At 62.3% G+C, this 57,671-nt stretch carries 47 protein-coding genes (2 of these 47 cut by a window edge); 26 read left to right on the forward strand and 21 right to left on the reverse strand.

Going from position 1 to position 57,671, the window contains the following annotated elements:
* A protein-coding gene (gene peaA, locus OXH74_RS22025) for a quinohemoprotein amine dehydrogenase subunit alpha (protein ID WP_375738861.1) crosses the window boundary here: on the reverse strand, nt 1–189 show its 5' end (the start). 1,329 nt of this gene lie to the left of the window's left edge; only the first 189 of its 1,518 coding nucleotides appear in the window; it begins with the start codon at nt 187–189; its stop codon lies beyond the left edge, outside the window.
* Between the two features lie 457 nt (nt 190–646).
* On the opposite strand from peaA, the gene OXH74_RS22030 reads away from it, so the two are divergent.
* From OXH74_RS22030 to OXH74_RS22045, 4 genes are all read left to right on the forward strand, one after another.
* Complete coding sequence (locus tag OXH74_RS22030) at nt 647–2,140, forward strand: aldehyde dehydrogenase family protein (protein ID WP_375738862.1); 1,494 nt, start codon at nt 647–649, stop codon at nt 2,138–2,140.
* A 415-nt stretch (nt 2,141–2,555) separates the two neighbouring features.
* Nucleotides 2,556–3,041 (forward strand): BCAM0308 family protein, encoded by a 486-nt coding sequence (locus OXH74_RS22035; RefSeq protein WP_375738863.1) that lies wholly within the window; start codon nt 2,556–2,558, stop codon nt 3,039–3,041.
* A gap of 116 nt (nt 3,042–3,157) precedes the next feature.
* Nucleotides 3,158–3,778, forward strand: coding sequence for a LysE family translocator (locus OXH74_RS22040; RefSeq protein ID WP_375738864.1), 621 nt, complete (start codon nt 3,158–3,160; stop codon nt 3,776–3,778).
* A gap of 441 nt (nt 3,779–4,219) precedes the next feature.
* Entirely contained in the window at nt 4,220–5,326 is a 1,107-nt protein-coding gene (locus OXH74_RS22045) for a polyamine ABC transporter substrate-binding protein (RefSeq protein ID WP_375738865.1), read from the forward strand.
* A gap of 173 nt (nt 5,327–5,499) precedes the next feature.
* Here OXH74_RS22045 and OXH74_RS22050 read toward each other — a convergent pair whose 3' ends face one another.
* The 3 genes from OXH74_RS22050 to OXH74_RS22060 are packed head-to-tail and all read right to left on the reverse strand — an operon-like array spanning nt 5,500 to nt 10,430.
* A complete protein-coding gene (locus OXH74_RS22050; protein WP_375738866.1) occupies nt 5,500–6,624 on the reverse strand; it encodes an ABC transporter permease in 1,125 nt (374 codons plus the stop codon).
* A gap of 3 nt (nt 6,625–6,627) precedes the next feature.
* Entirely contained in the window at nt 6,628–9,363 is a 2,736-nt protein-coding gene (gene rbbA, locus OXH74_RS22055; RefSeq protein ID WP_375738867.1) for a ribosome-associated ATPase/putative transporter RbbA, read from the reverse strand.
* Complete coding sequence (locus OXH74_RS22060) at nt 9,360–10,430, reverse strand: HlyD family secretion protein (protein WP_215380172.1); 1,071 nt, start codon at nt 10,428–10,430, stop codon at nt 9,360–9,362. Before OXH74_RS22060 ends, rbbA begins: the two co-directional genes overlap by 4 nt.
* Nucleotides 10,431–10,703: 273 nt before the next feature.
* Between OXH74_RS22060 and OXH74_RS22065 the strand changes: the two genes are divergently transcribed.
* Genes OXH74_RS22065 through OXH74_RS22085 form a run of 5 tightly spaced genes read left to right on the forward strand, consistent with a single transcriptional unit; the run spans nt 10,704 to nt 14,091 of the window.
* Nucleotides 10,704–11,852, forward strand: coding sequence for an amine dehydrogenase large subunit (locus OXH74_RS22065; protein ID WP_375738868.1), 1,149 nt, complete (start codon nt 10,704–10,706; stop codon nt 11,850–11,852).
* 12 nt (nt 11,853–11,864) lie between these two features.
* Complete coding sequence (locus OXH74_RS22070) at nt 11,865–12,404, forward strand: MauE/DoxX family redox-associated membrane protein (protein WP_375738869.1); 540 nt, start codon at nt 11,865–11,867, stop codon at nt 12,402–12,404.
* Between the two features lie 3 nt (nt 12,405–12,407).
* Nucleotides 12,408–13,016, forward strand: coding sequence for a methylamine dehydrogenase accessory protein MauD (gene mauD, locus OXH74_RS22075; RefSeq protein WP_215380166.1), 609 nt, complete (start codon nt 12,408–12,410; stop codon nt 13,014–13,016).
* 14 nt (nt 13,017–13,030) lie between these two features.
* Nucleotides 13,031–13,552: a methylamine dehydrogenase light chain gene (locus tag OXH74_RS22080; protein WP_215380163.1), complete on the forward strand. Its 522-nt coding sequence runs from the start codon at nt 13,031–13,033 to the stop codon at nt 13,550–13,552.
* A 17-nt stretch (nt 13,553–13,569) separates the two neighbouring features.
* On the forward strand, nt 13,570–14,091 hold the full coding sequence (locus OXH74_RS22085; RefSeq protein WP_375738870.1) for a cytochrome C: 522 nt from the start codon (nt 13,570–13,572) through the stop codon (nt 14,089–14,091).
* 365 nt (nt 14,092–14,456) lie between these two features.
* Here the strand turns inward: OXH74_RS22085 and OXH74_RS22090 are convergent, their stop codons facing one another.
* The 5 genes from OXH74_RS22090 to recQ form a co-directional block, all read right to left on the reverse strand.
* Nucleotides 14,457–16,652 (reverse strand): FimV/HubP family polar landmark protein, encoded by a 2,196-nt coding sequence (locus OXH74_RS22090; protein WP_375738871.1) that lies wholly within the window; start codon nt 16,650–16,652, stop codon nt 14,457–14,459.
* A gap of 179 nt (nt 16,653–16,831) precedes the next feature.
* Complete coding sequence (locus OXH74_RS22095; protein ID WP_375738872.1) at nt 16,832–18,244, reverse strand: DHA2 family efflux MFS transporter permease subunit; 1,413 nt, start codon at nt 18,242–18,244, stop codon at nt 16,832–16,834.
* Nucleotides 18,244–18,678: a MarR family transcriptional regulator gene (locus OXH74_RS22100; RefSeq protein WP_215380150.1), complete on the reverse strand. Its 435-nt coding sequence runs from the start codon at nt 18,676–18,678 to the stop codon at nt 18,244–18,246. Before OXH74_RS22100 ends, OXH74_RS22095 begins: the two co-directional genes overlap by 1 nt.
* Before the next feature lie 164 nt (nt 18,679–18,842).
* Nucleotides 18,843–20,018, reverse strand: a complete 1,176-nt coding sequence (locus tag OXH74_RS22105; RefSeq protein WP_375738873.1) for a diguanylate cyclase domain-containing protein — start codon at nt 20,016–20,018, stop codon at nt 18,843–18,845.
* A gap of 179 nt (nt 20,019–20,197) precedes the next feature.
* Nucleotides 20,198–22,321 (reverse strand): DNA helicase RecQ, encoded by a 2,124-nt coding sequence (gene recQ, locus OXH74_RS22110; protein ID WP_375738874.1) that lies wholly within the window; start codon nt 22,319–22,321, stop codon nt 20,198–20,200.
* Between the two features lie 136 nt (nt 22,322–22,457).
* On the opposite strand from recQ, the gene OXH74_RS22115 reads away from it, so the two are divergent.
* The 4 genes from OXH74_RS22115 (at nt 22,458) to lapD (ending at nt 26,181) form a co-directional block, all read left to right on the forward strand.
* The gene (locus tag OXH74_RS22115; protein WP_215380145.1) at nt 22,458–23,045 is read left to right on the forward strand and encodes a YecA family protein; all 588 of its coding nucleotides are present in this window, start codon (nt 22,458–22,460) and stop codon (nt 23,043–23,045) included.
* A gap of 13 nt (nt 23,046–23,058) precedes the next feature.
* Nucleotides 23,059–23,460, forward strand: a complete 402-nt coding sequence (locus tag OXH74_RS22120; protein ID WP_375738875.1) for a YbaN family protein — start codon at nt 23,059–23,061, stop codon at nt 23,458–23,460.
* 75 nt (nt 23,461–23,535) lie between these two features.
* Complete coding sequence (gene lapG / locus OXH74_RS22125) at nt 23,536–24,231, forward strand: cysteine protease LapG (RefSeq protein ID WP_375738876.1); 696 nt, start codon at nt 23,536–23,538, stop codon at nt 24,229–24,231.
* Between the two features lie 3 nt (nt 24,232–24,234).
* Nucleotides 24,235–26,181 carry a cyclic di-GMP receptor LapD gene (lapD, locus tag OXH74_RS22130; protein WP_375738877.1) on the forward strand — a complete coding sequence of 649 codons (1,947 nt, stop codon included), beginning with the start codon at nt 24,235–24,237 and terminating at the stop codon, nt 26,179–26,181.
* A 254-nt stretch (nt 26,182–26,435) separates the two neighbouring features.
* On the opposite strand, the gene OXH74_RS22135 is transcribed toward lapD, so the two are convergent.
* Nucleotides 26,436–31,772 carry a retention module-containing protein gene (locus OXH74_RS22135; protein ID WP_375738878.1) on the reverse strand — a complete coding sequence of 1,779 codons (5,337 nt, stop codon included), beginning with the start codon at nt 31,770–31,772 and terminating at the stop codon, nt 26,436–26,438.
* Nucleotides 31,773–32,239: 467 nt separating this feature from the next.
* Between OXH74_RS22135 and OXH74_RS22140 the strand changes: the two genes are divergently transcribed.
* Genes OXH74_RS22140 through OXH74_RS22150 form a run of 3 tightly spaced genes read left to right on the forward strand, consistent with a single transcriptional unit; the run spans nt 32,240 to nt 37,141 of the window.
* A complete protein-coding gene (locus OXH74_RS22140; protein ID WP_375738879.1) occupies nt 32,240–33,595 on the forward strand; it encodes a TolC family outer membrane protein in 1,356 nt (451 codons plus the stop codon).
* 22 nt (nt 33,596–33,617) lie between these two features.
* A complete protein-coding gene (locus OXH74_RS22145) occupies nt 33,618–35,777 on the forward strand; it encodes a type I secretion system permease/ATPase (protein WP_375738880.1) in 2,160 nt (719 codons plus the stop codon).
* Nucleotides 35,778–35,788: 11 nt separating this feature from the next.
* A complete protein-coding gene (locus OXH74_RS22150) occupies nt 35,789–37,141 on the forward strand; it encodes an HlyD family type I secretion periplasmic adaptor subunit (protein ID WP_375738881.1) in 1,353 nt (450 codons plus the stop codon).
* Between the two features lie 92 nt (nt 37,142–37,233).
* On the opposite strand, the gene OXH74_RS22155 is transcribed toward OXH74_RS22150, so the two are convergent.
* Together OXH74_RS22155 and OXH74_RS22160 are read right to left on the reverse strand one after the other, a co-directional pair.
* Nucleotides 37,234–37,833: a tRNA-uridine aminocarboxypropyltransferase gene (locus OXH74_RS22155; protein WP_375738882.1), complete on the reverse strand. Its 600-nt coding sequence runs from the start codon at nt 37,831–37,833 to the stop codon at nt 37,234–37,236.
* 49 nt (nt 37,834–37,882) lie between these two features.
* Nucleotides 37,883–38,776: a LysR family transcriptional regulator gene (locus tag OXH74_RS22160; protein ID WP_375738883.1), complete on the reverse strand. Its 894-nt coding sequence runs from the start codon at nt 38,774–38,776 to the stop codon at nt 37,883–37,885.
* Between the two features lie 298 nt (nt 38,777–39,074).
* Here OXH74_RS22160 and speB point away from each other — a divergent pair, with 298 nt between their 5' ends.
* The 7 genes from speB to OXH74_RS22195 all read left to right on the forward strand — a co-directional run bounded on the left by speB (nt 39,075) and on the right by OXH74_RS22195 (nt 45,862).
* Nucleotides 39,075–40,034 (forward strand): agmatinase, encoded by a 960-nt coding sequence (gene speB / locus OXH74_RS22165; protein WP_215380120.1) that lies wholly within the window; start codon nt 39,075–39,077, stop codon nt 40,032–40,034.
* A 211-nt stretch (nt 40,035–40,245) separates the two neighbouring features.
* The gene (locus OXH74_RS22170; RefSeq protein ID WP_375738884.1) at nt 40,246–41,070 is read left to right on the forward strand and encodes a transporter substrate-binding domain-containing protein; all 825 of its coding nucleotides are present in this window, start codon (nt 40,246–40,248) and stop codon (nt 41,068–41,070) included.
* Nucleotides 41,071–41,142: 72 nt separating this feature from the next.
* Nucleotides 41,143–41,886 (forward strand): amino acid ABC transporter permease, encoded by a 744-nt coding sequence (locus OXH74_RS22175; protein ID WP_215380113.1) that lies wholly within the window; start codon nt 41,143–41,145, stop codon nt 41,884–41,886.
* Between the two features lie 10 nt (nt 41,887–41,896).
* A complete protein-coding gene (locus OXH74_RS22180) occupies nt 41,897–42,628 on the forward strand; it encodes an amino acid ABC transporter ATP-binding protein (protein WP_375738885.1) in 732 nt (243 codons plus the stop codon).
* On the forward strand, nt 42,628–43,350 hold the full coding sequence (locus OXH74_RS22185) for a class II aldolase/adducin family protein (protein ID WP_215380111.1): 723 nt from the start codon (nt 42,628–42,630) through the stop codon (nt 43,348–43,350). Before OXH74_RS22180 ends, OXH74_RS22185 begins: the two co-directional genes overlap by 1 nt.
* A 108-nt stretch (nt 43,351–43,458) precedes the next feature.
* Nucleotides 43,459–44,844 (forward strand): sodium:solute symporter, encoded by a 1,386-nt coding sequence (locus OXH74_RS22190; protein WP_215380109.1) that lies wholly within the window; start codon nt 43,459–43,461, stop codon nt 44,842–44,844.
* Nucleotides 44,845–45,136: 292 nt separating this feature from the next.
* Nucleotides 45,137–45,862 carry an MBL fold metallo-hydrolase gene (locus OXH74_RS22195; RefSeq protein WP_375738886.1) on the forward strand — a complete coding sequence of 242 codons (726 nt, stop codon included), beginning with the start codon at nt 45,137–45,139 and terminating at the stop codon, nt 45,860–45,862.
* A gap of 5 nt (nt 45,863–45,867) precedes the next feature.
* Here the strand turns inward: OXH74_RS22195 and OXH74_RS22200 are convergent, their stop codons facing one another.
* Together OXH74_RS22200 and OXH74_RS22205 are read right to left on the reverse strand one after the other, a co-directional pair.
* The gene (locus tag OXH74_RS22200) at nt 45,868–46,002 is read right to left on the reverse strand and encodes a PA1414 family protein (RefSeq protein ID WP_375738887.1); all 135 of its coding nucleotides are present in this window, start codon (nt 46,000–46,002) and stop codon (nt 45,868–45,870) included.
* A 172-nt stretch (nt 46,003–46,174) separates the two neighbouring features.
* On the reverse strand, nt 46,175–46,801 hold the full coding sequence (locus tag OXH74_RS22205; RefSeq protein ID WP_375738888.1) for a cysteine hydrolase family protein: 627 nt from the start codon (nt 46,799–46,801) through the stop codon (nt 46,175–46,177).
* Between the two features lie 118 nt (nt 46,802–46,919).
* On the opposite strand from OXH74_RS22205, the gene OXH74_RS22210 reads away from it, so the two are divergent.
* Entirely contained in the window at nt 46,920–47,870 is a 951-nt protein-coding gene (locus tag OXH74_RS22210) for a GlxA family transcriptional regulator (RefSeq protein WP_375738889.1), read from the forward strand.
* A 140-nt stretch (nt 47,871–48,010) separates the two neighbouring features.
* Here the strand turns inward: OXH74_RS22210 and OXH74_RS22215 are convergent, their stop codons facing one another.
* Both OXH74_RS22215 and OXH74_RS22220 read right to left on the reverse strand, forming a co-directional pair.
* The gene (locus OXH74_RS22215; protein ID WP_375738890.1) at nt 48,011–48,331 is read right to left on the reverse strand and encodes a DUF2025 family protein; all 321 of its coding nucleotides are present in this window, start codon (nt 48,329–48,331) and stop codon (nt 48,011–48,013) included.
* A gap of 221 nt (nt 48,332–48,552) precedes the next feature.
* Entirely contained in the window at nt 48,553–49,878 is a 1,326-nt protein-coding gene (locus OXH74_RS22220) for an MFS transporter (RefSeq protein WP_375738891.1), read from the reverse strand.
* 174 nt (nt 49,879–50,052) lie between these two features.
* Between OXH74_RS22220 and OXH74_RS22225 the strand changes: the two genes are divergently transcribed.
* The gene (locus tag OXH74_RS22225) at nt 50,053–50,967 is read left to right on the forward strand and encodes a LysR substrate-binding domain-containing protein (protein WP_375738892.1); all 915 of its coding nucleotides are present in this window, start codon (nt 50,053–50,055) and stop codon (nt 50,965–50,967) included.
* 2 nt (nt 50,968–50,969) lie between these two features.
* Here the strand turns inward: OXH74_RS22225 and OXH74_RS22230 are convergent, their stop codons facing one another.
* Nucleotides 50,970–51,842, reverse strand: coding sequence for a LysR family transcriptional regulator (locus tag OXH74_RS22230; RefSeq protein WP_215380094.1), 873 nt, complete (start codon nt 51,840–51,842; stop codon nt 50,970–50,972).
* 108 nt (nt 51,843–51,950) lie between these two features.
* Here OXH74_RS22230 and OXH74_RS22235 point away from each other — a divergent pair, with 108 nt between their 5' ends.
* Nucleotides 51,951–53,177 (forward strand): MFS transporter, encoded by a 1,227-nt coding sequence (locus OXH74_RS22235; RefSeq protein WP_375738893.1) that lies wholly within the window; start codon nt 51,951–51,953, stop codon nt 53,175–53,177.
* Between the two features lie 49 nt (nt 53,178–53,226).
* On the opposite strand, the gene OXH74_RS22240 is transcribed toward OXH74_RS22235, so the two are convergent.
* From OXH74_RS22240 to OXH74_RS22255, 4 genes are all read right to left on the reverse strand, one after another.
* Nucleotides 53,227–54,312 carry an extracellular solute-binding protein gene (locus OXH74_RS22240; RefSeq protein WP_375738894.1) on the reverse strand — a complete coding sequence of 362 codons (1,086 nt, stop codon included), beginning with the start codon at nt 54,310–54,312 and terminating at the stop codon, nt 53,227–53,229.
* Nucleotides 54,309–55,349, reverse strand: coding sequence for a histone deacetylase family protein (locus OXH74_RS22245; RefSeq protein ID WP_375738895.1), 1,041 nt, complete (start codon nt 55,347–55,349; stop codon nt 54,309–54,311). The genes OXH74_RS22240 and OXH74_RS22245 overlap by 4 nt, the downstream gene beginning before the upstream one ends.
* Before the next feature lie 317 nt (nt 55,350–55,666).
* Nucleotides 55,667–56,590, reverse strand: a complete 924-nt coding sequence (locus OXH74_RS22250) for a family 43 glycosylhydrolase (RefSeq protein WP_375738896.1) — start codon at nt 56,588–56,590, stop codon at nt 55,667–55,669.
* 237 nt (nt 56,591–56,827) lie between these two features.
* A protein-coding gene (locus OXH74_RS22255) for an AraC family transcriptional regulator (protein WP_375738897.1) crosses the window boundary here: on the reverse strand, nt 56,828–57,671 show its 3' portion. It continues 176 nt past the right edge of the window; 844 of the gene's 1,020 nt are visible here — the last part of the coding sequence; the start codon falls outside the window, past its right edge; its stop codon occupies nt 56,828–56,830.

The raw sequence follows: 57,671 nt of genomic DNA on the forward strand, positions 1-57,671 counted from the left end.
GATCTGCAGGCCATGCATCACCTGCATGCGCGCGATACTCATCAACCAGCCCTCGGGAGTCTTGCGCTGGTGGCTGATGCGGCTCAGGGATTCGTTGCCCTCGGGGATGTGACATCCCACGCACTTGGATTTGAGGATGGCTTCGCCCTCCTCTGCTGCATGTGCCTGGGCAAACAGCAGGGAAGCCATGGCTAGTGCCAAGGTACCTGCGCGATGCCGGAGTCGAGTCGTGTTCAAGGTCAGACCTCCACGGTGTTGTTCTTATGGTGCGCACCCCGGTGAGCAAAAGGTGCATCTGTCACGGCAAATACACAATGTGTGCCATGACCTGAAAATCCCTTCAATAACAGATAATTAGGTAAAAATTGCGGGGCTCTGGGGAATGCTGGCAAAGGGCCCCGGCGTCTAATTTCGCGACAGGGTGTTCCACCCTGAGACAGTAGCCCATGCGGCACCGTACAGCCTGCCCGTAGCAGTGCTCCAGTGCTGTCTCACCGTGTCTCAAACTGCAACAGCCGGATCATCCACACCAACCCACCTACAACAAATAAACCTTTATTTATCAGCACGTTAATCGATTAAATCCAGCTTGGCATGGGCGTTGCGAAAGCCCTGGGCAACTTCAATAAACAGAGGCTCGAACCCCATGCTTGCTGACCTGCCTATCCTCCCGCAAACCCAGGCCTTCCTCGCCCGAAAACATAGAATGCTGATCGGCGAGCAGTGGCTGGATGCCGCCAGCGGCAACACCATGAGCTTCCGCAATCCGGCTACTGGCGAAGTGCTGGGCGACGTTCCGTCGGCGGCCAAGGAGGATGTCGATCGCGCCGTGCAGTCTGCCCGCCTGGCCTTCGATGACTCCCCTTGGAGCCGTATGCGTCCGCGCGAACGCCAGAACCTGCTGTGGCGCCTGGCCGACCTGATGGAGCGTGATGCCCAGGAACTGGCCGAACTGGAATGCCTGAACAACGGCAAGAGCGCCGCTGTGGCGCGTGTGATGGATGTGCAACTGGCCATCGACTTCCTGCGCTACATGGCCGGTTGGGCCACCAAGATCGAAGGCGCAACGGTCGACGTCTCAATGCCGCTGATGCCGGACGATCAGTTCCACGGTTTCATCCGTCGTGAAGCCGTGGGCGTGGTCGGCGCCATCGTCGCCTGGAACTTCCCCCTTCTGCTGGCCTGCTGGAAGCTCGGCCCGGCACTCGCCACTGGCTGTACCGTGGTGCTCAAGCCAGCGGACGAGACTCCGCTGACCGCCCTCAAACTGGCTGATCTGGTTCTGGAAGCCGGCTATCCGGCGGGCGTGTTCAACGTCATTACCGGCACTGGCCTGAACGCAGGCGTGGCCCTGACCCAGCACCCGGGCGTGGACAAGCTGACCTTCACCGGCTCCACCGAAGTGGGCAAACAGATCGGAAAGGCGGCCATGGAGAACATGACGCGCGTGACCCTGGAGCTGGGCGGCAAGTCACCCACTATCGTCATGGCCGACGCTGACCTGCAGCAGGCTGCAGCCGGCGCCGCCACCGCCATCTTCTTCAACCAGGGCCAAGTATGCTGCGCCGGCTCGCGCCTCTACGTGCACCGCAAGCACTTCGACAATGTGATCGCGGACATCGCTGGTATCGCCAATGGCATGAAGCTGGGCAACGGCCTGGACCCAAGCGTGCAGATGGGCCCGCTGATCTCCGCCAAGCAGCAGGACCGCGTCACCGGCTACATCAATCTCGGTCGTGAACTCGGCGCTACTATCGCCTGCGGCGGCGAAGGCTTTGGCCCCGGCTATTTCGTCAAGCCCACGGTCATCGTCGACGTCGACCAGAAGCACCGCCTTGTGCAGGAAGAAATCTTTGGCCCAGTCCTGGTTGCCATGCCCTTCGACGATATCGACGAAGCTGTGCGTCTTGCCAACGACAACCCTTATGGCTTGGGTGCCAGTATCTGGTCCAACGACTTGTCGGCCGTGCACAAGATGATTCCGCGCATCAAGTCCGGTTCGGTCTGGGTCAACTGCCACAGCGCCCTCGACCCCGCCCTACCCTTCGGCGGTTACAAACTCTCGGGGGTTGGTCGTGAGATGGGGGCGGCGGCTATCGAGCATTACACCGAGTTGAAGTCAGTGCTGATCAAGCTCTGACGGCAACCCTCTCGCCCTGCCCTTCTCCACGCCGGCCGCCCCTGGCGCGGAGAGGGGTGACTCGCGCCGGAGACTTCTACGTTAACCGCTATACCCGACGCAGGAACTGGCTCAATCATCCTTCGCCGTTCGGAAAAAACTCCCGCAACGCCTTCACCGCCCCCCCGATGAACTGCGACGACCACGTCGATTTGACTCCCTCGGCTTTTTACTTGGCTCGTTCAGCGGATCGCTTGAATCCCTCCATTCCCGATTGATTCAAATCAATGTGTCAAGGCACGAATCGGAGCAAATAAAAAAAGTATCTGAAGAATCCAGTACGTAGTTGAAGTCTTTCGTGTGCTGGATTCATGCGCAGCAGACACAAAAGACGTTCGAGGATGAGCATGCGAACCTTCACTTCCAGGAGAGGATCATGGACAAGCATCAACACAGTGAGAAAAACCAGCTGTTCAGTCCACAACATGGCGATCCCTACCTTGCCCTGCCGGGCAGTGGAACCGCGCTCTGCCCGCAGTGCGGCGTCACCTACCACAGAGGCCACTGGTCATGGAAAAGTGCTGCTCCTGCCGACGCACACAGTGTGATCTGCCCTGCCTGCCGGCGCATCGCCGACGATCAACCAGCCGGAACGTTGAAGCTGAGCGGGAAGTTCCTGAGCGGGCACAAGGAGGAAATTCTTCACCTGATCCATAACATCGAGGCGGCGGAAAAGGCCCAGCACGCTCTGGAACGCTTGCTCAAGGTGACCGACAAGGACAATGAGATCGAGGTAACAACTACCGGCATGCACCTTGCTAACCGCATCGGCCATGCGCTGAATGGTGCCTTCAAGGGATGCTCACAGTATCGATACAGCGAGGATGAAAACAGCGTCAACATATCATGGGAACGAGATTGATCGGTTGGACCTGCGGCTCACACGGATGAGGCCGGCGGTGGTCATTCAGGGCTCGCAGGGATTATGCGTAACGCTGGCAACATCGTTGATCCGCATATCGCTGTCGGAGCCCTTCAATGGATGTCCTGCTATTCCTCAAGTCCGCGTTGATCGGCCTATCCATCGCCGCACCCGTCGGCCCCATCGGCCTGCTGTGCATCCAGCGCAGCCTGGCGCACGGGATGCATATCGGCTTCATCAGCGGACTCGGAGCAGCGGCAGCAGATGCCTGCTATGGCGCCCTGGGTGCTTTTGGTATTGGCGCGATCACTCGGCACTTCGTTGAGCTGGCAACTCCCCTCGCATTGGCCGGCGCCCTCTTTATCGCCTGGATGGGCGTGAAGATGCTGGGCGCCACGCCGCCAGAACGCGCCGCTAACACCGTTGACCCGGCACGAGCGCTGCCTGCCTTTGCTTCGGTGTTCGTCCTCACCTTGAGCAACCCGCTGACTATTCTGTCGTTCATCGCCATCTTCGCCACCTTGGCCGGAGGCTCCCCCCTGTCGGCGGCATCCGCCACGCTGATGGTCGTGGGCGTCTTCTGTGGTTCGGCTGCCTGGTGGTTGATGCTGGCACTCGGTATCGCCACGATTCGCCACCGCCTCGATGCCCGGGCGATGCGCTGGATCGACCGCATAGCCGGCGGCTGCCTGCTGGCCTTTGCGGTCTGGCAGGTGCTGCATACGGTGATTGCCTGACTGCGGTCAAGCCATTCCCACGATAGATTCCTTTGCCTCACATACCACCATCGCCGCACCTGACTTTCATTGCATTGATTGCAGCCAGACCGGGGAGCTGCCATGACTGAACAACGACCGCGGATGAATGAAGAAACCCTCGCCTCTGCCGAGCGGGTGCTGGACCTTGTCTAACCTGGCGAAAGCCCAATCCTGGGCGAACCATTGATCCAGCACCATGCTCGTTCCTGGTGCGGCCCGTTGAGTAGACCGGTGCCACTTGATCGTTACGACCGGTAATCCTACCCACTGAAACGCCCCGCAATCATATTACGATCCACCATTTAACCGAGATTTATCTGCCTATAGAGCAACATGGCGCGAGCATTGCTTGTCAACCCGCACAATAAGCAGATAGTTATCGGCTTATGTGCCTCAACCCCTCACCAAAGGCTGCCCAAATTGATCAAGCACAGACTTCCACGCCTGCTAGGCGCCACCCTCTGCAGTCTCGGCCTTCTGGCCGCCAGCACGCAGGCCGAAGAACGCACCCTGCGCGTCTACAACTGGTTCGACTACATCACCCCGCAGACACTGGAAACCTTCAAGCAGGAGAACGGCGCCAAGCTGATCTACGACATCTTCGATACCAATGAAGCACTGGAGGCCAAGCTGCTGACCGGCAACTCCGGCTATGACGTGGTGGTACCGTCCAACGTGTTCCTGGCCAAGCAGATCCAGGCCGACGTGTTCCAGCCGCTCGATCGCAGCAAGCTGCCGAACTGGCAGCACCTGGACCCGCAGCTGATGAAGCTCATCGAAGCCAATGACCCCGGCAACCGTTTTGCCGTGCCCTACATGTACGGCACCGTGCTGATCGGCTTCAACCCGGAGAAAGTGAAAGCCGCGCTCGGCGAGAATGCTCCCGTGGACAGCTGGGACCTGATCTTCAAGGAAGAGAACATCGCCAAGCTCAAGCAGTGCGGCGTAGCCCTGCTCGACTCGCCTTCGGAGATCATGCCAATCGCCCTGCACTACCTGGGCCTGTCGCCCAACAGCAACCAGCCCAAGGACTACGACAAAGCCGGTGAGTTGCTGCAGAAGATTCGTCCACACATCGCCTACTTCCACTCCTCCAAGTACATGGCCGATATCGCCAACGGCGACATCTGCGTGGCTGTGGGCTATTCCGGCAGCTTCTCGCAGGCGGCCAACCGTGCGAAGGAAGCCGGCAACGGGATCGTGGTCGACATGCGCCTGCCCAAGGAGGGCGCGCCGGTCTGGTTCGACATGCTCGCCATTCCCAAGGGCGCGAAAAACCCTGAGGACGCCCACGCTTTCATCAACTACCTGCTGCAACCCAAAGTAATTGCGCCGATCAGCGATTTCGTCGGCTATCCCAACCCAAACAAGGACGCCACAGAACTGGTCAGCCCGGCGATCCGCAACAACCCCAACCTCTACCCCACCGCTGAAGCCCAGGCCACGCTGTACACCCTGTCGCCGCTGGAGCGTAACGCCGAACGCGCCCGCACCCGTGCCTGGACCAGGCTCAAGTCAGGTACCTGAGGCACGGCATCTGTGCCGTAGTCCGGCTGAAATCCGGACTACGCAATGCGAAACAGTTTTTTGTAGGGGCGAATTCATTCGCCAGGGGCGGCGCAGTTGCCCCTTCAACGCCGATGAGCAGGCCCTCGGCCTGCTCGGCGACTGAAGCCGGCCCCCACGGAAAGCCGGCCCGATCAGGCCAACTGCGAAATGGTCTTGCGGAATCGCGTCAGCGCGGCAATGAAGAAAGCGCTGCCGATGCCGATGATCGCCAGCAGCTGCGGCCAGACGATGTCCAGCCCCGCGCCCCGGTAGAGGATGGCCTGGGCCAGCGCGACGAAATGAGTCGTCGGCGCCGCCAGCATGATGAACTGCACTAGCTCCGGCATGCTCTCGCGGGGCGTCGTTCCCCCCGATAGGATCTGCAACGGCATCAGCACCAGGATGGTGAGCAGGCCGAGTTGCGGCATGGAGCGCGCCACGGTGCCGAGGAAAATGCCCATGGACGTGGTGGCGAACAGGTGCAGCGCAGCCGCCAGCAGGAACAGCGCCACCGATCCGCTGATGGGCACGGCCAGCCAACCCTGCACCACCAGCTCCAGCGACAGCGCCGCCGCCACCAGCACGACCAGCCCCATGGACCAGACCTTGGCCAGCATGATCTCGAACGCCGACAGGGGCATTACCAGCAGATGCTCGACGGTCCCGTGCTCGCGCTCGCGGATCAGTGCGGCACCAGTCAGGATGATCGACAGCATGGTGATCTGGTTGATCACCTCCATCACGCTGCCAAACCACGCCTGCGTCAGATTCGGGTTGAACAACATCCGTGGCACCAATATCGCCGGCAAGGGCCTGTCGTCCCGGTAATGCTGGAGGAACTGCTGCACTTCAGTGTCGACGATGCTCTGGATATACCCGGCCCCGCTGAAGGCCTGCCCCACCTGGGTGGCATCGACGTTCAGCTGCAGCGAAGGGCTGCGCCCAGCCAATAGATCCCGCTGGAAACCTGGCGGGATGTCGAGGGTGAAGGTGAATAGCCCGGTGTCCATACCTCGGTCCATACCAGCCTGATCGATCATTACCGGTGGCCGGAAATACGGTGGCTGGAACGCATCGATGAGTTGAGAGGACAACTGCGAACGGTCTTCGTCGACTATGGCGATCGGTGCGTTATGCAAGGTCTCCGGCAGGCCGGTCGCTGAGCTGTACACGCCCAGACTGAAGGCCCAGGCGATCAGCAACAGCATGGCGTAATCGCGCTGCAGGCTGCGGAATTCCTTGAAGCCCAGGTGGAAGATGTTGGCCAGTGCGCGCATGCCTCAGTCCTCCTGCTTCTTCAGGGCCCAGACACTGAGCAGGGTCAGCAACGGGACGGCCACCAGCAGCGGCACGAAATACGGTGCCAGGTCGGCAAAGCCGAGGGCCTTGGAGAACACGCCTCGACTGATCACCAGGAAATACGCAGTCGGGTAGATCTTGCCCATCAGCGCCGCACCGCCCTCAAGCGAGGAGACCGGATGCACCAGGCCGGAAAACTGGATGGCCGGCACCATGGTCGCAATGGCCACCCCAAATACGGCGGCAATCTGGCTGCGTATGAAGGTCGACATCAGCAGGCCGATACCGGTTGAGACGCAAACGTACAGCAGGGCACCGGCCAACAGTGTCGGCAGACTGCCCTTTAGTGGTACGCCGAACACCATTACTGCCAGCAACCCCATCAGCAGGAAATTGAACATGCCCAAGGCGATGTAAGGCAATTGCTTGCCGAGCAGGAACTCCAGCTTCGACACCGGCGTGACGTAGAGGTTGGTGATGGAGCCCAGTTCCTTCTCGCGCACCACGCCCAGGGCTGTGAGCATCGCCGGGATCATGATCAGGAGGAGCGGGATCACCGCCGGCACCATCGCCTGGATGCTTTCGACATCCGGGTTGTAGCGATAGCGCAACTCGATGCCAGCGCTGGCAGGCAAAACCGCGCCACTGCTATTTCGCACCAGCTCACGCAGGTAGTCCGCATGCATGCCCTGCACATAGCCCTGCACGGTGCTGGCGCGGGTGGGCATGGCGCCGTCGATCCACACGCCTATCTGCGGGCTGGCACCTCGCTTGAGGTCACGACCGAACCCTGGCGGAATCTCGATGGCCAGGCTCAGTTCGCCACTGCGCATGCGCATGTCGAGGTCCTGGTAATCGCGGATAGGCGACTTCTCGATGAAGTAGCGCGAGCCTGCGATGTTCAAGGCATAGGCCTGGCTGGTAGTAGTCTGATCGCGATCGAGCACTGCGTAGGGAAGGTCCTCGACATCCAGGCTGATGCCGTAGCCGATGATGAACATCAGCAAGACCGTACCCAGCAGCGCCAGAGTCAGACGGATCGGGTCGCGGCGCAGCTCCATGGCCTCACGCCGCGCATAGCTGAACAGGCGCTGAGGGCTGAAACGAACATCATCCTGGCGGCTTGGCTTGGCCTCAGCGATAGCTGGCATGGCGCCAGGGCCCGGCGCGCTGCCCTGCCCCGCGGCCTCCTCCAGGTATTGGATGAAAGTCGCTTCAAGGCTGTCTTGCCCACGCTTTTCCATAAGGGCTCGCGGCGTGTCGCTGTCGAGCACCCGGCCAGCATGCATCAGCGAAATGCGATCACAACGCTCGGCCTCATTCATGAAATGGGTGGATATGAAGATGGTCACGCCGTCGCGGCGCGACAGTTCCACCATCAGCTCCCAGAAGCCATCGCGGGCGACCGGGTCGACGCCCGAAGTGGGTTCGTCGAGGATCAGGATTTCAGGTTTGTGGATCACCGCCACTGCCAGGGAGAGGCGCTGGCGGATGCCCAGCGGCAGGGCGCCGGGCAACTCGTCTTGCACGCCTTCGAGCTGGAAGCGCGTAAGCATCTCAGCCACCCGAGGGGCGATGCTCGCTACCGGCAAGCGGAATAACCGCGCATGCAGTTCCAGGTTTTGCCGCACTGACAGTTCGGAATACAAGGAGAACGCCTGCGACATGTAACCCACGCGACGGCGCGTAGCCATGTCGTCCCCGTCCACTGGCCGGCCGAACAGGGCGCAACTCCCCTCGCTGGCGGGCAGCAGCCCGGTGAGCATCTTCATGGTGGTGGACTTGCCACAGCCATTGGAGCCGAGAAAGCCGAAGATCTCCCCCTGCTCGATGCGGAAGCTGACGGAATCCACGGCGACAAAGTCGCCAAAACGACAGGTCAGCCCCTCGGCCTCGATCGCCACCTTGACGTCGGCGCCGGCCTGGCGCGTCGGAATCACCAACGGGCGATAGCCACGACGCTTCTGTTCCGGCAACAAGGCGACAAAGGCAGCCTCCAGGCTTTCGCTCGCAGCGTGTTGGCGAATCAGGGCCGGGCTTCCGGTAGCAAGCACACGACCGTCGTCCATGGCCACCAGCCAATCGAAGCGCTCCGCCTCTTCCATATAGGCCGTGGCCACCAACACGCTCATCCCGGGATGGCTCGCACGGATGCGCTGGATCAACTGCCAGAACTGGTTACGCGAGAGGGGATCGACCCCTGTGGTGGGTTCGTCGAGGATCAACAGGTCCGGGTCGTGGATCAGCGAGCAGCACAGGCCGAGCTTCTGCTTCATCCCGCCGGACAATTTGCCCGCCGGCCGCTCCTTGAAAGGGGCCAGCCCGGTACTCTGCAACAGGTCGTCGATACGCCGTTCGCGTTCAGCATGGTCATGCCCGAATAGGCGGCCGAAGAAATCAACGTTTTCGAATACCGTAAGCGTCGGATAGAGGTTCTTGCCCAGCCCTTGCGGCATATAGGCGACACGATGGCAAATGGCGCGACGGTGTGCCGCCGAGCGCAGGTCGCCGTCGAGCACCTGCAGATCACCGTCCTGCAGCTTCCGCGCTCCCGAAATGAGCGCCAGCAGGCTGGACTTGCCGACACCATCCGGACCGATCAGGCCAACCATGCATCCTGTCGGAATATCCAGGTCGATTCCGTCCAATGCATGAGTCCTGCCGTAGCGCAGCGACACCCCGCGCAGGCGAGCCACAGGTTCCTGCACACTGCTCATTGCGGGACCTTGATGCTCAGGCGCTCAGGCCACTCGGCCTCCGGGTCCAGTCGCAGGTAGGCCATGCCCGGCACACCAGTCTTGACCACGCGCATATGCTTGCGCAGCAGCTCCGGCTCGATACGTGCCTTGACCCGAAACATCAGCTTCTCGCGTTCGCTCGAAGTTTCCACCGTCTTGGGCGTGAACTGCGCGACGCTGGCCACATAGGACACCTTGGCCGGCACCACGTACTCGGGCGCGGCGTCCAGCACCACTCGAACCTCCTGGCCCAGCGCCACCCTGCCGGCCTGGGCGGCAGGCAGGAAGAATGTCATGTAGACGTCCACCAGGTCGACCATGTTGAGGACCCGCCCGCCGGCGCCCAGCACTTCCCCCGGCTGGGCGATGCGGTACTGAACACGCCCAGCGCGCGGTGCACGTAACAGGCTGTCTTCGATGTCGGCAGCAAACCGAGCGGTACTGGCAGTGGCAGCCTCGATGGCCGACTGTGCCTCGATGACTTGCGACTGCGCGGCATGCACCCCCGCCTCGGCCGACAACACCTGTGCCCTGGAGGCCGCCAGGGCCGCCTCTGCACTCAGGAGTACGGCGCGATCGTCATCGAGTTGCTGCTGCGCCATGGCCTTGCGCGCCACCAGGGTATGAGTCCGGCTGAAGCGCTTCTGTGCAGCTACCTGCTCGGCCTCACGCTGGTTTACAACGGCCTTGGCCGTAATCTTCTCGCTTTGTCGCTGGGCCACCAAGGCTTCGGCGGTGGCCTTGGCATTCTGGGCGCGACGCACCTCGGCCGTGGCCTGGGCCAGCTGGGCTTCCAGTACCCGCGTGTCCATGCGGGCAAGGACCTGGCCCTGACTGACGAAATCGCCTTCATCCACGCTGATCTCTGCAACGCGCCCAGGCAGTTTGGCCGCCACGTCCACTTCGGTGGCTTCGATACGGCCGTTACCAACGGCAAAGCCATCGCCCAGCCCCGTGGGACGCAGTAACAGCCATGCGCCGAGACCGCCGAGCACCAATACCACGGCCAGACCCAACGGAAATTTCTGTTTGGAAAGCGGTTTCATCAAAACCCTCCGCAAGCTCCGCACCGATGCCGGGATCATCGTCGATCCGACGTAAATATGCCTTGATGCATGTCAGCCGGTCCATGACTGGCAACGTGACTATTCTGAAACCTGCACATCAAACCCCTGGCACCAATCCAAAACAGGTGGCACTGGCACACAAGGGGTTGGCAGGGACAGCAATTCCCCAACTGCTCACTAAAGGCAGACTTGGACTGCAAACATCTGCCCGCATCCGCGATCCGCCAGACCAATAATTAGGGAGCCGCCCCCATGCGAATAACCAGGATCCTCGCCCAATCAACGCTGGCACTGGGCATTTCGCTCATTGGCCTCGGCAACGCCAGCGCCGACTTGCCAGCCGATACCATCGGCCAGGCCACCTTGCCCTTCCCGCCGGAACCCCACCGCGCCTACATCGTCGATGTGGAGTTCGAAAACTTCGTAGCCGGCCGAGTCACCGTAGTCGATCCGGTGAAGAAGCGAATGCTCGGCATGGTCAGCACCGGCTTTGCCGCGCCCTCGACCCTGAGCCGCGACGGCAAGTTGCTGTACACCGCCGACCTGTTCTACTCCCGCGGCACCCGCGGCACGCGCACTGACGTGCTGACCGCCTGGGACACCTCGACACTGTCGCCTTCCTGGGAAGTGCTGATCCCCACCAAGCGCGCTGAAATGCTCACCCAGCGCTACTCCCTGGGAACCAGCAGCGACGACCGCTTCGTCTATGTCTACAACTTCACCCCATCCACCTCGGTGACCGTGGTCGACACCAAGGCCAAGGCCGTGGCCGGTGAAATCGCAATTCCCGGCTGTGTGCTGAACTACCCGGTCGGCAAGCGCGCTTTCGCATCACTGTGCGGCGACGGCAAGCTCCAGTTGGTGACCCTGAACGACGACGGCAAGGAAATCGCTCGCAGCCATACCGCCTTCTTCGACCCGAACGCCGAGAAGCTGGTGGAGCGCGCTTACGCCGTGGGCGACACCTACTACTTCGTCACCACCACCGGCACCGTCCGCGGGGTCGATTTCTCCGGCAAGGAGCCGAAGATCCTGCCGGCCTGGGAGCTGGTCGAAGACACCGAGAAGAAAGCTGGATGGGCACCGGGCGGCTGGCAGCTGATTACAGTCGCACCGAAGCTGAACCGACTCTATGTGCTGATGCACGACGCCCACGAACCGATGAAGTGGGAAGACCCAAGCCCCTACGTGTGGGTCTACGACCTGAAGACCCACAAGCGGATCGGCACACTCGAAGCACCGAACCCGATCTGGAGCCTGCACGCCACCACCGATGACCAGCCGCTGCTGCTGGGCACCAACATCAGCGGCGGCCTGGAAGTGTTCGACCTCAAGAGCGGCAAGCACACCGGCACCATGGAACGCATTGCCAAGACGCCGATCCAGGTCCTCAGCCACTGACGAGGTGCAGCCATGCAACCTGATCCGATCTACACCATCGCCAGCGCGCTCGCTGTTGCGGTGATCCTGGCCAGCGCCGCGACGCACAAATTGCGCGCCCCTGGACGCTTCGCCAACCAGGTGGAGGACTACCAGCTCCTGCGACAGGGTCTGGTACGGCCAGTGGCCCGACTGCTGCCCCTTCTGGAAGCAGCCATCGCCTTCGCCCTGCTGGTACCCGCCAGCCGAGCAATTGCCGCCATGGCCGCCGCAGCACTGCTGACCGGCTACGCCCTGGCCATTTCGGTGAACCTCTGGCGTGGCCGCCGCGATATCGGCTGCGGCTGCGCCGGACCGGACCAGGCCCAACCGCTGCGCCCGGTACTGCTGGCGCGCAATGCCTTGCTGGTGGCCCTGGCGCTGGTCGCCGGCCTGTCGGCGCAAGCCCGCGACCTGGGCGGCTTCGACGGCTTCGTGGTAATCGCCGCCAGCGCCGTGGCCCTGCTCATCTATGCCGCCGCCGATGGCCTGCTGGCCAACGGTCCCCGTCTGCTCAAACTTATTGGAAGGTGAAATATGGAAGGCTTGATCGTCTCCAACATTCTGCTGTGGTGCCTCTTGATTGCCCTGGCCTTCGCCGTGATGGGCCTGGTTCGCCAGATCGGCGTACTCCATGCGCGCCTTGCCCCAGCGGGTGCACTGATGATGGACAAGGGCGTCTCGGTCAACGAAGCCGCACCCAGGGTAACCGCTGCCGACCGTAACGGCCGCCCAGTGAACTTCGGCTATGCCGGCGAGAAGGGCCAGCTGCTGTTCTTCCTCTCGCCCACCTGCCCCATCTGCAAATCCCTATTGCCAGCCATCAAAGCCATCGCCAAGGAGCAGGCCGACCGCCTCGACGTGGTCTACGTCAGCGATGGCGATATGGATGCCCAGCAGGCGCTGATCCGCGAGCACAAGCTGGAAGACGTCACCTATGTAGTCGGGCCGGAAGTGGGCATGACCTACCAGATCGGCAAGCTGCCCTACGCCGCACTGATCGACAAAGGCGGCGTGCTTCGCGCCAAGGGTCTGGTCAACTCGCGCGAGCACCTCGACAGCCTGTTCGAGACTGAGCACCTGGGCAGCGCCACCCTGCAACAGTACCTGCACAACCACGCGCACTCGCACAGCGCCCACCAATAAGAAGGGAGACCCCCATGAAACTGCTAGACCTCCTGTTCGAGCGCTCCACGCGCCACGTCGCCGATACCACTTCGCGACGCAAGCTGCTGGCCCGCCTGGGCTCGCTGATGGTGGCCGGCGCCGCGCTGCCGGTGCTGCTGCCGATCGACCGCACGGGCAAGGCACTGGCCGCCGAGGCGCCCAAAGCCGGCGACCCGGGTGACCCGAACAGCTGCGACTATTGGCGCTACTGCTCCATCGATGGTTTTCTGTGCAGCTGCTGCGGCGGCACCGTGACCTCCTGCCCGCCCGGCACCGAGGTGTCCCAGGTGACCTGGATCGGCACCTGCCGCAACCCCGCCGACGGCAAGGACTACATCATTGCCTACAACGACTGCTGCGGTAAGCACAGCTGCGCCCAGTGCGCCTGCACCCGCAACGACAGCGAGGAGCCGGCGTACCGTCCGTTCAACAACAACGACGTGAACTGGTGCCTGGCGGCCAAGTCACATATCTATCACTGCACCGTCTCGGTGATCCGCGGCGTCGCGGTCTGAGGCGAGGGAGCGCTGCCATGCGATACCTGTTGATTGCCGGACTGATGTGCGCCATGGCAGCCCCATTGGCGCAGGCCCGCGCCATCCCTGATCCGGCGCAGAAGCATGCCCCGGGCAACGAAGCGCTGCAAAAGCCCATCGCTGCGGCTGGCTACAGCACGCCGGTGAACTACCAATTGCAATGTGCCGGTTGCCACTTGAGTGACGGCCAGGGTTCTAGGGCCAACGACACGCCTCGCATGAAGGACTTCGTTGGCAACTTCCTCAAGGTAGAAGGCGGTCGGGAATTCCTCGTACGGGTGCCGGGCATGTCCCAGTCAGCACTGAACGATGCCCAACTGGCCGATCTGCTCAACTGGCTGATGCGCAAGGACGGAATGGCCGGCAAGAGCATGCCGGAACAATACCAGCCATACACCGAAGCCGAAGTGGCTGCGGTGCGGCACGAGGCGATGCTCAACCTGCCACAGACACGGGCGGAGCTGATCGCCAGGATGCGTGAACAAGGTATCGCCATTGAGGACGGCCTGAGCGAATAGTTACTTTTTAGCCTGACGGCTTCGTGCCCGCCCACCGGCGGGCTTTTTTTTGCTTCTATCTGCGTTGCGTGGTGGGCTGTGCACCAGTCACCGAGTGATAGGTGCTTTTACGGGCACGGCAGGGGTGCCCAGTAGATTGGTGCCAATCAACGCGAAGTCCAACAGGGCGAAGCACAGCTTCCCGGGCTCAGATCCCACCTATCCCGGAGGAATACCTTGGAGGGCGGAACGGCGTCTCGCGGAACGAAGCCCGGACTACTTTGGCATCTTGCTGGGTCGCAACATCCATATGCGCCATCGCTGAACCTTGGCTGAAAAATAAAAACCCGGACGAGAGTCCGGGTTTTCTGTTCCAGCTAATTGCGTCAGGCAATCCGAGCGAGTAGATCACGAGCCTCCTGCTTCTGCTGATCGTCGCCATCGCTGATAACTTCGTTGAGGATGTTGCAAGCCGCCTCGATATTCCCTTGTTCGATATAGGCCAGCGCGAGGTTCAGCTTGATGATGTTTTCCTGCCGAGCATCGAGCTGGTCCAGATCCAGGTCTGGCAACGGACTCCTGAACGGATCAGTCAACTCGTCCAACCCATCGGGCTCCGACAGCTCATCCAGCTCGCCGAACGGGCTCAAGGTGTCCTTTGCCAAGGTCAACTCGTAGACTTCTGGCAGCTCTTGGAGATTTCCGGAGATGGGCCCCAGCGGTGCAGACTGCGCGACTGCCTTGCGCTTGGGCTCGGCAGTCTTGAACGGGCTGACGGAATCCCAGTCAGCATCCAACGGATATCCATCGAAATCGGATAGCGGGTCGCCCATGGCCTCGTTGCTGAGCTCTGCCGACGCAGGTGCCTCGGCGTCCAGGACAAATTGGGGTTCCTCGACGACATTGCCTTGTTCCGCCGCGCCAAGTTCCACCAGGCGCCCACGAATATTGGCAACCCGATTCTCATCACATGAAAGTTCACGCAATGCGGCTTCCTCGGATGCGAATGCAACCGGGTCACGCAGCTCAGCCAGCACGTCAAGCAATCGATAACGCAACTCGAGACGCTGAGGGTCGCGGGCAATGGCCGGACGTAGTACCTCCAGTGCTTCCTTGAAGCGTCCAAAGGCAAAGTAGATGTTGGCCCCTTCCAGCGCATCGTCGCCACCCAAGGAAGCGGGAGCCGGAACGATACGCAGGGATACGGGTGCCTTGGCAACCGCAGGTACCGGCTTGGGCTGCGTAGGTTCGACAGTTGGCACTTCATGCAGACGCGGTCGCACAATGTCCTTCGCCTCGCTGGGCTCGATACCCAGTTGAGCGCCTGCGCGACGAGAGCGGCGCAACAGGACCCAGTCCAGCACAAACAGCGTCATCAGGCCCGCGACCATGGTTACCCACCAGAATGGGCTGATATGGGAAGCCGGCTGCTCGGAAAGGTGCGCTGTTGTAGCAGCTTGCGCAGGGGGAGCAATCACCGCAATCGGGTTCTGAACAGGACTCGATGGTTCGTCGACCGGTGCTGCAGCGACCTGTTCGGCTCGCTGCACCTGGGTCTGCAACTCGACAATCTGCTGATCACTACTGCGAAGTCGCTCCTGCAGGGTTTCCAACCTTGCGTGCAGTTCGGCAATGTCCTGGCGTAACTGCTGCCGTTCGACCTCGCCCTGGGCGAGGGCAGAATCCATCCGCTGCTGGGTTTCGAGGATCGCAACCGGAGGCGAAACTTGTTCCGCTGACGGTTTGGTGCTCGGAACGGACTGCGAAGGCTCAGCCTGCACAACAACCGCTGGCTGGTTTGTAACTGCGGCGTCGGGCAACAGCAACGACTGCCCTACTTTCAGACGATTGATATCGCCTCCAGCGAACGCCTGCGGGTTCAAGGCAACGATCCCATCCATCATCTGATGCAGGGGCAAGGAGCTTCCGACGCTCACACTGCGAGCGATGGTCCATAGACTGTCCCCGCGCGCAACCTCATAGCGAGTGCCCTGATTGGCAGGAGGAGCCGCCTTGGATTGAGGAGCCGGGCTCTTCGAGCCAGTCGGCTCAACCTGCGTGTAGCGGGTGTGTTGTGTAGACGCCTGTGCGGCATAGGCAGATGACGCAGGCGGGTCCAACAACAAAGTGTACTCACGAAGCAGGCGGCCGTTTGGACGAACCACCTCGATGATGAAATTCAGATAGGGCTCACGGACCGGCTTGCTCGAAACCACACGGATATGGCTGCCGGAACCACGAATGATCGGACTGAAGCGCAGGTCGTTCAGGAACAGGAAACGATCGACACCAGCGCGTTCGAAGGCATCGGCGGACGCCAGGCTGATCCTGACCTCGCTATCGTTCAGGTCGCCGACCTCAAGCAACTCGATTTCTGCATCGAGAGGCTGATTCAGGGCCGAATGGAGGGAGATCTCGCCTAAACCAAGCGCCGGAACCAGGCCGGAATAGAGCGCGGAACCTGAAGCGAGCGTCAACAGGAGCTTATGAACCCTAGCCATGCATCCTCCCCGGCCATGCAACTCCGTTTCTCTAGTCACTCCAGCCCCTGCCCGGGCATCCTCGAGTGATATGGAGTTCATGACCCTGAAACAACAATGATAGCGGGCGAATGCTCCTTATTCATCCCACTTCCCAGCTGTTTATTAAGGGCTTTCCTTACTCGACGCCTAAATAATGGCAGCTGGCCACAAATACGTTCAAAATTTTACGCCTCATTCGTCGGAAAAGCGCTGCAAACCGACGATGTGCATGACCTGCATCAACGGTTTCGATGCTTGGCTGCCCGCACGCCCCAAGCGGGAACGACAGCCAACATGAAGAGAATACCGACAAGCCAGAAACACTGCTCGAAGGCCTGGGCTTCGGCGGCCGAATCACCACCCGCCGCAAGATGCCGCCACTCAAGGAAAAACGTCAGCAGGTTGACGCCAAAGGCACCACCCAACTGGCGCACGAAGGTAATGGTGCCGGCTCCAAGTGCCAGTTCCTGTGGGCTCAGTATGTCGAGGGAGCCGGTGCTTAGCGCCGGCAGCAGCAGACCAAGCCCGACCCTTCCAACGCACGCCCAAAAGCACAGGACCAGGAACGATGACCCCGTCCCCGCTACGCCAAGGGCCGCCGACGATAGGGCAAACACCAGGAGCCCAACGGCCAGCAACACCGCTGCAGATAGTCGGTCACTCAGCCAACCGCCCAGGAACGAGGCCAGCCCCAGCACCACTCCGGTCGGCAACAGCAACAAGCCAGCCTCGCCAGCGCTGTAACCCTCCACCGTCTGCAGGAAAAGCGGGATCAGGTACGTCGAGCCATAAAGGCCGAGGCCCAGCACCAGCGCCACCCAACTTGCATTGCGAAACGCCGCATGACGCCATAGTTGTAGCGGCAGCAACGGCCGGCTGCTGCCAAGACTGCGATGCAGGAATGCCCCGCCACAGAGCAGGCCGATCATACCTGGCAGCCATGCGACAAGCGCCAGCCAGCCAAATCGCTGCGCCTCGGCCAAGGCGCCGAGCAGTGCGAACACCGAGACAGTCAGCAGGGCAAACGCCCACAGGTCAACGCCCGGAGTTTGCCGGTCCCGGTCACTTGGCATCAGCCACTGGGCGCCGACCAATACCAACAGACAAAGCGGCAGCGGCAACCAGAACACCGCACCCCAGCCGAAGTGATCGATCAGATAGCCGCCGATGGTAGGCCCCAGCGTTGGCGCCACCATGATGCCAAGGCCATAGAGTCCGAGCGCCATGCCGCGGCCGCCTTCCGAGTAAACGCGGAAGATGAGCACCATCGCCAATGGTTGGATGATGCCTGCGCAGGCCCCCATGACGATACGCAGCGCAATCAATTGCCAGGCGGACGTAGCCACCAGGGCCAGCAGGGACGCCAGGCCGAATACTCCGAGGCCAAGTTGCACGGTACGCCGCGCCCCCAGCCGCGCCTGACTCCAGGCAGCGAGGAGCAATCCGCTGGTCATGGCCGCGAGGAACCCGGTGGACAGCCACTGCGCAAGCGGTCGACCAATGGAAAAGTCATCCATGATCGCCGGCAATGCCACATTGATGCTGGTCGAGGCGAGGATCATCGCCATGCTGCCCAGCATCAGGAGGCCTAGCAACAACTGCGGATACCGCGCGCCGAAACGCCCGCGCAGGGCCTCCAGGTCCTGCCCCATCAGAGGTTTTCCAGGTTGGCCAGTATCCGTGCGTGAACTTGCTGGCAGCGTCGCAGTTCCTCTTCGTCGATACCGTCGAAGAGTTCCTGGCGAAGCTGGCTGGATATCGTCTCGAGCTTCTCGATCAGGGGACGGGCCGGCGGGCAGAGGGCAATTTTCTTTGCGCGCCGATCCTCGGCGACGGCCATGCGCTGCACCAGACCTTGCGCCTCAAGGCTGTCGAGCAAGCGCGCCAGCGTTGGCCCCTCGACGCCTACGCTCTTGGCCAATTCACGCTGGGTTGGCAGCTCTTCGAAACGTGCAAGGTGCAAAAGCACCAGCCAGCGTGCCTGGGAAAGGCCCAAGCCAGCGAGCCGGCGATCCAGCTCGGCACGCCAAGCTCGGGACATTTGCGCGAGCTGCATGGCAAAACGGTGTTGATCTGGGTACGACATTGGAATGGCTCAAACTGCTTTATCTAATTATTAGCCAGCTAATCATAGCCTCAGATCGCCGGCAAGCCCCCCCCGCCCCGGCCACATCAAACTAATGATCTTCAACGGAGCTCGATGGCGACTCGATTTACCCTTTCGCCGCGGGGCTTCACAGAAACGATCGGCTACGCCACGACCCGGTTTCGACCGAAGGCCTTGCCCTCATAGAGCGCACGGTCGGCATGCTCATACAGCTCGTAGAGCTTGCCCAGCGGCATGTCTACCGTCGGACAAACGCAGGCCACACCAATGGACATGGTGACCACGGGAGCGGTCTGGGATGTTTCATGCTGAATCGCCAGCGCCTCCAAGGCAGAACGCAGGCGCTCGGCACAATGACGCGCCTCCAGGTCGGTGACCCCATAGAGCAGCACAGCGAACTCCTCGCCACCCAGGCGCACCGCCATGTCCAGCGGACGCCTTGCAGTGTCCTCCAGCACTTTGGCAACCCGTTGCAGCGCCTGGTCGCCAGCCTGGTGGCCATAGCGATCGTTGTATGCCTTGAAATGATCGACATCACACACCAGTAGGGCCAGGCCTTGCTCGTCACGCTGGGCCTGACGCCAGAGCCGCTCCAGCTGCCGGTTGAAACTACGCCGATTGAACAGCCCAGTGAGGCTGTCACGATCAGCTAGCTCGCGCATCAGACGGCTGATGAGAAAGTGCTCCCGCGACTTGAATTCCAGCAGGTAGCATCCGACTGCACCGGCCAGGTTGCCGAAGAGCAGGAACAGCAGATTGTTGATCAGGCGCGGTGCGGGCAAACCGGCCCAGAGTTCGAGCGTTACATAGCAACAGAGGATCACCAACGAGGCCGCCAGCGCCTCGACCAGCCGCAAGCCGACCAGGAAGTAGGCGGCCATGCACACCAGCAACAACCCTTCATACGGGAAGTTCGGGTCGGTTCGGTGGGCAATCGCCACCACGGCGCCAGCGCCAATTCCCAGGGTGCAGATGCAGACCAGGCTCAAGGGCGCAAGCAGATGCCGGTGACGATGCTGGATCATCAGGAAACCACACGCCAGCAGGAGGCCCAGCACACCGAGCCTGACGGCCAGCATCGCCCAATGCGCATCGGTGGAGACGAGGTAGAAATCGATGACCGCGAACGCGAGCCAGATTAGCAAGCCGACGCCCAAGGCAATCCGCTTGAGGTCGAAGTTCTGCTGCAGGAAGTAATCGCGGTATTCGCCTTCCAACGACCGCGCGAAACGTAGTCGGCGGAATCCAACAGCCAGTTGGTCGGCGTATGGGTTGGGATGTACATCGTCCAGCCAGGCATTGTTGTATGTGTGGTTCACGTCCACCTCTTCTGTCGGAGGTCGACTTGCACATTAGCTGCTAGGGAGGAGCGTCACAAGTTTGTCGCTCTTGACCGTCATGAATCTGGCACAACCCCGAAGCACGAACGCTTGCGGGCGACCCCTCCCCAGGGGGGGTAGAAGGAGCAGCCAGGCGGTTTTGAGAAGGGGCTGCCCCGTCAAACCTCGAACTCGGCCTGCAGCGCAGCGCGTACGCAGTGCAGCACGCCCTCGGGTACCCGGCCGGCGAACAGTTCTGCAACCGCGGCCACAGGTGGCAACTCACCTTCACCATCAAGGAACGTATCCTGGATTTCACCCAGCAGCTCTTCCGGCAGATCGAGGGCCTGTTCCAAGCTCAACTGCTGCTCGCTGATTGCCTCTGCCAGTAGGCCGTAAACGTTCTTCTCGGTGCAGTTCAACTGACGGGCGATCTGCGCCGGTGTCATACCGGCGCGGGCCAGGCTGGTCAGCTCGTGGCGCAGGTCAGCTACGGCCTTTGGCAGCTCGCCGGCACCATTGAGCACTTCGAGGAATGCCTCGCCGTAGCGCTCCAGCTTGCGCGCCCCTACCCCGCTCACCCGCGCCATCTCGGACAGGCTGCGCGGTCGGCTGCGCAGCATCTCGAGCAACGTGGCATCTGGGAAGATCACATAGGGCGGTACGCTGTGCTCCTCGGCCAGCTTGCGCCGCAGGGTGCGAAGCGCTTCCCACTGCTCGCGCTCCTCACCACGCACCAATTGGCTGGCAGCGCTCGCGGCCGGTTTCGGCGCCTTCGCGGCGAGGTCACGACGCAGTTCAAGATTCACCTCCCCTCGTAGCAGCGGCCGGCAGGAGTCGGACAGGCGCAAGCCTCCGAAGCCTTCCAGGTCGACGTCCGCCAACCCGCGCGCCACTAATTGGCGGAACAAGGTGCGCCACTCCCCCTCAGAGAGTGCCTTGCCCATGCCGAACACAGAGAGATGCTGGTGCCCTGAGCTGCGGATCTTCTCGTTGTCACGCCCCAGAAGCAGGTCGACCAGGTGGCCAACACCGTAGCGCTGCCCGCTGCGGTAGATAGCCGAGAGCGCCTGGCGCGCAGGTTCGGTAGCATCCCAGGTCTGCACACCGTCGACACAGATGTCGCAATGCCCGCATGGCTGCGGCAGTTCCTCATCGAAATAGGCCAGCAGGACCTGGCGGCGACAACGGGTTTCCTCGCACAGCGCCAACATGGCATCGAGCTTATGCTGCTCGATACGCTTATGGCGCTCATCGCCCTCGGAGTTACTCAGCATCTGCTTGAGCAACAGCACATCCTGCAGTCCATACGCCATCCAGGCGTCCGCTGGCAGCCCATCGCGGCCAGCCCGGCCGGTTTCCTGGTAGTAAGCTTCCAGGGACTTCGGCAGGTCGAGGTGGGCGACGAAGCGCACGTTGGGCTTGTCGATGCCCATGCCGAAGGCGATGGTCGCTACCATGATCAGCCCTTCTTCATTAAGGAAGCGCTTCTGGTGATTGGCACGCAGTTCGTTGGACAGGCCAGCGTGATAAGGCAGCGCCGGGTAGCCCTGCTCGGACAGGAAGGCCGCGACCTCGTCCACTTTCTTGCGCGACAGGCAATATACGATGCCCGCATCTCCACGGCGCTCGGCGAGAAAGCCCAGCAACTGCTTGCGCGGCTGATCCTTGCCGACGATGCGGTAGAAGATGTTCGGTCGGTCGAAACTGGACAGGAAACGCTCGGCATCCTGCAGGTGCAGGCGCTGGACGATCTCATCGCGCGTGCGCATGTCTGCCGTGGCGGTCAGCGCGATGCGCGGTACGTTCGGGAACAATTCGGCCAATTGGCCCAGCTGCAGGTATTCCGGGCGGAAGTCGTGCCCCCACTGGGACACGCAATGCGCCTCGTCGATGGCAAACAGAGCGATGTCCAGGCGTTGCAGGAAGGCCAGCATGCGGGGCTGCACCAGGCGTTCCGGCGCCAAATATAGGAGCTTGATCTCGCCTTGGCGGATGCGATCGGCGATATCGCGCTGCTGGTCGGCGGACAAGGTGGAGTTGAGCGCCACAGCTGCCACCCCCAACTCGTCAAGCGTAGCAACCTGGTCCTCCATCAAGGCAATCAGTGGCGACACCACCACCGCCAAACCTTCGCGCAGCAAGGCCGGCACCTGATAGCAGAGGGACTTGCCACCACCGGTCGGCATCAGCACCAGGGCATCGTTGCCCAATGCGACGCGTTCGATGATCGCAGCCTGATTACCGCGGAAAGCGTCATAACCAAATACGTCTTTGAGGATGCGCTGAGCCTGATCGAGCATGGGGGTCTCCGGAACAAGCCGGGCATTATACGTCAGCCACGCAGGCAAAACGCCCACGCCCATCGCTATGCCTTTTGCCGCGCGCCTCGCACTCGACTAGAATTCAACGTCGATTATTCCTCAAGGTAGTCCCACGATGTCCTTCGCTGAGCAACTGTCCCGCCTGCAAGCCTTTCTCGATGCTGATGAGCTGCACGAGGAGGCTCTGGACTATGTGGCCGCCCACGGCTACCTGACCGCCCTGTCGATCTGCCCAGACCAAGTGCCCGAGCGCGAATGGATCGACGCCCTGTTCGCCGAGCCGCCGCACTACCGCGACGACGCCGAGCGCGACGAGATCGAGGCCACCTTGCTGCAACTCAAGGCCCATATCGCTCGTCAGCTGGCCAGCGATGAGGACCCCGAGCTGCCATGCGACCTTGACCTGGGTGATGATCCGGACGACTCCGACCTGCGTGGCTGGTGCATCGGTTTCATGGAGGGCGTCTTCCTGCGCGAAGAAACCTGGTTCGAGGATGCCGAAGAGGAAGTCAGCGAGCTCTTGCTGCCGATCATGGTCGGTTCCGGCCTGTTCGACGAACAACCCGAGTTCGCCGATATCGCCAAGGACCGCCATCTGGTAGACGAAATGATCGAGCAGATTCCTGAACTGCTCACCGCGCTGTTCCTGCTCTGCCATGCTCCCGAAGAGAAACCGGCCCTGCTCAAGCCCCGTCACCACTGAGGGCCAGGCGCGGATGGCGCACCGCGATATCGTGATGCTGCGCCATCCGGCGCTGCGTGTAGCCCTGCTCTGCATAGGCTGGCTCAGCGTCGTCCTGGGAGTGATCGGCATTTTCGTGCCGGTACTCCCTACCACTCCGTTTCTCTTGCTGGCTGCGGCGTGCTTCGTGCGCAGCTCCCGCCATTTCTATCAGTGGCTGGTCGACCATCCTCATCTGGGCCCTTGGATTCAGGACTACCTCGAAGGTAATGGCATCCCACTCAAGGGCAAGGTCTATGCGCTCACGCTGATGTGGGCAAGCATCACCCTCTCCTGTTATCTGGTGCCCATGCCCTGGGCCCGCGCGTTCATGCTTACCAGCGCGGTCCTCGTGACTATTTACATCCTGCGCCAGAAGACACTTCACAACAGCTGATAACGCCCACTTGGCCGGCGGCAAAACTGCGCAGGTCCGCCTAGACTCTCTGAATTCCCGATGGAGAGGTGGTTGATGCGGCTGAGGCGGCTTGCAGACGGATTGCTGCGACCTTCGCAGCGGGCATGGCCCATAGCCAGTCTGCTGCTCGGCCTGCTACTCACCCTGGCCAGCCTCTCGGCCAACTGGGACTTCACGCTGATCCTGAAAAACGCGGAGAGTCGCTACGGCGAGCTAGGCCCGGCCAAGTCACGCATCCTCGCCTGGAGTGATCTGATCCAGGGAAGTGGTGAGCTGGCGGAGAGCGACAAACTCCGCGCTGTGAATAGCTTCTTCAATCAGCAGCTGCACTTCACCGATGATATCCGCACCTGGCGCTCCAACGACTACTGGGCCACCCCTGTCGAAGCCCTGGTCAAAGGCGCGGGCGATTGCGAGGACTACTCCATCGCCAAGTATTTCACCTTGCGCCGCCTCGGCGTCCCTGCCGAGAAACTGCGCATCACCTACGTCAAAGCCTTGCGCCAGAACCAGGCGCACATGGTGCTCACCTACTACAAGAGCCCCACTGCCGACCCGCTGGTCCTGGACAACCTGATCGGTGAAATTCGCCCCGCTTCGCAACGCAACGACCTGTTGCCGGTGTATGCCTTCAATGCCGAAGGCCTTTACACCGGCAGCAAACGCGCCGGGGACACGAAAAAACTGTCGCGCTGGCAAGACCTGCTGAAAAAGATGCGGGCCGAAGGCTTCGCCATAGGAGAGGGATAGCGTATGTCGTTACTCAAGCAACTGTTCCTGGCCATCTGCCTGCTCCTGGGGCTGGCCTTTGCAGGGAGCTTCATCGCCGGCGTGGAAAGCTCCCGCGAGCAGTTGCTGAGCCAGTTGCGCTCCCACGCCCAGGACGCCGCCACCGCCCTCGGCCTGTCGATGACACCGCATGTGGACGACCCGGCAATGATCGAGCTTATGGTCAGCTCGATCTTCGATAGCGGCTACTTCGCCAGTATTCGAGTAATAAGGATTTCCGACAGCAGCCTGATCGCCGAACGGCGCACCACAGTCACTTCGGACCAGGTGCCTGATTGGTTCGTGCGCCTGGTGGATATCCAACCCCAGGGCGGGGATGCGCTGATCATGCGCGGATGGGAGCAGGCAGCGCGAGTCGAGGTGGTAAGCCATCCTCATTTCGCCCTAGCCAAGTTATGGGATAGCGCGGTGGGTAGTCTCCTCTGGCTGCTGCTCTGCGGCCTGGTCAGTGCCCTGATCGGAGGGTGGCTGCTGCGCACGCAATTGCGTCCGCTGGACAACATGGTCCAGCAGGCCCAGGCCATCAGTCGCCGCGAGTTCCTTACGCTCAGCCGGGTGCCACGGACACCGGAACTGAAACGCGTGGTGCTGGCCATGAACCAGATGGTCGACAAGCTCAAGGCGCTCTTCGCCGAAGAAGCTGCCCGCAGTGAACGGTTGCGCGAGGAAGCCTATCAGGACAGCCTCACGGGCCTCGCCAACCGCCGCCAGTTCGACATCCACCTGGCCAACCACCTGGTGCCCAGCGAGCAGAACGCTGCTGGTTATCTGCTGCTGCTCAGAGTCAACGACCTGGGCGGGTTGAACCAACGCCTCGGCGGCCAGCGCACGGACATGCTGATCCACGACATTGGCGAACAGTTCAAGGATTTGCTCAAGCGTTCAGGCTCACCTGACTGGCTGGCCTCGCGCAGCCGCGGCGGTGAGTTCGCCCTGATCGCCCCCGGCATGGTCGATGAGGACGCCGACCGGATCGCCACGGAGCTCAGCCAGGCCCTTCAGTCCCTTTACAGCACCGGTGCCAGCGATTGCACGCCAGTGGCCCATCTCGGAATCGCTGCGTTCCGGCCCGGTGAGGAGGCCGTCAGCGTCATCGGACGCGCTGACCAAGCCTTGGCGCAGGCCTCGCAGAATCCCGACAAGCCCTGGGAACGCCTGGACGACTTCGACGCCGGCCACGGGCAAAGCCTGCACAACTGGCACAACTGGATCGACGAAGCCCTGAACAAAGGCAAGCTGCAACTCTACTTCCAGCCAGTCAGCAGCTGTGTCGAAATCAACGCTGTCCTCCACCACAAAGTGCTCGCCCGCCTGCTCGACCCGCAAGGCGAAGCCATCGCGGCTGGCCGCTTCCTGCCCTGGATCGAGCGGTTCGGCTGGGCTGCGCGCTTTGACCTGGCCATGCTGGAGCATGCGCTGACACATCTCCAGCAATACCCGGCGCCGATAGCCCTGAGCCTGTCTGCCGTTAGTCTGCGTGACAGCGCCAGCCGTGAGCGCCTGCTCGCGTTACTGAAAGCCCATCCCAAATCCGCCGCGCTGATGACCCTGGAACTGGACGAGCGCCACCTGCCGCCAGCCGCCGAACTGGAGCAACTCAGCCAGTCCATTCGTGAAACTGGCTTCAACCTCGGGCTGCAGCACTTCGGAGGCCGCTTCAGCCTGATTGGCAACCTCACGCACCTGGGATTGGCCTACTTGAAGATCGACGGGACGTACATCCGTGCCATCGACAAGGAAGGCGACAAGCGCCTGTTCATCGAAGCGCTGTTCCGCGCCACCAATAGCATCGACCTGCCACTGATCGCGGAGATGGTGGAAACCGAGGGCGAGTTGGAGGTCTTGAGGGAACTGGGAATACAGGGAGCCATGGGCAGGTTGGTCGGTAGCCCCGCACCTTGGCAGGGTTGATCCAGCCGCTCACCTGTCTGGCAACTGATGCGGTTATGAACCTGGCTCTGTTCGCCTGAGCTATTGCCAACAACACGCAGTTGGGGCGCGGAGCCATGTCGAGTGAGCCTTAGCCCAGGATCGAAATGGCTGGCGGGCTGAAGCGGAGCGTCGCCCTTGGGACTGCTCGGGATGCACCTTTCAACCGGGCAGCCACCAGCTCTCGCAAGCGAAATCAATGGTGGCCGCTCCGGGCATAGCGCGCAGTGAGCCCGCTACACATCCACCTTCAATGCGTTGTCGTCGAGCATGTTGGTGATGATGGTGGCCTCATTGGTGGAGCTGTAAAGCGCCGACAGGTCCACATTGTCCAGGACTACCTGCTGCTCCACCGGCCCATCGACAGCCGTTTTCACGGACACGCTGGTGGTGGTTCCGCTGAAGGCAAAGTCCAGGTAGTTCTGCAACTCGGCCGGATTCTCGCCCACGCCGCTCAACAGGTGAGACAGGTCAAGGACATCGGAGTTGACGCCATTGGTGTCTACGGTGAAGTCGGTAATGTGGTCGACACCGCCTCCCAGCTCTCCGGAGTCCCAAATGAAAGTATCCTTGCCCGCGCCACCGGTCATGGTATCGGCGCCCAGGCCTCCCACCAGCCAGTCGTCGCCATCGCCACCGATCAGGGTGTCATTGCCAGCAAGCCCCGCCAGGAGGTTATCGCCGCTATTGCCGATCAGGGTGTCGCCCTGGGCCGACCCCGCCAGGTGTTCGATGTTGATCAGGGTATCGCTACCTGCACCACCGGTGTTCTGCGCCGCCGTGGTGGCGAGGCTCACAACTACCGCGCCAGTGGCATGCATGTAGCTGACCATATCCCCACCACCCAGACCATCGAATACGTCATTGCCCCCTGTGCCCTGCATGACCTCGTTGTCCGAGGTCCCGGTGAAGAAAGATCCACCGACGATAGCCACCTCAAGCACTTGCGGACTGGAGGTATCACCATCGGCATCGACCAGCGAGAAGCCGAAGTCGAGATTGGTAACTTGGGTTTTGGTCTGGACATTGACCAAGCCGATGTCGACGAACTTGATCACATCCTGGTCGGCGGTATCCGCCACTGACCCTGCATTGGCCTCGAACGCCACCAGGGACGCCAACGCCAGCGACGAGCCGCCGGCGAGTCCGGTGTTGCGGTTGAGGTTGATCCCGTAGCCGGTGATCGCTTCTGTTGAAGTCAGCAACTGCGCACCGTAGATAAGGTAGTTCTCTCCAGCTGCGTTGTAGTCGTTCGCTTCGATGATAACCACGCCGTCACTTCCATCGGCGAAGGTGATGCCATAGGGATTCGCTTCACCTGGCAGGTAGATGTCGGCGTAGTCGACCACGATTGCCCGGGTGGTGACCGAGTTGTCGTCCGGGTCAACCATTTTCAGCAAGACCACGAAGTCTTCCTTGCCGGTCAGTTGGTCGAGCTTCAGGTACATGCCACTGGCTCGCGCATCCCCCGGGCCTGGGTTTTGATTGTTACCCGGGCTGGTGCTGTAAAAGTCCATATTGAGCACTTCGCCCGTCTGCACGGTGGCGCTGTCCACGCCATTGGTATTGCTCGAGATGCTGACCCAGGCTTGCTTGGCCGTGAATACATCGCCTGCAGAAAGCGTCGTGTCGCCGCCTGTCGTGCTCAGAGGGGTTTGGCTGGTATGAGCGCCCCCTGTGAACCTCACATAGAAATCACCCGACAGTTTCGAAATGACGATCTCGGGCTGCGAGGGGGAACTACCGACCAGGTTGTAGCTTTCCGTGCTCAGGGTATTGCTGGTGGTAACCGAGGTGAAGCTCTCGATCGGTGCGTCCAGCTTGATGGTGTAGGTGCCCGCTACTTTGTCGAACGTCAGGGTACCTGTGGCCTGGCTAAGTGGGGTGTTGGCCAACAGTGGATCGGGATCGTAGCTGAACTGAACCCTGAACACCGCCTGGGTTCCACTCTCCGAAAGCCAGGTCACGGAGGCTGCCGAAATGAGCGCCGTACCGACGGTCCCAGTGAGGGAAATGGCCGAGAAATCGGAGTTGGAGGCGCTGTAGGTCGTCCGGGTATCAGCACCGATGGTGTAGTCGAAAATACCGGTACCGCCTGTGGCCGGGTTACTGGAGTTGGCGTACACGAGATCGCTGCGTTCCAGGACAACCGGGCCATCGTCGTTGACCAGGATGGTCAGGGTTGCCTCGGGAGACACATCGTTGTCCGAGTCGGTCACCCGCACCTTGAATGGGTCGAGGGCCTGGTCAGCAACACCACGATCCGAGTCGCCATCGACCACCGAGTTGTCTGTGTGGTCCAGGGTGTTGTCGCTCAGCGTGTACTGCCAGCTGCCGTCGGGGTTCACCGACAGCACACCGTACTGGCCATTGACCAGGGTGTTGTTGCTGGTGATCGCGATCCAGTTGCCATCCTTGTCCTGCACTTCCAGCAGTTTCACGCTGTCATTGCCGGTCTGGATCACGAACGCACCGCTGGTGGTCAAGGTGCCGCCGCCACTGCCCTCTGGCAACGCCGACTCCCAAACCATGTCGCAGTCGCCGTTGACGTCCGGCGTGCTCACGGTCGGGGTCGAGTCCGGCCCGACACCAATGCAGAGTTCGGCCTGCGACTCATCACCATCGGCGTCGCGGATGGTGTAGAGGATGATCGCCTCGCCCTCGAAGCCCGCCGTCGGGGTAAAGGTCAACGCTCCGCCCGGCAGGAAACTCAAGGTGCCGCTGCCACTCGTGAGTTGTGCCGCCACCAGCAAAGTCGGCGAATCCGCACCGCGCGTGTCGTTGGCCAGCACGTTGACGGTTACGGCCGTGTCTTCAGGCGTGTAGCCGCCATCGTCTCTGGCCGTCGGGCCGTCGTCGTTGACCTTGATGGTCAGCATCGCCTCCGGCGACACATCATTGTCCGAGTCGGTCACCCGCACCTTGAATGGGTCGAGGGCCTGGTCGGCCACACCACGGTCCGAGTCGCCATCGACCACCGAGTTGTCGGTGTGGTCCAGGGTGTTGTCGCTCAGCGTGTACTGCCAGCTACCATCGGGGTTCACCGACAGCACACCGTACTGGCCATTGACCAGGGTGTTGTTGCTGGTGATCGCGATCCAGTTGCCATCCTTGTCCTGCACTTCCAGCAGTTTCAGGGTGTCGCCACCCGTGGTGATCTGGAAGGCGCCACTGGTGGTCAAGGTTCCTCCACCGCTGCCATCGGCCAGCGCCGATTCCCACACCGTATCGCCATCGCCATTGACGTCCGGCGTGCTCACCGTCGGGGTCGAGTCCGGCGCTACGGTGATGCTCAGCGTTGCCTGCGATTCGTCACCATCGGCATCGCGGATGGTGTAGAGGACGGTCGCCACGCCTTCGAAACCCATCGCTGGGGTAAAGGTCACTGCGCCATCGGGCAAGAAGCTCAGCGTGCCGCTACCACCCGTGAGTTGCGCCGCCACCAGCTGGGTCGGAGTATCCGCACCGCGCGTGTCATTGGCCAGCACGTTGACGGTCAGCACCGCGTTTTCATCCGTAAGAGCACCATCGTCTACCGCCGCAGGCCCATCGTCGTTGACCTTGATGGTCAGCGTCGCCTCCGGCGACACATCGTTGTCCGAGTCGGTCACCCGCACCTTGAATGGGTCGAGGGCCTGGTCGGCCACACCACGGTCCGAGTCGCCATCGACCACCGAGTTGTCGGTGTGGTCCAGGGTGTTGTCGCTCAGCGTGTACTGCCAGCTACCATCGGGGTTCACCGACAGCACACCGTACTGGCCATTGACCAGGGTGTTGTTGCTGGTGATCGCGATCCAGTTGCCATCCTTGTCCTGCACTTCCAGCAGTTTCAGGGTGTCGCCACCCGTGGTGATCTGGAAGGCGCCACTGGTGGTCAAGGTTCCGCCGCCGCTGCCATCGGCCAGCGCCGATTCCCACACCGTATCGCCATCACCATTGACGTCCGGCGTACTCACTATCGGAGTCGAGTCCGGCGCTACGGTGATGCTCAGCGTTGCCTGCGATTCGTCACCATCGGCATCGCGGATGGTATAGAGGACGGTCGCCACGCCTTCGAAACCCACCGCCGGAGTAAAGGTCACTGCGCCATCGGGCAAGAAGCTCAGCGTGCCGCTACCACTCGTGAGTTGCGCCGCCACCAGCAAGGTCGGTGAATCCGCACCGCGGGTGTCGTTGGCCAGTACGTTGACCGTGACCGCCGTATCTTCAGGCGTTGTGTAACCGCTGTCGTCGACTGCTTTTGGCAGATCGTCGACGATCTCGATGCTGACATTGGCCGTGGCACTCGCCTGGCCATCGCTGACCGTCACGGTAAAACTGTCCGCTTCCGGCCCGGCGCCATCAGTGGTGACTTCGGTGAGCGTGTACATGAAGCTGAATGTGCCCGTGCCGGGGTCGAAGCCGGTCACCTGCACAGTGCCGTGAGCGGTAGCAAAGCCTTGCCCCACCAGGCTGCCAAGACTCACGACAGTGAGGTCTAGCGTGATGCCGCCCACGCTCAGGCTCTCCAGGTCCCGCAACCCATCGGCATCGCTGACGGTAAAGGTCCCGGTGGTCGTCGTGCTGCCATCATTCGCAGCGGAGCCCCCCTCCAGCCCACGCTCGAAAACCTGGACCAGCTCCCCGGCGCTGTTCGGCGAGCTGACGACCACCCTCGGGCCATCATTGCTGCCGGTAATGGTGACGTTCAGAAAGGCTGAGCTCTGGTCTCCATTTGCGTCCTGAATGGTGTATCCAACGGAGACTTCTCTGGTCTCCCCGTCCATCAGCCCCTCCAGATCAGGCATTCCTTTACCGAGCACGAGGTTATAGCCGCCATCAGCGCCCAGTGTGAGCACGCCAAAGGGGGTCGAAACCAGCAAGCTGCCATTGGGTCCGGGAACAGCGTTCTCGAAACCGTTCCAGGAGACGAATTTCAAGGGCAGGTCAGGTCCGCTGTCATCGTTGTCCAGCACATTGCCCTGAACGCCGTCATGGTCCTCCGACACCGAGCGGCCATCGTTATTGGCCACCGGTACACCGTTTACGGGAACGACGGCAGTCTCAGGTTCTTCGTCTGCACCGATAATGGGCTCAGGATCGGGGAACAGCGGCACGAAACCGATAGGACCGGTAGGGAAACCAATGGTGGGGTCCAGCGCCCCGCCTACCTCACCGAGCAGCACGAATGAGTGGCCGCCGCCTGCCGAGCTCGCTCCTCTGGCGCTGCCAGGGCCGGCTGCTGTTGCCTCGGCAACCTGGGTCGGGTCGACGCCCGCCTCGATCGCTGCTTGCAGCTGCAGGGCGTCAGTCAGGTCCTGTTCGCTGGGTACGGTCGGAGCGGCCTCACCAGCCGATCCTTCTGCAGGAGTGCCCGCCAGCATGGACGTATTGAGCGGCATGCTGCTGTCACGGCCCAGGGTCAGCTCCTGGCCATTATCCAGGACCACCGCCACTGCACCGGTTGGCCCCGTGACCAGCTGCTCCCCTACGAATACCCGATCACCTTCGCTGAGTAGCCGACGGGTTCCGTCGCCTGCAACCGCAAAGACCTCGCCAATGACCTGTTTGACGATCCCGAATGCCCTAGCCATGCGTCATCCCTCCGTACCGCTGCTGTCAGCCAGACAGCGCCGAATCCCCATACACAAGGGTCGCAGCACCTTCTGAACCTGACGGTACGCGAAGAAGAAACGCCAGAGGGCCGAAAAAGAACGACGTCGAAGGGGATATCGTCAAAAAACCGTCAATCACCTTGACACCGCACTACTCCATCAAAGGGTTTCCGCCCTGAGCATTTCTTAAACTGTGCCTGACCTTGATTCGCATACCCGAAGCGGGCCATAGGCCTCAAAAAACGGGAGCTACTGGATCTGAAGATGTCGTGATTTCCGACGAGCGCATAAGAATGTTTCGAGATATGGCTTGTTCCAAATTCTTCTTAGCTTGGCCAACAGATGTTCTTAGCTCTGTTGTTACAAGCCTGAAACGGTTTGCTAGTGAATTACGCCAATTTTATGGCGACAGGAACCAGAGAATTGAACAAGGAGAAATACCCAAAATGCGTAGATTCAGCCCTCTGTGGAGCAGCATCCTGTTGGCCATGGCATCTACTCAGATCAACGCCATGACGCTCTCCGAAGCGATTCAGAGCACCTTGGACAAACACCCGGAACTTCAGGCGAGCGCAAGCGATCGCCTGGTTGCAAATGAAGAAGTCAAAGTGGCGAAGGGTGGATACCAACCGACCGTCGACCTGATAACCGGTATCGGTAGAGAGCAGTCCGACAGCCCCACTACGCGAGCCCTCGGCGACCACAACAAGGAAACCCTGAACTTTCGTGACGCCGAACTGCGTCTGCGGCAAATGATCTTCGACGGATTCAACACACCGAACGAAGTCGAGCGCACCAAGGCCGTCGTCAACTCACGTGCTTACTTCACCCTGGGCACTGCCGAAAGCCTGGCCCTGCGTACCGTCGAGGTTTATCTCGACGTGCTCAAGCGCCGCGAGATGGTGACCCTGGCCCGCAACAACCTGCAGGCACACCAACGCATTCACGACCAGATTCGCCTGCGCAGCGAGCGTGGCGTAGGGAGCACCGCCGACTTCGACCAGGCCGAGGCACGCCTGGCGCTGGCCAAGAACAACCTCTACACCGAAGAGGTCAACCTGGCCGATGCCGAGGCCAGTTTCTTCAGCGCCGTTGGCGTACCTGCAGACGAGTTGGTGTCGCCGGCCACCGTCAAGGGCGAAATGCCCGCCGATATTCTGGCAGCCCGTCAGGGAGTGATGGAAAACAACCCGCTGCTCAAGTCCGCCCAGGCTGATGTGCAAGCTGCGGAGAAGCAGTATGAATCCGCCAAGTCTCCTTTCTACCCACGACTTGATGCCGAGTTGGCCACCACGGCTGACGACAACGTGCAGGGCGATGAGGGTCACTACAACACCTGGCGAGCCGGAGTGGTGATGAACTACAACCTGTACAACGGCATGCGCGACAAGGCCCGACTGCAGGCCGCCGCGTACCAGATCAACCAGTCCATGGACATCCGCAACAACGCACTGCGGGTACTCAACGAGAACCTCATGCTGGCCTGGAACGCCATGGAAAACGCCCGCAAGCAGACGCCGGAAGCCCGTGCCTATGCCGACTATACCGCCCGGGTCCGCGAGGCCTACCAGCAGCAGTTCAGCCTCGGCCAACGCACTCTGCTCGACTTGCTCGACAGCGAGAACGAACTTTTCACCGCCAACCGTCGCTACACCGACGTGCGCTACACGGAAGAGTTCTCCATGTACCGGGTCTTTTCCGCCATGGGCGACCTGCTGCGCCGGCAGAATGTCGTAGTACCTGCCGAAGCCGTAGCCCTCACCGAGGTGAAGAGCGAAGCCAAATTGCCGGACATGCAGTGACTTCATCAGGGAGAGTCAGCCGGTGACCAGCATGGAACGGACCGACCCACCGATCGACCCGAGGCAGAGTCATGACGACCCGCTGCTCGATGGGCTGCTGATTCTCTGCCGGCTGCACGAGTGTGCGGCAAGTCGTGCCAGCCTCACCGCCGGTCTGCCCCTGCCAGGGCAACGTCTGAGCGCTGAACTACTGACACGCGCGGCGGCGCGCGCCGGGCTCCAGGGTCGCCTGCTGCATCGCCAGCTGACGGCCATTTCGCCCCTCAACCTGCCCGTCCTGCTGCTGCTCAAAGACGGTCGTAGCGCCGTACTCCAGCAATGGGCCAAGGATGGACGCGCACTGATCCTCCCCTGTGAGGCCGACGGTGGGGAGCAGTGGGTGGAGCCGGAGCAACTGGCCCTCGAGTACAGTGGCCAGGCACTGTTCGCCCGCCCTCGCCATGAACTGGAAGAGGCCCGGCACCCGCTGGTGCCGCGGGTACAGGCCTGGTTCCGCGACACCCTGAAACTGTCCCGCTGGCTCTATGCCGACGCCATGCTGGCCAGTCTGTTGATCAACCTTCTGGGCATGCTGGTGCCGTTGTTCGTCATGCAGACCTACGACCGCGTCGTGCCCAACCAAGCCACTTCGACGCTTTGGGTGCTGGCCATCGGCTTGTTGATCGGCACCGGCTTCGACTTGCTGCTGCGTGTCCTGCGCGCCCACCTCCTGGATAGCGCCGGGAAGAAGACCGATGTCGTGCTCTCGGCCACGCTCTTCGAGCGCATCACCGGCATGTCGATGAAGGCGCGGCCGGTCACGGTCGGCGGGTTCGCCCAGAGTATCCAGGACTTCCAGGGACTGCGGGAGTTCCTCACTGCAGTCACCCTGACCAGCCTGATCGACCTGCCCTTCTCGATCCTCATGCTGGCAGTGATCGGGTTGCTGAGCGGCTGGCTCGTGGTGATCCCGATCCTCGCCTTTCCGCTGACCGCGCTCTTCGCCTTCATCATCCAGTCCAGGCTGCGAGACACGGTACAACGCAGCCTGGCCCTGGGCGGCGAACGCCAGGCCCTGCTGATCGAGACTCTCTCCGGCCTTGAGACACTCAAGGCCTGGGGCGCGGAAAGCGAGCGACAGCATCACTGGGAACGCACCCATGGTGCCCTGACCCGGCTCGACAGCCACGCCAGGTTCCTCTCGGCCCTGGCCACCAACGGCACACTGTTCATGCAGCAATTCGCCGGCCTCGCGATGATCGTCGCCGGTGTCTACGGCATCATTGCCGGCAACCTCAGCGTCGGCGCCCTGGTTGCCTGCTACATGCTCAACAGCCGAGTGCTCGCCCCCCTCGGACAAATTGCCGGGCTGATCACGCGCTACCAGCAAACACGCGCGACCATGAAATCCACCAATGCGTTGATGAACCTGCCGCAGGAACGCGAATCGAGTCAGCGTCCCCTCGAGCGTGCGCAGATCAAGGGCAACCTGGAGCTTCGCGACGTCGAGTTCAGCTATCCGGGGCAATCGACGCCGGCGCTTTCACATCTCAACATCAAGCTCGCCGCTGGCGAAAAGGTTGGCATCATCGGTCGTAGCGGCTCGGGCAAAAGCACCCTCGCGCGGCTGATCCTCAACTTCTACACACCCGACAAGGGCCAGTTGTTACTGGATGGAATCGACCTGCGGCAACTGGATGTCGCCGACCTGCGCCAACACATAGGCTATGTCAGCCATGACCTGCCGCTGCTGGCCGGCTCACTGCGCGACAACCTGACCCTCGGCGCACGCTATGTCAGTGACGAGCGCATGCTCGAGGTGGCCGAGTTGACCGGTGTCGCCGACCTGGCTCGACAGCACCCACAAGGCTATGACCGTCCTGTCGGCGAACGCGGCCAGTTGCTCTCCGGCGGGCAACGTCAGACAGTCCTGCTCGCGCGAGCCTTGCTTCTCAACCCACCTATGCTGGTACTCGACGAGCCCACCAGCGCCATGGACAACAGCAGCGAAGATGCCGTCAGGCGACGTCTGCAAGACTGGGCAAGGACCAAGACACTGATTCTCATCACCCACCGAACCTCGATGCTTGCACTCGTCGACCGCCTGATCGTGCTGGATAACGGCAAGATCATGGCAGACGGTCCCAAGGACTCCGTCATCGACGCCCTGCGCAAAGGTCGGATCGGCCCGGCAGCAGGATGAGGAGACGCCTGATGGATCGCACCAGCGCATCGCTCGGCTACTTCGGCAAACGCGGGTCGCCAGATACCGAGTTCATGCCCGAAGTGACAGGCGCGCTGCTGGAGGACACCCCGCGAACCGCCCGGATGACCGTCTGGACCGCCTGCAGCCTGCTACTGATAGCCCTGATCTGGGCCCGCTTCGCGGTCCTGGAAGAAGTCACCACCGGCGAAGGCAAGGCGATACCGTCCAGCAAGGTCCAAGTGATCCAGAACCTGGAGGGCGGCATCGTTTCGGAAATCCTCGTCCGCGAAGGCCAAGTAGTGGACAAGGGGGCCGTATTGCTGCGCCTGGATGACACACGGTTCCTCTCCAACAAGGGTGAAACAGAGGCCGACCGTCTCGCCCTGCTAGCACGCGTCGAGCGGCTCTCGGCCGAAGCGGAGGACCGGCCCATTGCCCTTCCCGAGGAAATCACCAAGTACGCGCCACAGCTGGCAGCAGACGAATTGTCCCTGTACAGCGCCCGCATGCAACGGCTGGAGAGCGAACAACGCATTCTCAGCGAACAGCTGCGGCAAAAGACCCAGGAGCTTGCGGAGTTCCGCTCCAAGGCGCAGCAATATCGCTCCAGCCTGGGCCTGATCCAGCAAGAACTGAACATGTCGCAGCCGCTGGTGAAGTCTGGCGCCATCTCCCAGGTGGAAATCCTGCGCCTGCAACGCAGTGCCGTGGAAACCCGCGGCGAGCTCAATGCCACTACCCTGGCAATCCCCCGGGCGGAATCAGCCGTGGCGGAGATCGAGCGAAAAATGGAGGAAAGTCGCCTGTCGTTCCGCTCCGACGCCTTCAAGGAACTCAACGAGGTACGCACCGAACTGTCGAAGATCACCTCCACCAGCAAAGCGATCGATGACCGGGTGAGCCGCACGACCGTCGTCTCGCCGGTTCACGGAATCATCAAGCAGCTCAAGGTCAACACCATAGGCGGCGTCGTCCAGCCCGGGAGCGACCTGGTGGAAGTGGTGCCGTTGGAGGACAGTCTGCTGATCGAGGCGCGCATTCGCCCGCAGGACGTGGCCTTCCTTCATCCGGGCCAGAAAGCCATGGTCAAGTTCAGCGCCTACGACTACACCATCTATGGGGGGATGAAAGCCAACCTGGAGCTGATCGGTGCCGACACCATCACCGATGAAGAGGGCAAGAGCTACTACCTGATCCAGGTGCGGACCGAAAAGAGCCATCTGGGCAAGGATGACCATCCCCTGCTGATCATCCCCGGCATGATCGCCACGGTAGATATCATCACCGGCGAGAAGACCGTGCTGGATTACCTGCTCAAACCCGTGCTCAAGGCCAGGCAAGAGGCGATGCGGGAGCGCTAGGGAGAGTATTCGCATGACAAAACCTCTGTCCTGCCCTGATCTTGGGTGCGAATTCATTCGCAAAGCAGACCAACGCCTTGCCCCTCCAGCCCTTACTCCCCACCGGCATGATTGCGCTGGAACGTCTCCTCCCCCATCGCAACGATCTGCCCTTCGATCAAAGCCTCGAAGGGCCGCAGCAATGCATCGAAGCGGGCCGGCGCTTCGAGAATGTCCAGCGCAGTGGCAATGGCCTCGATGGTTGAAAGGGCACCTGCCATGGGCGCCTTGCGCAGGCGATAGCGCGATTGCAAATTCGATGGCAGGGTGACCCGCGGCAAGTCCGCCAGCGTCGGGTTCAGGTGCAGCAGCTTTCGCGCCTTGCGCCAGGTGCCATCCGGCACAATTAGCAGCATCGGCCGCAGATCACTGGAAACCTCAGCCAACGGCGAAGCGTCTTCGCCGGGAAACAGCAGGCACGCGCGGTATTTCGGGTCAGATAGGACGCCGTGCAGGTCCTCGAACACTTCGCCTACCCGCAACTCGGCATTTTCCAGACCCATGGTCGCCAGACGCGCGGTGTTCAGTGCATGACCGACCTCACTGGGGTGCTGCAGCACAAGCACACGCGTCCGGCTACTCAGACAGGGAATCAACGGGCACAGACAGTGGGTTTCGGGGCGCAGGCAGCGCGGGCATTGCGGACGGGGCATGGCCAATTCTCCTCGGCCGTGCAGTGTGCCACAGCGGCATCGGCATCGCTCAACGCAAGTTCAACTGCGCCCGAAGCAGGTCACGGAAGGTCAGGATCAGCGGCTCCTTCGCCCGCCCGCGCCGCAGGATCATGGAAAACGGCGCCTGATAACCAAAGGTCGCCGGCAGCAACACGCGTAGGCGCTTTTGCTCCACCCAGGCCTGGGCGTAGTGCTCCGGCAAGTAGCCGATGTAGGCCCCGGACAGCACCAGGATCAGCTGCGCTTCCATACTTTCCACCGTCGCCGCGCTGTGCTTGAAGCCGTGACGCGCCAATTCCGCCTGACTCCAGTAACCGCGCCCTACCATGCGTTGCTGGGTGATCAGTTCAGCGGGAATGCGCCGCTCGTTGAACAGCGGGTGACGCTCGGAGCAGTAAAGCCAGTGCTGCTCGCGGTAGAGCGGCTGGTAAACCAGGCCGTTCATGCGCGTGGAGAAGGCGCCAATGGCCAGGTCCAGGCGGTTGTCGAGTACGCCCAACTGCAGGTCGTAGGGGCTCATCACCGACAAATGCAGGTGTACCGCTGCGTGTTCCTGGCTGTAGGCACCGATCACCTCGGCCAACGGCAGGGCCGGATCGCTGACGGTGGAGTCGAGCACCCCGAGGTTGAGCGTGCCGCGCAGCTCGCCCTTGAGCGACGCCGAGTAGCGCTCGAAGCTTTCCAGTTCCCCCAACAGACGCAACGTTTCCTGGTAATACAGCTCGCCCTTGCTGGTCAGGCGAAACCCGGCACGCCCCCGATGGCACAGCGTCAGACCCACCTGCGCCTCCAGCTGGCTCATGTAGGTGCTGATGGCTGAAGTGGAGAGGTTCAGCTCCTGCTGGGCAGCGGCAAAACCCTGGTGGCGCACCACGCTGGCAAAGATCCGCAGCAGTTTCAGGTCAGGCATGGCAGTGGACATGGGGGCTCCAACAAGGGTTGAACGGTGACCAGGGATGGGTTTCCTGTGGGTGCGAATTCATTCGCAAAGGGACGCGCAGCGGCCCCATGGAACGTGAGGGCAGGCCTGCAACCTGCTCAGCGAATGAATTCGCCCCACAGATTCGCACCCACAAGGCTGCTTGGGGCAACGCAGTTTACCCACTGCCGATAGTTTAGAAATCCTTGAAGTAATTATTTGCAGCCAGCGATTCTTCTGGTCCGGCCTCGTCACCAGAATCCGCCCACTACCTACAACCACAACAACCGTGAGGCCTCCCGTGGACAAGAAACTTCACCAGCCCCTGGGCGGCAATGAGATGCCCCGTTTTGGTGGTATCGCTACCATGCTTCGCCTGCCGCACGTCCAAGACCCTGCCGAACTCGCCGCCCTGGATGCCGCCTTCGTCGGCGTACCGCTGGACATCGGCACCTCGCTGCGCTCCGGCACCCGCTTCGGCCCGCGTGAAATCCGCGCCGAATCGGTGATGATCCGCCCGTACAACATGGCCACCGGCGCCGCACCCTTCGATTCGCTGAACGTGGCCGATATCGGCGACGTAGCCATCAACACCTTCAACCTGCTGGACGCCGTGCGTATCATCGAGCAGGAATACGACCGTATCCTCGATCACGGCATCCTGCCGCTGACCCTCGGCGGCGACCACACCATTACATTGCCGATCCTGCGCTCGATCCATAAGAAGCACGGCAAGGTAGGCCTGGTGCACATCGATGCCCATGCCGACGTCAACGACCACATGTTCGGCGAGAAAATCGCCCACGGCACCACCTTCCGCCGCGCAGTGGAAGAAGGTCTGCTCGATTGCGACCGCGTTGTGCAGATCGGCCTGCGCGCCCAGGGCTACACCGCTGAAGACTTCAACTGGAGCCGCAAGCAGGGCTTCCGCGTGGTCCAGGCCGAAGAGTGCTGGCACAAGTCGCTGGAACCCCTGATGGCGGAAGTCCGCGAGAAAGTCGGCGGCGGCCCGGTCTACCTGTCCTTCGACATCGACGGCATCGACCCGGCCTGGGCGCCCGGCACCGGCACCCCGGAAATCGGTGGCCTGACCACCATCCAGGCGATGGAAATCATCCGGGGCTGCCAGGGCCTGGACATCATCGGCTGCGACCTGGTCGAGGTTTCCCCGCCCTACGACACCACCGGCAACACCTCCCTGCTGGGCGCCAATCTGCTGTACGAGATGCTCTGCATCCTGCCGGGCGTAGTCCGTCGTTGAGTGCCGCAATGAGCAACGTAAAGCAGTAAGTACCGGAGGCCACCAAACCTGGGTGGCCACCCTGCTCTACCTGGCTCTGCTGACACTCTTCTCGGAAAAAGGCATCTGAAACACCCGCTCAGGGCTCACCTGAGGCTGCATAACAACAAACGGCTCCACCTACTGCGACTGCCAACAAAAACCATGCAACACGCCTTGTAAGGAGTTACTGATGAACATTCGTCCACTGAAACTGGTTGCCCTCGTTGGGATGCTCACCGCTACCGCCGCCAGTTCCCTGCTAGCTGCCGAAGCCAAGCCGTCCTTTGTCAGCTCAGGAAGCTTCCAGGTCTGCTCCGACCCGACCTTCCCGCCACTGGAATTCTTCGAGAAGGCTGGCGACCGCGAGCCCAGCGGCTTCGACGCCGACCTGATCCGCGCCCTGGCCAAGCACTGGGGCGTGAAGCCGCGCTTTATCGTCACCGAATTCACCGGGCTGCTGCCGGGCCTGGATGCCAAGCGTTGCGACGCGGTGATCAGCGGCACCCTGATCACCCCTGAGCGCATCCAGAAGCTGAATGCCGTGGCCTATCTCTCCAGCGCCACTGTCGTGTTCGGTAGCGGCAAGGGCGACCTCAAGCTGAACAGCCTGGAAGACCTCTCCGGCAAAGTGGTGGCTGTGCAGTCCGGCACCCGCTACGTGGCCATCATGGAAAAGCTCAACGAGGATCTGAAAGCCGCCGGCAAGACCCCGGCCGTACTGCAGACCTACCCGAAAGGCAGCGACGTGGCACAACAGGTGCTGGTCGGCCGCGCCGCCGCCGGCCTGTCCCAGGACACCGAAGTGGCCTACCGCGAACTGCAGAACCCGGGGCAGTTCAAGACCCTCTACAGTTTCCCCGAGAAAGACATCTTCGGCGCCTACATGCGCCCCAATCCGCAAGACAAGCAGGCCGTGCAGGACGCCGTATCTGCGTTGAAGGCCGATGGCACCCTCAAGGCCATCGCCGAGAAATGGAAGCTCGATCCAGTGAACCTGGAAACCGCCGCACAGTAATGCCGAACGCTCCCTCTCCCACACATGGGAGGGGGAGCGCCAAGCTCGCTTCCATCAACGCAGGACACATACATGAACTTCGATGTAGCTGTCTTCTGGGACGCCATGACGTCCTGGCACTTTTTCCGCGGCGCCTGCATTACCCTGCTGCTGGCCCTGGTCTCGCATTCGGTGGGCATCCTGCTGTCCATCCCCGCTGCCCTGGCGCTGGATGGTCCGACCAACGTCTGGCGCTCCAGCCTGCGCGCCGTGCTCAGCGTCTTCCGCGGCGCCCCTACCCTGCTGCAATTGCTGTTCGTATGGAACGCCCTGCCGCAGTTCTTCCCGATTTTCCGTGAAGAGTGGTTCACCCCGTTCTTCGCCGCCTGGATCGCCCTGAGCCTCAACGAAGCCGCCTACCAGGTGGAGATCAACCGCGCTGCGCTGAAATCCGTGGACAAGGGCCAGTACGCCGCCGGCCATGCGCTGGGCCTGTCGCGCTGGCACATCTTCCGCTACGTCGTCATGCCGCAGGCCGCGCGTATCGCCGTGCCACCGACCGCAAACGAATTCATCACCTTATTGAAGATCACCTCACTGGCCTCGGTGATTTCCCTGCAGGAACTGATGGCCGTGACCTCGCAAACGGTCTCCACCACCTTCCAGTTCTCCGAGTACTACGCCGTTGCGCTCGTGTACTACCTGGTGATGGTTTACACCCTGACCTGGCTGCAGGGTGGCCTGGAGCGTCGCCTTGCCTGGGACAGCCATGGCAGCACCAGCAGCAAGTCCGTCGGCCTGGTGCAACGCACCCTGGCCCGCATGCGCCGTATCTGAGGAGCCCGCCATGAATGAAATCATCCGTCTGCAAAACGTCGGCAAGCGCTATGAGGACTTCCAGGTGCTGCAAGGCATCAACCTCTCAGTGCGTCAGGGCGAGAAAATCGTCATCTGCGGTCCCTCGGGCTCCGGAAAATCCACGCTGATCCGCTGCATCAACCGGCTCAATCCGCATGACACGGGCACCATCACGGTGGAAGACCAGGACATCGCCACCCGCGCCGGCAGCGAACACGTGCGCCGCGAGGTTGGCATGGTGTTCCAGAACTTCAACCTCTTCCCGCACCTGACCGTGATGGAGAACTGCACGCTGGCGCCGATGAAGGTCCGTGGCCTGTCGCGCAAGGAGTCCGAAGAACTGGCCCTGCGTTACCTCAACCGCGTACACATCGGCTCCCAGGCGCACAAAAAGCCCGGCCAGCTCTCCGGCGGCCAGCAACAACGCGTGGCCATCGCCCGCGCCCTGTGCATGAACCCCAAGGTGATGCTGTTCGACGAGCCCACCTCGGCGCTGGACCCGGAAATGGTCGGAGAAGTGCTGGAAGTGATGACCGAATTGGCCCTGGATGGCATGACCATGCTCTGCGTGACCCATGAGATGGGCTTCGCCCGTAAGGTGGCGGACCGCGTCGTGTTCATGGACGCCGGGCAGATCGTCGAAACCGCCACGCCGGCGGAGTTCTTCGACAACCCCCAGCACCCGCGCACCCGTGCGTTCCTGTCGCAGATCCGTCACTGATGAGTACGCAGAACGAAGCCATCCTGCGTCGTGACCTGGCAGCGGCCTATCGCCTGGCTGCCCTGTTCGGCTGGGACGACACCCTCTACACGCACTTCTCAGTGCGTCTGCCGGGCGTCGAGCCGCGCTTCCTGATCAATCCGTTCGGGCTGATGTTCGAGGAAATCCGCGCCAGCGACCTGATCGTGGTCGACATGCACGGCCGCGTCGTGGAAGGCAACGCGGACTACAACGTGGCCGGCTTCACCATCCACAGCGCCGTGCACATGGCCCGTGCTGATGCCCACTGCGTGATCCACACCCATACCCTGGCGGGCATGGCGGTGGCCGCGGCGGACAACGGTCTGGCCCAGCTCAACCAGATCAGCGCCGAGTTCCACCAGCGCGTGGGCTACCACACTTACGAAGGCATTGCCCTGGACCTGGGCGAGCGCGAGCGCCTGATCGCCTCGCTCGGTGACAACATCGCCCTCATGCTGCGCCACCACGGTCTGCTAAGCGTCGGCGCCAGCGTCGCGGATGCCTTCTACGTCATGTACTACCTGAACAAGGCCTGCGAGATACAAATCGCCGCGTCCACGCTGCGCGGCATCCGCGAGATGCCGAGTGAACTCAGCGTGCATGCCTGCGAGCAGTTCCAGAGTGCCGAATGGCAGCGCCAACTGGTCTGGGAAGCCTGGCTGCGCAAGCTCGACCGCGAGTGCCCCGACTACAAGGAATGAGCCCCGCTACAACCGATTACCCATGGCGCAGTGTGATGCGTTGCGCGCCTTGCAACACCGTCGCGGCCTGACAACCTGCGACAACAACAATAGAAAGAGAGACCCGTAATGGCTTTGGATATATTTGTAGTACTCCTATACGTAGCTGCCATGCTCGCACTCGGCTGGTACGGCATGCGCCGCGCCAAGACCCGTGAAGACTACCTGGTAGCCGGGCGCAACCTCGGCCCGGGCTTCTACCTCGGCACCATGGCTGCCACCGTGCTCGGTGGCGCTTCCACCATCGGCACCGTGCGTCTGGGCTACGTCCATGGCATTTCCGGTTTCTGGCTCTGCGCCGCGCTGGGCCTGGGTATCATCGGTATCAGCCTGTTCCTCGCCAAACCGCTGCTGAAGCTGAAGATCTACACCGTCACCCAGGTACTGGAGCGTCGCTACAACCCGACTGCGCGCCACGCCAGCGCCGCGATCATGCTGGTGTACGCGCTGATGATCGGTGCCACCTCCACCATCGCCATCGGCACCGTCATGCAAGTGCTGTTCGGCATGCAGTTCTGGATCGCCATCCTGATTGGCGGCGGCATCGTGGTCGCCTACTCCACCATCGGCGGCATGTGGTCGCTGACCCTGACCGACATCGTGCAGTTCCTGATCATGACCGTCGGCCTGGTGTTCATCCTGATGCCGATGTCCATCAGTGACGCCGGCGGCTGGGACGGCCTGGTGGCCAAGCTTCCGGAAAGTTATTTCTCGCTGACCGCGATCGGCTGGGACACCATCATCACCTACTTCCTGATCTACTTTTTCGGCATCTTCATCGGACAGGACATCTGGCAGCGCGTATTCACCGCGCGTACCGAAGGCGTCGCCAAAGTCGCCGGTACCGCGGCTGGCGTCTACTGCGTACTCTACGGCCTGGCCGCTGCGGCCATCGGCATGGCCGCCAAGGTGCTGCTGCCGGAACTGGACAATGTCAACAACGCCTTCGCCAGCATCGTCAACCTGAGCCTGCCGGATGGTATCCGTGGCTTGGTCATCGCCGCTGCACTGGCTGCCCTGATGTCCACCGCCAGCGCCGGCCTGCTGGCCGCCTCCACCACCGCTGCACAGGACCTTTGGCCGTTGTTCACCGGCCGTAACGGCGATGAAGGCAGCGCTCACGAGAACCGCATCTTCACCCTGCTGTTGGGTTTGGCCGTACTAGGCATCGCTCTGGTTGTCAGCGACGTGATCAGCGCCCTGACCCTGGCCTACAACCTGCTGGTCGGCGGCATGCTGATCCCGTTGCTGGGCGCCATCTACTGGAAGCGCGCCAGCACCTTCGGCGCCATCGCCAGCATGGTTCTGGGCAGCCTGACCGCGGGCATCTTCATGTTCACCGACGGCCTCGATGCCAACACTCCGATCTACTACAGCCTGGCCGTGGGCGCGGTGAGCTTCGTGGTCATCAGCCTGCTGTCCCGCCGCCCCGTCGCGGCCGGCAGTCTGGCCTGAGACATGCGTGAACGGCCGCCCCGCCAGTGGCGGCCCCTTGAATTCCGGGCCAGCAACGCTGCCCGGAATTCGTTTTTCTGGGCCGGCCCTTTGGTAGGTAAAAGTGCTGCCCTCGCCCTAAGCTGATTACAAAACACGCTTTCATTGGTATTTGTGGGAGCGAACTCGCTCGCTGATACAGCTCGAAGGCCTGCCCGGTGACCAGCCAAGAAAGGCAGCTGCTACGCGGCGCTACGCGAATGAACTCATTCCCACCGGCCGTATGCAACAAGGACAACCCTGGAGCGTCTCCATGAAAATCGTTAGCCGCGACCGCTGGTTCGAAGTCGCACACTGCTACGACCGCATCAGCCTGATCAGCGAGCCCTATGTGCGGCCTTTTTACCGCTGCAACCTGTGGCACGTCCAAGGTCGTGACAAGGATGTGCTGATCGATTCAGGTTCGGGCCTGGTCAGCCTGCGCGAGCAACTACCCTGGCTGACTCAGCGGCCGTTGCTGGCCGTGGCTAGCCACACCCATTTCGACCATATCGCCGGCCACCACGAATTCCCCGAACGCCTGGTGCATCCGGCAGAAGCTGACATCCTCGCCAGCCCCACCGGCGACAATACGCTAGCTAGCGATTTCGTCACCGATGACATGTTCGAGGCGCATCCGGACTGCCCTCTGTGCTACGCGGAATACCGCGTAAAGGCGGCACCGGCCACGCGGTTGATTGACGAAGGCGATGTGCTGGATCTGGGAGATCGGGCGCTGGAAGTGCTGCACACCCCTGGTCACTCACCGGGCGGTATCAGCCTCTGGGAAGCGACGACAGGCACGCTGTTCAGCGGCGATATCATTTATGACGGTCCGTTGGTGGAAAATACCTACCATTCGAACCTTGAGGATTACGCGAAAAGCCTTGCACGGCTGCGCGTCCTTCCAGTGCGCACCGTGCACGGCGGCCATTTTCCGAGCTTTTCTGGTGAGCGAATGCGTGAGCTGATCGACGACTGGTTCAAGGCCCACGACTAGGTTGTTCAGAGGCGGCGGCGCTGCTCGGCCAAACGACGCTGCTCTTCACTTCGAACAGGGATAGATTGCAGGCGCGGAGCTTCAATCAGGCCCAGCGCGACACCCAGTTGCCACATCCACGCATTCAGCCGCTTCTTCATGCTTCACCCCCTTGCCTGGGAAGTTGGTCGGGTGGCCTTGCTTCTTGAGCCACCTAGATTGGAGCTTAGTAGCTCCCAACAGAATCAAAAATACGCCTGCATGAAAATTCCCCAGTGACCTACATCAAACTGCTGAACGGTCGCCGGGAAACTTCCTAGGCTCAGCCTCTCCCTACCGCCCCTTCAACGCCCGCTGGTTGGACAGGTAGATGTTGTCCGGCTGCAGCAATTCACCGGTCAGGATCGCGTTCAGCCATTCCTCCGTGCTGACCACCGCTGCGAATCCGGTGTGCATTACCAGGGTAAAGACCTTGTGGATCTCCTCCGCCGTCGCCGAGCCCAGCGCATTGGCATAGGGCACCGAGCCGCTGGCGTCGTGCAGCAGCTCGACGTTCCAGCCCTCGTGTCGCGCCTGGCGCACGGTGGAATCGTCGCAATTGTGGGTCATGTATCCGACCACCGTGAGGGTATCGATGTCCCGCTCGCGCAGCCACTGGCCGAGGCCGGTGCCGGCAAGCGCACTGGCCAGGCTCTTCTCCACCAGCAGGTCGTGCGGGCGCCGCGCGACGTCCGGGTGCAATTCCGCCTGCTGGCTGCCCCTGGCGAAGATCGGCGCGCCCTCCGGCGTCAGGTGCTGCACCAGCACCACGGGGATACCGGCCGCCTGGGCGGCATCCATCGCCCTGCCGATGTTGGCCAGCGACAGCTGAACGTCCGGGTACTCGATGCGCAGGTTGCCGGTGACGTACTCGTTCTGCACGTCGATGACGATCAGCGCGCGCTTGGGGGACTGGGGCATGGCGGGACTCCTGGGTGAGTGAAGGTGAAACGAATTCTTCGCCAGTGCGACCAAGGGCCGTGAGTGGCCCGAATGCCAAACTGCGCTAAGATCGGGCCAACCCTATCCAGAGTCCTCCATGCCCGCCCCTGTCGTTGCCGTGGTCGCCTTCGACCGCATCAGCCCCTTCCACCTCTCCGTGCCCTGCGTGGTGTTCGGAGATCGCCACCCCGGCGTGCCCAACTACGACCTGCGCGTCTGCGCCGGCGAAGATCGACCGCTGCGCACCACCGCCGGCTTCGACATCGCCGTCAGTCACGGCCTCGCCGATCTGGCCGAAGCCAATACGCTGATCGTGCCGAGCTGGCGCGACCCGGCCGAGCGACCGCCTGCGGCACTGCTGGCGGCATTAGTCGCCGCCCACCAGCGCGGGGCCCGGCTGGTGGGCTTGTGTCTGGGCGCCTACGTTCTCGCCGAAGCCGGCCTGCTGGACGGTCGCCGCGCCACAACCCACTGGGCCTGGGCGCGGGACTTCGCCCAGCGCTACCCGCGAGTGGAGGTGAACCCGGACGTGCTCTACCTGGAAGACGGCAACCTGCTGACCTCGGCCGGCACCGCCGCCGGCCTGGACTGCTGCCTGCACCTGCTGCGCCAGGATTGCGGCGCGGAGGTCGCCAACAGCGTTGCCCGCAGGCTGGTGGTACCGCCCCATCGACAGGGCGGGCAGGCACAGTTCATCGAGCAGCCGCTGCCTCTGCGCGCCCGCGACGACCGCCTGAGCGCACTGTTGGATTGGGTGCGCGCCCACCTCGACGAGGAACACAGCCTCGACAGCCTGGCCCAGCGCGCCCTGATGAGCCGGCGCACCTTCACCCGTCACTTCCGCCAGCTCACCGGCAGCCCCGTCGGCGACTGGCTACTAGCCGAGCGCCTAGGCCTGTGCCAGCGGCTGCTGGAAACCACCGACCAGCCGGTCGAGCGGATCGCCAGCCTGGCCGGCTTCGGTTCCCCCGCCTCTCTGCGCCACCACTACGGCCGCGCTTTCGGCGTCTCCCCCAGCGCCTGGCGGCAGACTTTCAAGGGCAACTGAACCGCCAATTGCGCACCGGGCTAAGCGGAGGCGACTGCATCGATGGATGAGGCGGCGCTGCGCTGGCTGTCTTGCGGCGAAGCGTGGAGGCCGGCCAGCGCAGGGAGCGGATGAAGGCGTCAACCGGGAATAGGGGTCGCTCAGAGCCGTCGACGCTCGGCGACTATCTCGGGCAGGTCGGTGCGCCGCAGATAGACCTGCAGTACATCGCCCAGGTTGAGGCGGTCGTTGACGTTCTGCTCCGCCAGTATCCGCAGGCACTCGCGGCTCAGGCTCATTACCTGGCCGGATTTCTCTGCCCAAACGAATTCGCAGGTCGGTCTGATGCTGTCGTCGGGCACGTCCATGCCGAACGAGTCCTCGCTGAAGCGCACGATGTACTTATCCAGCTTGCGGTTGAAGCCGACGAACCCCTTGAGCGCGTCGGCGGCGTTGCAGATATCGACGGATGTGATGCCCATGTGTACTCCCTTTGGTCGAGCCGGAACGGGTTTCGCACGCATGAAGGCAGGAATGCGCCCACTCTGACCGGCGGGCTGGAGGTTCATTCTGCCAGTCCGGTCACTCGACGGGGAGTGCCTCGCACAGGACTCGCTGTCGCACCCCGGGTCCCTGGGCCGCACCGCCCGAGCCATCGGTCCGGTCGCCCGCCAGCGAGAACGCCGGCGAGCCGCCTCGATCCTCAGTGCGCCGGCTGGACGATGGCGTTGCCAGGCAGTGCCGGCAGACGGGCCAGGTACAGGGCCACGGCCACCGCGATCACCAGCAGACCGCCGATGAACAGGCCGATGCCTTCCCAGCCGTAGTGCACCCAGAACAGACCGCCCAGCGTGCCGGCCAGGCTGGAACCGACGTAGTAGCTGAATACGTATAGCGAAGAGGCCAGGCCCTTGGCGCGCTGGGCACGACGGCCGATCCAGCTGCTGGCCACCGAGTGGGCGCCGAAGAAACCGAAGGTGAAGACCACCATGCCGATCAGGATCAGCCACAGCGGCTGGAACAAGGTCAGCAGCAGTCCGCCGAGCATCAGTAGGATCGCAGCCCAGAGGACCTTGCGCCGGCCCAACTTGTCCGCCAGCGAGCCGACCCAGGCCGAGCTGTAGATACCGGCGAGGTAGACCACCGAGAGCAGCCCCACCAGCACCTGGCTCATCTGGTAGGGCGCGGCCAGCAGGCGATAGCCGATGTAGTTGAACAGGGTGACGAAGGCGCCCATCAGCAGAAAGCCGGTGAGGAACAGCCAGGGCAGCGCGGCGTCACGGAAGTTCACGCGATAGCCGTCGACCAGGGTCACGGGCCTGAACGGCGACGGGCGGAAGTGCTTCGACTCCGGCAGCACCCGCCAGAACACCACGCCCGCCACCAGAGCCAAACCACCGAGTACCGCCAGCGCTGCGTGCCAGGAGACGAAATCGACCATCACGCCGCTGATCAGCCGGCCACTCATGCCACCGATCGCATTGCCGCTGATATAGAGACCCATGGACAGGCCCAGGTGCTGCGGATGGATCTCCTCGCTCAGGTAGGTCATGGCCACGGCGGCCAGGCCGCTGAGAGACAGGCCCACCAAAGCGCGCATCACCAGCACGCCTTCCCAAGTAGGCATGGCAGCGCTGGCCAGGGTGAACAGGGCCGCGGCGAGCAGCGAGACCACCATCACCGGCTTGCGTCCGATCGCATCCGACAGCGGGCCGGTCACCAGCAGGCCGAGGGCGAGCATCACGGTGGAAACCGACAGCGCCAGGCTGCTCTGCACGGCGGTGATGGCGAAGGCCTGGGACAACACCGGCAACATCGGCTGGATGCAGTACAACAGGGCGAAAGTGGCGAAGCCGCCGGAAAACAGCGCCAGCGCGGTGCGGCGGAACTGGGGCGTGCCTTTCTTGATGTAGGTGGGGAGTTCGGGGTCGTTGGCGGCGGCGTCCGACAACTCGGGGGCGACTTCGGAGGCCGCCGGGCTATTCGCGGGTTCGTCTTCGGATTGCAGTACTGCCTGGGATTTGCTCACGGGGCACCTTTCATTAGTTTGCGGCGAGCAGGCACAACGATGCCGTGCCGCCTGGATCAGGGGCTGGGGAAGTCGTTGTTGGGTTTATGAGCGACAGCATATCGATCGGTTTATATTATCTCCAATATATTGTTCGACACGATTGATACTCAAAACATATCAAAGGGCCGTCCCATGGAACTGAGACACCTGCGCTACTTCATCGCTGTCGCAGAAGAGCTGCATTTCGGTCGCGCCGCTGAGCAACTGGGTATCTCCCAACCGCCACTGAGCCAGCAGATCCAGGCGCTGGAAGAGGAAATCGGCGCGCGCCTGCTGGAGCGCACCAACCGTCGCGTGGAACTGACCGAAGCCGGCCGGCGCTTCCTCGACGAGGCACGCCAGGTCATGGCGCAGGTGGACAAAGCGGTGCAGGTGGCGCGGCGGGCCCATCGCGGCGAACTCGGCGAGCTGAAAGTGGGCTTCACGTCCTCAGCGCCCTTTACCTCCACGATCCCGCGCAGCATCCACGCCTTTCGCCAGGCCTACCCAGACGTGCACCTGGAGCTGCAGGAGCGCAGTAGCGCCGAGTCACTCAAGGCGATGCTGGAGGGCAACGTGCAAGTGGCGGTGATCCGTCCGCTGGAGCTGCCGGACAGCCTGCTGGCGGTGGAGCTGTTCCGCGAGCCGCTGGTGGCCGTGCTGCGTGCCGACCACCCACTGGCCCTCGGCAGTGATGAGGGCATCGCGGTGGCCGACCTGGCCGAAGAGCCCTTCGTGTTCTTCCCCCGCAGCTTCGGCACCGGCCTCTACGACCAGCTCATCGCCCTCGCCCGCGAGGCCGGCTACTCCCCGAGCATCGCCCAGGAAGCCAGCGAGGCCATGACCATCATCGGCCTGGTGGCGGCGGGACTCGGCGTGTCGGTGCTGCCGGCGTCGTTCCGCCGTACACGGGTGGACGGCGTGGTCTATCGCACCCTGCTGGACCCGGGTGCCACGACCGCCGTATGGCTGGTGCGCCAGCGCAGCGAACGCTCACCACTGGCGCTGGCCTTTGTCGACCTGGTGACCCGCGAGGCCGCCGCCCTCCGCGTCGGCAAATCCCGCTGACGTTACTGGCCGCCCGACAGGCGCCCCTGCTGCAGGTCGATCCAGGCTCGCAGGTTGGCGCCAAGCATGCCTTTTCGCCACATCAGCCAGGTGGTAGTGCGGTTGAACGGCGCCGCCAACTCATGCACTCGTACTTCCTCGCGCCCTGGCAGGCTTTCCAGCATCGAGCGCGGCACCAGGGCAATGCCACCGCCGGCGATCACGCAGGCCAGCATGCTGTGATAGGACTCGATCTCCATCGGTGGTGCCATCGGCACCCTTGATGCGACGAACCAGGCCTCCAGACGGCGACGATAGGAACAGCTCTGGCGGAAGGCATAGACCTCCAGCCCGGCCACGTCCTCGGCGGACTTCACCGGGCCGTGGGCTGCCTCGGTGATCAGCACCATCTCCTCCTCGAACATCGGCAAGCCGTCCAGTTCAGCGAACTCCAGTGGGCCGTCGACGAGCACGGCATCCAGGCGCCCACCAAGCAGGCCGTCCAACAGCTCGCCACTGGGTGCGGTCTGCACCTGCAGGTTCACCGCCGGCCAGGTGCGGTGGTAGCTCACCAGCATAGGCGGCAGATGAATGGCGGCCGTACTGAACATGGAACCGATCACGAAGTCCCCGGCTGGCTCACCGCCGCGCAGGGCAGCTTCGGCTTCTGCCTGCAGGGCGAACATGCGCTCGGCGTAACCCAACAGCACCTTGCCCGCCGGCGACAGTTGCAGTCGCTGGCGCTCGCGCAGGAACAGCTCGACGCCGAGGTTTTCCTCCAATTGGCGCAAGCGCGTGGACAGATTCGACGGGACGCGGTGCAACCGGCTCGCCGCGCGGGTGATGGAGCCTTCCTCGGCCACCGCCTGGAAGATACGAAGCTGGCTCAGTTCCATGGAAAGACCATTCACATTTTATGAAGAAGTATTTCTCTTTTATTCGTTTTTAATGAATACCTCCAGCCCCTAGCATAGAAATCCGACGACCAGCTTCGGAGATCCGCCATGTCCCCGCTGATTCGACTCCTCGCCAGCTTCCTGGCCTTGGTTGTGGCAATGGGCGTAGGCCGCTTCGCCCTGACGCCCCAACTGCCGCACCTGATCGCCGAGGGCCAGATCAGCCTTGCCGCCGCGGGGCTGGTGGCAGCAGCCAATTACCTTGGCTATCTCGTGGGTGCGCTGGACGCCCTCAAAGCGCGAACACCGCAACAATCCCGTCTGCGCCTGGAGGGTGGCCTCTGGTTGTGCGTCGGTCTGACCCTGACCTCGGCCTGGGTGGAAGGCTTCTGGCCCCACACTCTGCTCCGCTTCGGACTGGGTATCGCCAGTGCCTGGGTCCTGGTGGTGATCACCGGCCTGAGTCAGCAACTGGCGATACAGGCCGGACGTCCGCGCCTGGGTAGCCTGGTGTTCGCCGGCCCCAGCGTCGGCGTGATGATTACCGGCCTCACGGCCCTGGGCATGAACCTACACGGGCAGCATTCCGACTCCATCTGGCTGGTATTTGGTGGCATCGCCCTGCTGCTGGCGCTGGTATCCCAGCCGTTACTGCCGCGCCCGCAGCCCGTAAGCGATACCGATCCCCTCCCCCGCCAAAACCGGCCCCGCGTGCTCTATGCACTGCTGGCAGCTTACAGCCTGGTGGGATTGGGCTACATCATTCCGGCCACCTTCCTGTCGCAGATGGCCGCCTCGCGTTTCCATGGCCAATGGCAGGCCGACCTCTTCTGGCCGGCCTTCGGTCTGGCGGCGACCCTCGGGGTGATGCTGGTCAGCTTGCGCCAACAGAATCCTGGCGGCACTCGCCGCTGGCTGGTGGTCGCGCTTTGTCTCCAGGCGCTGGGCACCCTAGCCTGCACCTTGCCCGGCATGGCCGGATTGGCGCTGGGCGTGGTGTTGACAGGCGGCCCCTTCCTGGCCGGCATGCAACTGGTGATGCAATACGCGCGGGAACTCGACCCGCAGGGGCATCAACGCAATGTCGGGCTGCTGACCGCCGGCTTCGCCTTGGGCCAGTTGCTCGGCCCACTGCTGGCGGCCGCGAGCAGTCACCTCAGCGGCGACTTGCAGCCAGCGCTCTATGTGGCGGGAGCGGGATTGTTGATGGCGGGAGGATTGATGCTGGGCAGGACCACGAATGCTGTAGGGACGAATTCATTCGCCCCCCCAACAACTGCCCAATCAGTGGCTCGGAATGCTCCCCTCTCCCACTGGGAGAGGGGCTTGGAGTGAGGGATGCCGGAAGGACTCCGAACCAGCCCCCCACAGAACAGAACTCAGATCAGGTCCCTGTCTTGATCTTCGTCCAGGTACGCGTGCGAATGCGCTCCAGCTTCGGCGGCAGCATTTCCACCGAGAACAGTTTGGCCTGCACCTCAACCGGCGGGTAGACGTTGGGGTTGTCGCGCAGTTCGGCCGAGATCAGCTTGTCCGCTGCCTGGTTCGGGTTGGCATAGGCCACATGATCGGAGATGGGCGCCACCACCTCCGGACGCAGCAGGTAGTTGAGGAAGGCGTGCGCCTCCTCCACGTTCTTCGCGTCCTTCGGAATCGCCAGCACATCGAACCAGGCCGCTGTGCCCTCTTTCGGGATGCGGTACTCCACCTTCACGCCGTTACCAGCTTCCCGTGCACGGGCGGCTGCCTGCATGGCGCCGCCGGACCAGGCCAGGGCCACGCAAACCTCGCCATTAGCCAGGTCAGAGACGAACTTGGACGAGCTGAAGTAGCTGACGTGCGGGCGCAGCTTGGCGAGAAGTTCTTCGGCCTTCTTGTAATCGTCCGGGTTGCGGCTGTTGGGCGGCAGGCCCAGGTAATGCAGCACCTCGGGAACCACTTCGGTGGGCGAGTCGAGGAAAGCCACACCGCATTCCTTGAGCTTGGCCAGGTTGTCCGGTTTGAAGATCAGCTCCCAGGAATCCACCGGCGCATTCGCGCCGAGCACGGCCTTGACCTTGTCGACGTTGTAGGCAATGCCGTTGGTGCCCCACATGTAGGGCATCACGTACTGGTTACCCGGGTCCTTGGCCGCCAGCACCTTGAGCAGCGCCGGGTTGAGGTTGTTCCAGTTGGGCAACTTGCTTTTGTCCAGCGGCTGGAACACGCCGGCCTTCATGTAGTTCGGCAGGAAACCGTCGCTGGGCACCACCAGGTCGTAGCCGGAGCGGCCGGACAGCAGCTTCGCCTCGAGCACTTCGTTACTGTCGTAGACGTCGTACTTTGGTGTTATGCCGCTGGCCTGCTGGAAGCTCTTCAGGGTGTTCGGGCCGATGTAGTCGAACCAGTTGTAGATGCGTACCTCGGGTGCCGCGACGGCATTCAGCGCCGTGCCGGCAACGAGGGTGGCTAGCAGGTGGCGGCCGTTCATTTGGCCGCCCCTTCGTAACCCTGCAGGACGTTCACCGCATTGATGCCGATGGCCTCGACCGCATAGCCGCCTTCCATGATGAACAGGGTCGGCAGGCCCAAGGCGGCAATGCATTCACCCATGCGCAGGTAGTCAGGCGAATCCAGCTTGAACTGGGAGATCGGGTCTTCCTTGTAGGTGTCCACGCCGAGGGAAATCACCAGCGCGTCCGGGGCGTAGGCCGCGATCTTGCGGCAGGCATCGTCAAGGGCAGCGGACCAGCCTGCCCAGTCGGTGCCATGAGGCAGCGGGTAGTTGTGGTTGAAACCGGTGCCCCCACCTTCGCCGCGCTCATCGGCATGGCCGAGGAAGTACGGGTACTCCACCAGCGGATCGCCGTGGATCGAGGCGAACAGGACATCGCTGCGGTCGTAGAACAGCTCCTGGGTGCCGTTGCCGTGGTGGTAATCGACATCGAGGATGGCCACGCGTTTGGCGCCTTGATCGAGGAAGGCCTGGGCCACGATGGCGGCATTGTTGAAGAAGCAGTAGCCGCCCATGAAGTCGCTGCCGGCGTGGTGTCCCGGCGGACGGCAGAGAGCGAAAGCGGTTTTGGCCCCCTGGCGCATGTGGTCCTGGGCGGTCAGCGCCACTTGCGCGGAGCTGTAGACGGCTTGCCAGGTACCCGCGGTGATCGGCGCCTCGGTGTCGAAGCTGTAATGGCCGAGCTCGCCCATCAATGCGGTTGGAATCGGGCCGTCGCGGCGCAGACGGCGCGCCGGGAAGGTCGTGGAGACCAGGTCGCCGCTGTGGCCTTCGGCCGCCCAGCGTGCCCAGGCACCCTTGAGGAACTCCACGTAGCCACGGTCATGCACGCGCAAGATCGGGCCCAGGCCAAAATCCTCGGGCGCGATCACCTCACCAAGATTCTGCTGGCGAACCCGCGCCAGCACGGTATCCGCGCGGCTGGGCATTTCGAAACAGGGCTGGAGCTTGCCATCGACCAGTTCAGACTGGCCGAAGTGGAGACGGTGATCGTCGCTGTAGACGGTCAGCATGGGAGATACCTCGCTTGGGTCTTGTTCTTGGTGAGGCGATTCTGCGCGGGGGGATGGCCTTGGAAGAACGGCGGGAACGGCCAATAGGGGATAGATATGGCCAACCTATCTGGCCGTATAGCTCACAGGATAACTCAGGCGGCGCTGCGCCAAGCGCAGCGATACCCATCACCACCATGCGATGGGTATCGTCTTTGCTCAACCCCGCTACAAACAGCGAGGGAGGAGTGACGCAGGCTGTTTCAAATGGACTATGGATTTCGCAGCGTACAGGGCCAACTTGGGAGACCACCAACCTCAAACCCACACATGCGTGATCACTTGACCACGTCGGCCACGCCAAAGCCTGCACAGATACCTCGTGCCGATGGATTATGCGCATAGAAGATGCGCTCGCCCTGGGGCGTCTCCATGAACACCGGGTTGAATACCTTGGTACTGTTCCCCCGCCGCTGCCAAGCCTGCTTTGGCTCGATGAGTATCGTCGCGGGCCCCTTGACCCTGAAGCGCTTCATGTCAAGTTCAACGACGCCTATGCGCTGGAGGCCACCATCGGTGGCTGGGGACCGTGTGTTCCAACCGGCGAAGAGGACATAGGCATGGCCTTTGCGAAAGAAGATCGCCGGGTCAGCTTCCTCATATGAGTGCCAGCCCGCCCTGGGTTGCTCATCGAAGATCCATCCCAGATCCTCCCAGGGCCCCGCCGGATTCTCAGCGCGGGCCAGGCCCGCGAAGAGACTGTCGATGGACTTGTAGGTCGCGTAATAAAGGCCATCGGCTGGATTACGCCGGACGTGCCAGTCTGCAGCGCGGATACCGGTATGCTGCAGGCGCTGGTAAGGGCCGTCCCAACGATCAGCCACATAGTGGTCGGTCATGCCTGCGGTAACGTCGTAAACCCAGGCATGCCAGCGACCATCGGCTTGGAACACCGTCGGGAAGCGGCCGGGCAGTACTGACACCGGTACGGCTTGGGCCAAGCCGTCAACGGTCGTTGCTCGGCGAACCTTGGTGTCCCCCGTATCGAACTCGTGAGAAAACAACAAGTAATCATTGCCGTCCATGACGAGGTCGAACTCGTTGATCCCATGTTCGAGACAGAAAAGCTCACCGTGATCGGCGATCGCATCCGCGTTGCGGAATGGTTTCTGAGGTTCGCTACATCCCGATAACAGCGTAATCAGTAGCAAACCGAGGGTTTGTTTCTTCATTTGGGTCTCATTGTTGAAATAGGTGTCCACGACAGCCGAACAGCCAGGGGACGACTGGCAATCAACCATCGACCATTCACTCAGGCAACTAGCTCCACAGCAAAAGGCGGACCAGCTAGCAAATTGGCGGAATGCCTGGCCTGGTTCTCACGATCCAAACCTCAGCCCATCGTGCTGGGACTACCAGACCAACTACGGAGTCACGCCCGCAAGCCTTGCCAATCAAAGACTTGGCCAAGATGTCCCCTGCACACCGGAGCGACCGGTTCACCCCCGAAAATGACTTGGCGGCTGTCCGCTCCAGCGTTGAAAGGCATGGCGCAGGCTGGCGGTCTCGCTGAAGCCGAGCTCTTCGGCAATGCGGTAGATGGGGATATCGCCTTGCTGGAGCATCTCCTTGGCGCGGGTGAAGCGCAATTCGTCCAGCAGCTGCTGGTAGCTGGTCTGCTGTTGGGCCAGGTGTCGGCGCAGGCTGCGCGACGAGCAGTTCATCAACCGGGCCAGCTTCTCCAGCCCGGGCGGCGCCTGCAGGCGGGCAGCCAGCAGGCCGCGCACGCGCTCCAGCCAGGCCCGCCGAGCGGCGAACTCAACGTTCTGGCGACGGCATTGTTCGAGCATTTCCTTGTGCGTGACCGGGTCGGCCAGTGGCAGTCGTCGCGCCAGCCACGAGGTGTCGAAGCCGATGGCGCTGCTCTCCTCAGCGAACCGCACTGCGCAACCGAAGCCTCGCGCATAAGGCTTGGCCATGCCGGGACTGGCGGGATAATCCAGCCGCGCTGCTCGTAGCGGCAGCGGCTGGCCCAACAGGTCGGCGCAGATCACCTTGAGCGAACCCAGGCAGAGTTCTGTGTTGAAAGGTCGCAGCGCCTCGTCTTCACCATAGCCGCCAGCCACCAGCCAGGTCAGGTCGCCATCAGGCTCCAGAGTCAGGCGAAAGTAGGTGCCCAGCAGCACCGGATAGCTCAGGCCGATGCGCAGGGCCTCACCCAAGGTCGGCGCCGAAAGCATCGCGTAGCCCAGCAGGCCATAGGCGGATATTCGCGTGCGCAGGCCAAGCACCAAGCCCAGGGCAGGTTTCGGGGCCAGGCGCACGGCATTGGCGAAGACCAGT

The sequence above is a fragment of the Metapseudomonas boanensis genome, from assembly GCF_042232855.1.
GTDB lineage: Bacteria > Pseudomonadota > Gammaproteobacteria > Pseudomonadales > Pseudomonadaceae > Metapseudomonas > Metapseudomonas boanensis.

Bases quoted from the DNA above. Each gene is read 5' to 3' on its own strand.
- OXH74_RS22115 (WP_215380145.1), top strand. From the start codon at position 22,458: ATGTCCTTCGCTGAGCAACTGTCCCGCCTGCAAGCCTTTCTCGATGCT.
- OXH74_RS22180 (WP_375738885.1), top strand. From the start codon at position 41,897: ATGAATGAAATCATCCGTCTGCAAAACGTCGGCAAGCGCTATGAGGAC.
- OXH74_RS22215 (WP_375738890.1), bottom strand. From the start codon at position 48,331: ATGGGCATCACATCCGTCGATATCTGCAACGCCGCCGACGCGCTCAAG.
- OXH74_RS22225 (WP_375738892.1), top strand. From the start codon at position 50,053: ATGGAACTGAGACACCTGCGCTACTTCATCGCTGTCGCAGAAGAGCTG.
- OXH74_RS22120 (WP_375738875.1), top strand. From the start codon at position 23,059: ATGGCGCACCGCGATATCGTGATGCTGCGCCATCCGGCGCTGCGTGTA.
- OXH74_RS22230 (WP_215380094.1), bottom strand. From the start codon at position 51,842: ATGGAACTGAGCCAGCTTCGTATCTTCCAGGCGGTGGCCGAGGAAGGC.
- OXH74_RS22035 (WP_375738863.1), top strand. From the start codon at position 2,556: ATGGACAAGCATCAACACAGTGAGAAAAACCAGCTGTTCAGTCCACAA.
- rbbA (WP_375738867.1), bottom strand. From the start codon at position 9,363: ATGAGCAGTGTGCAGGAACCTGTGGCTCGCCTGCGCGGGGTGTCGCTG.
- lapG (WP_375738876.1), top strand. From the start codon at position 23,536: ATGCGGCTGAGGCGGCTTGCAGACGGATTGCTGCGACCTTCGCAGCGG.
- OXH74_RS22170 (WP_375738884.1), top strand. From the start codon at position 40,246: ATGAACATTCGTCCACTGAAACTGGTTGCCCTCGTTGGGATGCTCACC.
- OXH74_RS22205 (WP_375738888.1), bottom strand. From the start codon at position 46,801: ATGCCCCAGTCCCCCAAGCGCGCGCTGATCGTCATCGACGTGCAGAAC.
- OXH74_RS22245 (WP_375738895.1), bottom strand. From the start codon at position 55,349: ATGCTGACCGTCTACAGCGACGATCACCGTCTCCACTTCGGCCAGTCT.
- OXH74_RS22135 (WP_375738878.1), bottom strand. From the start codon at position 31,772: ATGGCTAGGGCATTCGGGATCGTCAAACAGGTCATTGGCGAGGTCTTT.
- OXH74_RS22140 (WP_375738879.1), top strand. From the start codon at position 32,240: ATGCGTAGATTCAGCCCTCTGTGGAGCAGCATCCTGTTGGCCATGGCA.
- OXH74_RS22235 (WP_375738893.1), top strand. From the start codon at position 51,951: ATGTCCCCGCTGATTCGACTCCTCGCCAGCTTCCTGGCCTTGGTTGTG.
- OXH74_RS22080 (WP_215380163.1), top strand. From the start codon at position 13,031: ATGAAACTGCTAGACCTCCTGTTCGAGCGCTCCACGCGCCACGTCGCC.
- OXH74_RS22185 (WP_215380111.1), top strand. From the start codon at position 42,628: ATGAGTACGCAGAACGAAGCCATCCTGCGTCGTGACCTGGCAGCGGCC.
- OXH74_RS22050 (WP_375738866.1), bottom strand. From the start codon at position 6,624: ATGCGCGCACTGGCCAACATCTTCCACCTGGGCTTCAAGGAATTCCGC.
- lapD (WP_375738877.1), top strand. From the start codon at position 24,235: ATGTCGTTACTCAAGCAACTGTTCCTGGCCATCTGCCTGCTCCTGGGG.
- OXH74_RS22160 (WP_375738883.1), bottom strand. From the start codon at position 38,776: ATGTCCACTGCCATGCCTGACCTGAAACTGCTGCGGATCTTTGCCAGC.
- OXH74_RS22040 (WP_375738864.1), top strand. From the start codon at position 3,158: ATGGATGTCCTGCTATTCCTCAAGTCCGCGTTGATCGGCCTATCCATC.
- mauD (WP_215380166.1), top strand. From the start codon at position 12,408: ATGGAAGGCTTGATCGTCTCCAACATTCTGCTGTGGTGCCTCTTGATT.
- OXH74_RS22175 (WP_215380113.1), top strand. From the start codon at position 41,143: ATGAACTTCGATGTAGCTGTCTTCTGGGACGCCATGACGTCCTGGCAC.
- OXH74_RS22210 (WP_375738889.1), top strand. From the start codon at position 46,920: ATGCCCGCCCCTGTCGTTGCCGTGGTCGCCTTCGACCGCATCAGCCCC.
- OXH74_RS22195 (WP_375738886.1), top strand. From the start codon at position 45,137: ATGAAAATCGTTAGCCGCGACCGCTGGTTCGAAGTCGCACACTGCTAC.
- OXH74_RS22150 (WP_375738881.1), top strand. From the start codon at position 35,789: ATGGATCGCACCAGCGCATCGCTCGGCTACTTCGGCAAACGCGGGTCG.
- OXH74_RS22070 (WP_375738869.1), top strand. From the start codon at position 11,865: ATGCAACCTGATCCGATCTACACCATCGCCAGCGCGCTCGCTGTTGCG.
- OXH74_RS22100 (WP_215380150.1), bottom strand. From the start codon at position 18,678: ATGTCGTACCCAGATCAACACCGTTTTGCCATGCAGCTCGCGCAAATG.
- OXH74_RS22240 (WP_375738894.1), bottom strand. From the start codon at position 54,312: ATGAACGGCCGCCACCTGCTAGCCACCCTCGTTGCCGGCACGGCGCTG.
- OXH74_RS22095 (WP_375738872.1), bottom strand. From the start codon at position 18,244: ATGGGGCAGGACCTGGAGGCCCTGCGCGGGCGTTTCGGCGCGCGGTAT.
- OXH74_RS22085 (WP_375738870.1), top strand. From the start codon at position 13,570: ATGCGATACCTGTTGATTGCCGGACTGATGTGCGCCATGGCAGCCCCA.
- OXH74_RS22190 (WP_215380109.1), top strand. From the start codon at position 43,459: ATGGCTTTGGATATATTTGTAGTACTCCTATACGTAGCTGCCATGCTC.
- OXH74_RS22060 (WP_215380172.1), bottom strand. From the start codon at position 10,430: ATGAAACCGCTTTCCAAACAGAAATTTCCGTTGGGTCTGGCCGTGGTA.
- OXH74_RS22155 (WP_375738882.1), bottom strand. From the start codon at position 37,833: ATGCCCCGTCCGCAATGCCCGCGCTGCCTGCGCCCCGAAACCCACTGT.
- OXH74_RS22090 (WP_375738871.1), bottom strand. From the start codon at position 16,652: ATGAACTCCATATCACTCGAGGATGCCCGGGCAGGGGCTGGAGTGACT.
- recQ (WP_375738874.1), bottom strand. From the start codon at position 22,321: ATGCTCGATCAGGCTCAGCGCATCCTCAAAGACGTATTTGGTTATGAC.
- OXH74_RS22200 (WP_375738887.1), bottom strand. From the start codon at position 46,002: ATGAAGAAGCGGCTGAATGCGTGGATGTGGCAACTGGGTGTCGCGCTG.
- OXH74_RS22030 (WP_375738862.1), top strand. From the start codon at position 647: ATGCTTGCTGACCTGCCTATCCTCCCGCAAACCCAGGCCTTCCTCGCC.
- OXH74_RS22065 (WP_375738868.1), top strand. From the start codon at position 10,704: ATGCGAATAACCAGGATCCTCGCCCAATCAACGCTGGCACTGGGCATT.